Source organism: Cupriavidus sp. P-10 (assembly GCF_003402535.2).
Lineage (GTDB): Bacteria > Pseudomonadota > Gammaproteobacteria > Burkholderiales > Burkholderiaceae > Cupriavidus.
Window position 1 is genome coordinate 739799 of record NZ_AP025171.1, and the last position, 56742, is coordinate 796540.

The 56742-nt window shown below is 67.0% G+C and carries 52 protein-coding genes (1 of these 52 running past the window's edge); 28 read left to right on the plus strand and 24 right to left on the minus strand.

Translation table 11 applies throughout. The features are described from left to right. The first annotated feature begins 214 nt into the window (after positions 1–214). Positions 215–1102: a LysR substrate-binding domain-containing protein gene (locus tag CTP10_RS20455; RefSeq protein WP_233528132.1), complete on the plus strand. Its 888-nt coding sequence runs from the start codon at positions 215–217 to the stop codon at positions 1100–1102. Positions 1103–1213: 111 nt separating this feature from the next. On the opposite strand, the gene CTP10_RS20460 is transcribed toward CTP10_RS20455, so the two are convergent. From CTP10_RS20460 to CTP10_RS20500, 9 genes are all read right to left on the minus strand, one after another. Continuing rightward, entirely contained in the window at positions 1214–1585 is a 372-nt protein-coding gene (locus CTP10_RS20460; protein ID WP_199414590.1) for a hypothetical protein, read from the minus strand. Between the two features lie 219 nt (positions 1586–1804). Continuing rightward, a complete protein-coding gene (locus tag CTP10_RS20465) occupies positions 1805–3121 on the minus strand; it encodes an epoxide hydrolase family protein (protein WP_116319798.1) in 1317 nt (438 codons plus the stop codon). An 11-nt stretch (positions 3122–3132) separates the two neighbouring features. Beyond that, positions 3133–3558, minus strand: a complete 426-nt coding sequence (locus CTP10_RS20470) for a cupin domain-containing protein (RefSeq protein WP_116319797.1) — start codon at positions 3556–3558, stop codon at positions 3133–3135. A gap of 117 nt (positions 3559–3675) precedes the next feature. After that, positions 3676–4092, minus strand: coding sequence for an organic hydroperoxide resistance protein (locus tag CTP10_RS20475; RefSeq protein ID WP_271815898.1), 417 nt, complete (start codon positions 4090–4092; stop codon positions 3676–3678). A gap of 131 nt (positions 4093–4223) precedes the next feature. Beyond that, on the minus strand, positions 4224–5189 hold the full coding sequence (locus tag CTP10_RS20480; protein WP_116319795.1) for an alpha/beta fold hydrolase: 966 nt from the start codon (positions 5187–5189) through the stop codon (positions 4224–4226). Between the two features lie 30 nt (positions 5190–5219). Beyond that, entirely contained in the window at positions 5220–5441 is a 222-nt protein-coding gene (locus CTP10_RS20485; RefSeq protein WP_116319794.1) for a DUF2798 domain-containing protein, read from the minus strand. Positions 5442–5496: 55 nt separating this feature from the next. Then, the gene (locus tag CTP10_RS20490) at positions 5497–6180 is read right to left on the minus strand and encodes a TetR/AcrR family transcriptional regulator (protein ID WP_233528131.1); all 684 of its coding nucleotides are present in this window, start codon (positions 6178–6180) and stop codon (positions 5497–5499) included. A 5-nt stretch (positions 6181–6185) separates the two neighbouring features. Beyond that, a complete protein-coding gene (locus CTP10_RS20495) occupies positions 6186–6635 on the minus strand; it encodes a carboxymuconolactone decarboxylase family protein (RefSeq protein WP_116319792.1) in 450 nt (149 codons plus the stop codon). Then, the gene (locus tag CTP10_RS20500; protein ID WP_116319791.1) at positions 6632–7057 is read right to left on the minus strand and encodes a cupin domain-containing protein; all 426 of its coding nucleotides are present in this window, start codon (positions 7055–7057) and stop codon (positions 6632–6634) included. Before CTP10_RS20500 ends, CTP10_RS20495 begins: the two co-directional genes overlap by 4 nt. Before the next feature lie 275 nt (positions 7058–7332). Between CTP10_RS20500 and CTP10_RS20505 the strand changes: the two genes are divergently transcribed. Continuing rightward, a complete protein-coding gene (locus CTP10_RS20505) occupies positions 7333–8544 on the plus strand; it encodes an NAD(P)/FAD-dependent oxidoreductase (protein WP_116319790.1) in 1212 nt (403 codons plus the stop codon). Between the two features lie 328 nt (positions 8545–8872). After that, positions 8873–9382 (plus strand): SRPBCC family protein, encoded by a 510-nt coding sequence (locus CTP10_RS20510; protein ID WP_442875239.1) that lies wholly within the window; start codon positions 8873–8875, stop codon positions 9380–9382. Positions 9383–9394: 12 nt separating this feature from the next. On the opposite strand, the gene CTP10_RS20515 is transcribed toward CTP10_RS20510, so the two are convergent. The 4 genes from CTP10_RS20515 to CTP10_RS20530 form a co-directional block, all read right to left on the minus strand. Then, a complete protein-coding gene (locus CTP10_RS20515; RefSeq protein ID WP_199414589.1) occupies positions 9395–10438 on the minus strand; it encodes an Ldh family oxidoreductase in 1044 nt (347 codons plus the stop codon). Between the two features lie 44 nt (positions 10439–10482). Then, positions 10483–11457: a Bug family tripartite tricarboxylate transporter substrate binding protein gene (locus tag CTP10_RS20520; protein WP_233528130.1), complete on the minus strand. Its 975-nt coding sequence runs from the start codon at positions 11455–11457 to the stop codon at positions 10483–10485. Between the two features lie 44 nt (positions 11458–11501). Beyond that, positions 11502–12206, minus strand: a complete 705-nt coding sequence (locus CTP10_RS20525) for an RraA family protein (RefSeq protein ID WP_116319786.1) — start codon at positions 12204–12206, stop codon at positions 11502–11504. 62 nt (positions 12207–12268) lie between these two features. Next, positions 12269–13261, minus strand: coding sequence for a hydroxyacid dehydrogenase (locus CTP10_RS20530; protein ID WP_116319785.1), 993 nt, complete (start codon positions 13259–13261; stop codon positions 12269–12271). Positions 13262–13404: 143 nt separating this feature from the next. Between CTP10_RS20530 and CTP10_RS20535 the strand changes: the two genes are divergently transcribed. From CTP10_RS20535 to CTP10_RS20545, 3 genes are all read left to right on the plus strand, one after another. Then, on the plus strand, positions 13405–14310 hold the full coding sequence (locus tag CTP10_RS20535) for a LysR family transcriptional regulator (protein WP_158577669.1): 906 nt from the start codon (positions 13405–13407) through the stop codon (positions 14308–14310). A gap of 213 nt (positions 14311–14523) precedes the next feature. Continuing rightward, complete coding sequence (locus CTP10_RS20540) at positions 14524–15711, plus strand: monovalent cation:proton antiporter-2 (CPA2) family protein (RefSeq protein ID WP_116319783.1); 1188 nt, start codon at positions 14524–14526, stop codon at positions 15709–15711. A gap of 57 nt (positions 15712–15768) precedes the next feature. Next, positions 15769–16806, plus strand: coding sequence for a hypothetical protein (locus tag CTP10_RS20545; RefSeq protein ID WP_116319782.1), 1038 nt, complete (start codon positions 15769–15771; stop codon positions 16804–16806). A gap of 27 nt (positions 16807–16833) precedes the next feature. On the opposite strand, the gene CTP10_RS20550 is transcribed toward CTP10_RS20545, so the two are convergent. The 6 genes from CTP10_RS20550 to CTP10_RS20575 all read right to left on the minus strand — a co-directional run bounded on the left by CTP10_RS20550 (position 16834) and on the right by CTP10_RS20575 (position 23792). Continuing rightward, on the minus strand, positions 16834–17994 hold the full coding sequence (locus CTP10_RS20550; protein WP_116319781.1) for a YgeY family selenium metabolism-linked hydrolase: 1161 nt from the start codon (positions 17992–17994) through the stop codon (positions 16834–16836). Positions 17995–18013: 19 nt separating this feature from the next. Continuing rightward, positions 18014–19345, minus strand: coding sequence for an MFS transporter (locus CTP10_RS20555; RefSeq protein WP_442875243.1), 1332 nt, complete (start codon positions 19343–19345; stop codon positions 18014–18016). Positions 19346–19467: 122 nt separating this feature from the next. After that, positions 19468–20415: an N-carbamoyl-D-amino-acid hydrolase gene (locus CTP10_RS20560; protein ID WP_116319779.1), complete on the minus strand. Its 948-nt coding sequence runs from the start codon at positions 20413–20415 to the stop codon at positions 19468–19470. 30 nt (positions 20416–20445) lie between these two features. After that, entirely contained in the window at positions 20446–21624 is a 1179-nt protein-coding gene (locus CTP10_RS20565; RefSeq protein ID WP_376790692.1) for a M20 family metallo-hydrolase, read from the minus strand. 65 nt (positions 21625–21689) lie between these two features. Next, positions 21690–22922: a diaminopropionate ammonia-lyase gene (locus CTP10_RS20570; protein WP_116319777.1), complete on the minus strand. Its 1233-nt coding sequence runs from the start codon at positions 22920–22922 to the stop codon at positions 21690–21692. A gap of 21 nt (positions 22923–22943) precedes the next feature. Next, on the minus strand, positions 22944–23792 hold the full coding sequence (locus CTP10_RS20575) for a MurR/RpiR family transcriptional regulator (RefSeq protein ID WP_233528129.1): 849 nt from the start codon (positions 23790–23792) through the stop codon (positions 22944–22946). 186 nt (positions 23793–23978) lie between these two features. Here CTP10_RS20575 and CTP10_RS20580 point away from each other — a divergent pair, with 186 nt between their 5' ends. Continuing rightward, entirely contained in the window at positions 23979–26345 is a 2367-nt protein-coding gene (locus CTP10_RS20580; RefSeq protein ID WP_116319776.1) for a DNA polymerase II, read from the plus strand. 24 nt (positions 26346–26369) lie between these two features. Here CTP10_RS20580 and CTP10_RS20585 read toward each other — a convergent pair whose 3' ends face one another. After that, a complete protein-coding gene (locus tag CTP10_RS20585; protein WP_116319775.1) occupies positions 26370–27758 on the minus strand; it encodes a 3-deoxy-D-arabino-heptulosonate 7-phosphate synthase in 1389 nt (462 codons plus the stop codon). Between the two features lie 401 nt (positions 27759–28159). Here CTP10_RS20585 and CTP10_RS20590 point away from each other — a divergent pair, with 401 nt between their 5' ends. The 5 genes from CTP10_RS20590 (at position 28160) to CTP10_RS20610 (ending at position 34829) form a co-directional block, all read left to right on the plus strand. Further along, complete coding sequence (locus CTP10_RS20590; RefSeq protein WP_116319774.1) at positions 28160–29941, plus strand: putative bifunctional diguanylate cyclase/phosphodiesterase; 1782 nt, start codon at positions 28160–28162, stop codon at positions 29939–29941. A 9-nt stretch (positions 29942–29950) separates the two neighbouring features. Continuing rightward, the gene (locus CTP10_RS20595) at positions 29951–31417 is read left to right on the plus strand and encodes an HDOD domain-containing protein (protein WP_116319899.1); all 1467 of its coding nucleotides are present in this window, start codon (positions 29951–29953) and stop codon (positions 31415–31417) included. 109 nt (positions 31418–31526) lie between these two features. Then, positions 31527–32855 (plus strand): TrkH family potassium uptake protein, encoded by a 1329-nt coding sequence (locus CTP10_RS20600; RefSeq protein ID WP_116319773.1) that lies wholly within the window; start codon positions 31527–31529, stop codon positions 32853–32855. Then, positions 32845–33543: a potassium channel family protein gene (locus CTP10_RS20605; protein ID WP_116319772.1), complete on the plus strand. Its 699-nt coding sequence runs from the start codon at positions 32845–32847 to the stop codon at positions 33541–33543. The genes CTP10_RS20600 and CTP10_RS20605 overlap by 11 nt, the downstream gene beginning before the upstream one ends. A gap of 77 nt (positions 33544–33620) precedes the next feature. Further along, positions 33621–34829, plus strand: coding sequence for an HWE histidine kinase domain-containing protein (locus CTP10_RS20610; RefSeq protein WP_116319771.1), 1209 nt, complete (start codon positions 33621–33623; stop codon positions 34827–34829). Between the two features lie 27 nt (positions 34830–34856). Here CTP10_RS20610 and CTP10_RS20615 read toward each other — a convergent pair whose 3' ends face one another. Then, the gene (locus CTP10_RS20615) at positions 34857–36068 is read right to left on the minus strand and encodes a GGDEF domain-containing protein (protein ID WP_116319770.1); all 1212 of its coding nucleotides are present in this window, start codon (positions 36066–36068) and stop codon (positions 34857–34859) included. 293 nt (positions 36069–36361) lie between these two features. Here CTP10_RS20615 and CTP10_RS20620 point away from each other — a divergent pair, with 293 nt between their 5' ends. The 4 genes from CTP10_RS20620 to CTP10_RS20635 all read left to right on the plus strand — a co-directional run bounded on the left by CTP10_RS20620 (position 36362) and on the right by CTP10_RS20635 (position 39741). After that, positions 36362–37417, plus strand: a complete 1056-nt coding sequence (locus tag CTP10_RS20620; protein WP_116319769.1) for an acyl-CoA dehydrogenase family protein — start codon at positions 36362–36364, stop codon at positions 37415–37417. A 22-nt stretch (positions 37418–37439) separates the two neighbouring features. Beyond that, positions 37440–38177: a glycosyltransferase gene (locus CTP10_RS20625; protein ID WP_116319768.1), complete on the plus strand. Its 738-nt coding sequence runs from the start codon at positions 37440–37442 to the stop codon at positions 38175–38177. A gap of 177 nt (positions 38178–38354) precedes the next feature. Further along, on the plus strand, positions 38355–39179 hold the full coding sequence (locus CTP10_RS20630) for a DUF2092 domain-containing protein (RefSeq protein ID WP_116319767.1): 825 nt from the start codon (positions 38355–38357) through the stop codon (positions 39177–39179). 28 nt (positions 39180–39207) lie between these two features. Continuing rightward, positions 39208–39741 (plus strand): hypothetical protein, encoded by a 534-nt coding sequence (locus CTP10_RS20635; protein WP_116319766.1) that lies wholly within the window; start codon positions 39208–39210, stop codon positions 39739–39741. A gap of 48 nt (positions 39742–39789) precedes the next feature. Here the strand turns inward: CTP10_RS20635 and CTP10_RS20640 are convergent, their stop codons facing one another. Further along, positions 39790–41754, minus strand: coding sequence for an aconitase family protein (locus CTP10_RS20640; RefSeq protein ID WP_116319765.1), 1965 nt, complete (start codon positions 41752–41754; stop codon positions 39790–39792). Between the two features lie 222 nt (positions 41755–41976). On the opposite strand from CTP10_RS20640, the gene CTP10_RS20645 reads away from it, so the two are divergent. Together CTP10_RS20645 and CTP10_RS20650 are read left to right on the plus strand one after the other, a co-directional pair. Beyond that, positions 41977–42885 carry a LysR family transcriptional regulator gene (locus CTP10_RS20645; RefSeq protein WP_116319898.1) on the plus strand — a complete coding sequence of 303 codons (909 nt, stop codon included), beginning with the start codon at positions 41977–41979 and terminating at the stop codon, positions 42883–42885. A 104-nt stretch (positions 42886–42989) separates the two neighbouring features. Then, entirely contained in the window at positions 42990–43976 is a 987-nt protein-coding gene (locus CTP10_RS20650) for a Bug family tripartite tricarboxylate transporter substrate binding protein (protein WP_116319764.1), read from the plus strand. Positions 43977–44049: 73 nt separating this feature from the next. Here CTP10_RS20650 and CTP10_RS20655 read toward each other — a convergent pair whose 3' ends face one another. Then, complete coding sequence (locus tag CTP10_RS20655; RefSeq protein WP_116319763.1) at positions 44050–44859, minus strand: response regulator transcription factor; 810 nt, start codon at positions 44857–44859, stop codon at positions 44050–44052. A 79-nt stretch (positions 44860–44938) separates the two neighbouring features. Continuing rightward, positions 44939–45334 carry a TIGR01841 family phasin gene (gene phaP, locus CTP10_RS20660; RefSeq protein ID WP_116319762.1) on the minus strand — a complete coding sequence of 132 codons (396 nt, stop codon included), beginning with the start codon at positions 45332–45334 and terminating at the stop codon, positions 44939–44941. Positions 45335–45508: 174 nt separating this feature from the next. On the opposite strand from phaP, the gene CTP10_RS20665 reads away from it, so the two are divergent. The 10 genes from CTP10_RS20665 to CTP10_RS20710 form a co-directional block, all read left to right on the plus strand. Continuing rightward, positions 45509–46057, plus strand: a complete 549-nt coding sequence (locus CTP10_RS20665) for a hypothetical protein (protein ID WP_442875240.1) — start codon at positions 45509–45511, stop codon at positions 46055–46057. 70 nt (positions 46058–46127) lie between these two features. Continuing rightward, positions 46128–47429, plus strand: a complete 1302-nt coding sequence (locus CTP10_RS20670; RefSeq protein ID WP_116319761.1) for a TolC family protein — start codon at positions 46128–46130, stop codon at positions 47427–47429. Then, on the plus strand, positions 47426–48970 hold the full coding sequence (locus CTP10_RS20675) for an efflux RND transporter periplasmic adaptor subunit (RefSeq protein ID WP_116319760.1): 1545 nt from the start codon (positions 47426–47428) through the stop codon (positions 48968–48970). The genes CTP10_RS20670 and CTP10_RS20675 overlap by 4 nt, the downstream gene beginning before the upstream one ends. Beyond that, the gene (locus tag CTP10_RS20680; protein ID WP_116319759.1) at positions 48967–52137 is read left to right on the plus strand and encodes an efflux RND transporter permease subunit; all 3171 of its coding nucleotides are present in this window, start codon (positions 48967–48969) and stop codon (positions 52135–52137) included. The genes CTP10_RS20675 and CTP10_RS20680 overlap by 4 nt, the downstream gene beginning before the upstream one ends. Beyond that, positions 52134–52472, plus strand: coding sequence for a copper-binding protein (locus CTP10_RS20685; RefSeq protein WP_116319758.1), 339 nt, complete (start codon positions 52134–52136; stop codon positions 52470–52472). The genes CTP10_RS20680 and CTP10_RS20685 overlap by 4 nt, the downstream gene beginning before the upstream one ends. An 83-nt stretch (positions 52473–52555) precedes the next feature. Next, positions 52556–53446, plus strand: coding sequence for a LysR substrate-binding domain-containing protein (locus tag CTP10_RS20690; RefSeq protein WP_116319757.1), 891 nt, complete (start codon positions 52556–52558; stop codon positions 53444–53446). Between the two features lie 157 nt (positions 53447–53603). Next, positions 53604–54353, plus strand: a complete 750-nt coding sequence (locus tag CTP10_RS20695) for an SDR family NAD(P)-dependent oxidoreductase (RefSeq protein WP_116319756.1) — start codon at positions 53604–53606, stop codon at positions 54351–54353. Positions 54354–54436: 83 nt separating this feature from the next. Continuing rightward, complete coding sequence (locus tag CTP10_RS20700) at positions 54437–55765, plus strand: MFS transporter (protein ID WP_116319755.1); 1329 nt, start codon at positions 54437–54439, stop codon at positions 55763–55765. A 48-nt stretch (positions 55766–55813) separates the two neighbouring features. Next, positions 55814–56659, plus strand: a complete 846-nt coding sequence (locus tag CTP10_RS20705) for a transketolase (protein WP_116319754.1) — start codon at positions 55814–55816, stop codon at positions 56657–56659. Next, a protein-coding gene (locus tag CTP10_RS20710; RefSeq protein WP_116319753.1) for a transketolase family protein crosses the window boundary here: on the plus strand, positions 56656–56742 show its 5' end (the start). 936 nt of this gene lie beyond the right edge of the window; only the first 87 of its 1023 coding nucleotides appear in the window; its start codon is at positions 56656–56658; the stop codon falls past the right edge of the window. Before CTP10_RS20705 ends, CTP10_RS20710 begins: the two co-directional genes overlap by 4 nt.

Consider the following 56742-nt stretch of genomic DNA (forward strand, 5'->3'; position numbering starts at 1 on the left):
GAGCTGATGAGGATGTACACTCAAACTATTCCATACCGGAATAGTTTGAGAAAGCGTCGCATGGAATGCTTTTAACACGCCTGAAAGCGGAGTTAATGGCACTTTTTAGGCAAACAATACCGGTGAAGTCCGGGTTTACCACGACGGCCAACATCGATGAGCCTGTCGGCAACGAGGAGCGGCACAATTGCAATTGAAGTGGATAGAAGACCTCTTGGCCATCGAGCAGACCAGAAGCTTTTCCCGCGCGGCCGAATTGCGATTCGTCACTCAGTCGGCGCTTTCTCGCCGGGTCAAGTCGCTCGAAGACTGGGTCGGGGTCGAACTGGTCGACCGTGCAACCTACCCGGTCGAACTGACCTCCGCCGGCCGGCGGTTTTGTGAGCAGAGCAAGGAGTCGGTCGGCGCGCTGACCGAGGTCCGCTCAGCGCTGCGGCAGGAGGCCAGGATGCCTGGACGCTCCATCCAGATCACCGCCGGGCACACACTGTCACTGACCTTCCTGCCCAAATGGCTGAAGCAGTTTCACCAGCGTTCCGGGGATTTCAATGCCCGCGTCGTCGCAGCCAATGTCCACGACGCCGTCATCGCGCTTGCCGAGAGCAATTGCGACCTGATGATTGGGTATCACCATCCGCTCGTCCCGATGCAGCTGGACGAGGACAAATTTGCAAGCCTGACCTTGGGACAGGAAGCGTTTATCCCCGTTTCCGCGCCGAACGGTCGTGGCGCACCAATGTTCGCGCTGCCTGGCTCGTCAGCGTCCCCTCTGCCATATCTCGCTTATACGGCGACGACCTTCATGGGACGCGTGGTCGACGTGATTCTGAATAGCGTGGATACCGCCTACCATTTCCGCGCTTGCTACGAAACAGACATGGCGATGTTGCTGATGAAAATGGTTGTCGAGGGATACGGGGTTGCCTGGCTTCCGTTCAGCGCCGTCAGCGAGGAAATCGACGCAGGCCGGCTTGTCCGCGCCGGTGGCGACGAGTGGAGCGCGCAACTGGAGATTCGGTCCTATCGCGCAATCGCCAATACGAACCCCACTATGCAAGACCTGTGGAAATCGTTGGAAGATTCTGTCAACCGAGGCGCATAGGAATGCGCGATATCCAGGGCCGGCGCGCACAGCCACGAACAGGCGCAAATCGCCGAGGGTTGCCGTCAGCAAGATTGGTGCGGCGAACGGCAACCTGAGTCAGCAAGGTTGCTACATTTCCGGCGGACCGTAGATCACGTTGGCCAAAGCACGTGCGCCCGCGGCCACCCCCACGGTCTGCGAGGGCGGTTGCGGCTGGAGGAGTCCGCTGCTCGTCAGCACGTTGGCGGCAACGACGGTGTAGCTGCCGGGAGCCAGGGTCAGCGTGGACGGCTGGGTCAGGGTCTGGCGGAACTCGCCGGGTCCCAGTACCGTGATGGCCGCCGACGTCCCGGACGGCAGGCCGGAGATGGAGATCATCAGCTCGCCCGTGCCGCTGGCGCTGCCATCGCCCTCGTCGTCCCCACCCCCGCCGCAGGCAGCGATGCCCAGGCAGCAGGCAATGAGGAATTGGCAAAGCGAGGATCGAAGTGCTACGGACATGGCACGCTCCTGTCACGGCCCCGGGCACAGCCTGCCATGCAAGAACCGAATTACGGTTGCACAAGTCCCGCGGGCCTTTCCGGCGGCAGGCGCGCACCGGCCTTATAAAAATACTTCATGCGCGCGGCATCAGCGATGCGTATCCGTAGGCGCAAGCCCTGAAGTGGGTCGGGAATCAAGATTCCCGACCTGGCGAGGCCGTTGCAGGATCGGCTTGCCCTAGCGCAACGACCGGAACGCCGACCGCAACTCCGCGCTGAACAGCTCCGGCTCTTCCCACGCCGCGAAGTGACCGCCCCTGGCAACCTGGTTGTAATAGACCAGGTTGGGATAGGCCCGCGCCAGCCAGGCCTTCGGTGGCCGGTAGACCTCGCCCGGAAAGACCGTCACCGCCGCCGGAACGGTGACGGGGCCGCTCCTTGCCGGTGCGGCGCTGGTCTCCCAGTAGATCCGTGCGCTGGACTCGCCGGTGTTCGTCAGCCAGTAGAGCGAGATGTTGTCGAGGATCGCGTCACGGCCCAATGCCCGCTCGGGATCGCCGCGCGTGTAGACCCAGTCGGCCAGCTTGTCATAAATCCATGCCGCCAGCCCCACTGGCGAATCGGCCAGGCCAAAGCCGATGGTCTGGGGGCGCGTCTGCATGAGGGCGGCGTAGCCGAATCCCTTGCTGAGGAAGTCCCTCGCCTCGTCGAACACCTGCTTCTCCTCGGCGGTCAGGCTGGACGGGGCGGGCTCGCCGGTCTTCAGCGCCATGGCGAGCGCCGGCGGCAGCGTCGTCGCGCGCTCGATACGGTTGACGTGAATGCCTAGCAACCCTTCAGGCGCGAGGCGGCCAAGTGCGTCGGAGACGATCGCGCCCCAGTCGCCGCCTTGCGACACGTACCGCGCATAGCCGAGACGCTTCATCAGCACGTCCCACGCGCGGGCGATGCGGTCCGGGTTCCAGCCGGTGCCCCCGGGCATTTGGGAAAAGCCGAAGCCCGGCAGCGACGGGATCACCAGATGGAATGCATCGGCCGCGCTGCCGCCGTATGCGGTGGGATCCGTCAGCGGACGGATGCTGTCGAGCAACTCGAAGACCGACCCGGGCCAGCCGTGCGTCATGACCAGCGGCAGCGCGTTCTCATGGCGCGATCGGACATGGATGAAGTGGATATCCACGCCGTCTATGTTCGTCACGAACTGGGGCCAGGCATTCAGTCTTGCCTCGGCCTTGCGCCAGTCATGGCCCGTAGCCCAGTAGCGCACGAGCGGCCGCAGCTTGTCGAGTTGTACGCCCTGGGACCGGTCTGGCACGGTTTCCGGATCGGGCCATCGCGTCGCCATCAGCCGGCGGCGCAGATCGTCCAGGGCCGATTGCGGGATCCGCGCGCGGAACGGGCGGATCGCATCGGACGCGCCGGTGCGCGCCGGCGCGGACTGCCCGGCAAGAGCCAGCCGCGGTGAAAAGAGCGAGAGGGCCGCGCTCGCCACGCCGCCCAACAACAGGGAACGGCGCGGCAGGTCGGTTGTGTTATCGGACGATTGCGCGTTCATGCGAGGCTTCGTCATTGCGCGCTGGCCTTGCCGGATGGCTTGGCCGGCACCAGCAGCGGCACGTCCTTCCTGACAATGTAGGTCGCCAGTTCCGACGCCTTGCCGCTACCGACATTGCGTGCCGAATGAACGCTGCCGGCCGGGATGAACAGCGCCTCACCGGTCTTCAGCGTGACTGGCGGCTTGTCGTCGAGCTGGTATTCCAGCGTGCCTTGCAGCACATAGGCGATTTCTTCGCCAGGGTGCGAGTGCCTGGCCGCGAAGGCGCCGGGGTCGAAGTCGACGCGGACCTGGATGGCATCGCGGCCGGGAATGCTGAGTGCGTGGTGGATCAGGTCGGTGCGCTGGATGTCGGAAGGTTGCGCGTGGGCGTTCAGCAGAGGCAGGCTGCTGCTGGCAATAAGCAGGGCGGAGGCGAAAAGCCGAGGCATGTTCATGAGGCAGGTTTCCTTGTTGTGTGCAGGACGCTGCGGTGAACGCATTGGCCAGCGTTGGCCAATGCGTTCACGCGGGGTGGGCGCGTCTCTTATGTAGTGGGTGAGATCCGGCCGTCCTCAGACGATGTGGATCTCGACATCGATGTTCCCGCGCGTGGCTTTCGAGTACGGGCAGATTTCATGGGCGGTGCTGGCAAGGGACTGTGCCACCTGGCGCTCCACGCCGGGCAGGCTGACATGCAGACGCGCCGCGAGGAAGTAGCCTTGTGCCGCCTGGCCAAGATCGATTTCCGCATCGACGGCCGCGTCAGCCGGCAGCGCGACGTTGGCCGCCTGGGCTGCCTTGGCAATCGCGCCAAGGAAGCATGCTGACCAGCCGGCGCCTAGCAGCTGTTCGGGGTTGGTACCGGCACCAGCGGTGCCGGGGGAGGACAGGTCAACGGCCAGGCGACCGTCTGCGCTCCGGGCGTGCCCGTTGCGGCCGCCAGTGGTGTGGGTCTTGCCGGTGTAAATCACTTTCTCGATGGCATTGATCATTGACAGGATGTTCCAGGTTGAGAGGGGGTTGCCACGTGGGACAGGGCATCGCCGGAGGTGGCGTGTACCGGCGATGCGATGCAGGCGGAGCAAGTCGGATCGGAGACCTGGACCGCCTGCAATGCGAGTTATCGGAATGCAGCGCGAACCTCTTGCACGGCTTGCTGCGGGTCCTGCAGATGCGGGTAGTGCCCGATGCCAGGAAGCTCGGTGAACGGTGCATGCGCCTTCTGCGCAAACTCGATCCCCATTTCCTTCCGGATATAGATGTCCTTTTCACCCCAGACCACCTTGACCGGTGTCTTGAGCCGGTGCAGGTTCGCCTCCAGGTATGCCTGGTCGCGCGAAAAGTGCGAGTAGTAGTGGTAAAAGGCATCGGCAGACGTCATCGCGCCGTGGCTCCATCCGCGGGCCATGTCGTCCCGGAGTTCGGGCGAGATGTCGAACTGCGCTTCCGTGGGCAGGCCGCGCCGGTAGGCGTTTTGCAAGACATCGTCGCGGTTCCGGTTCAACTGGGCGCGGGCCAGTTCGGCCGACGGCTGCGCCTTCAGGCTCTGCAGGCTTTCGTACATGTACTGCGGCCGGTCAAGCGGGGCGAAGTCGCCCACGATGATCGTTCTCGCAATGTCCGGTTCGTCGAGCGCCAGGAGCAGGGCGGGCAGCGCGCCGATATCGGTGGCATAGATGGTCAGCCGGGACGTGTCGATGCCTGCCTTGCGGATGTATGCCTGCAGGACGCGCGCATAGTCCCTGGGCGCATAGGAAAACTTGTCGGCCGTGGGGCGCGACGAGAGACCGTAGCCGGGCCAATCGATGGCATGCACTTCGAAGTCATCGCCCAGCGACACGGCGATGTCCTTCCATGCGTACAGGGTTTCCGGGAAACCGTGCAGGAAGAGGACGGTCCCTTTCGCGCCGGGGTGGTGCACCACCATTCGCCTCAGCGAAATGTCCCTGTCTATCTCGATCCATCCGATATCGGGTTGTCGTGCCTGCTTTCGCACGGTGGCGTCGGCATGGGCGATGGCCGACGCCGTGGCAGCGCCGAGGATGAGGGCGATGGCAAGCAGCCGCCGCAGCAGATTCCTGGACATATCAGCAGTTCCCGGACGTGGCATGCGGCGTCACTGGACCCAGCGCTCGACCTGCGCCTGCAGGCGCGGCCCGACCAGCAGGATGGCGGGAATGACGATCACGTAGCCGAGGCCCCAGGAGCGCAGCCACGTCAGCGCAAAGCCTTCCGAGAACCCCATATTCAGAGCGAGCAGGGCGAAGGAGATGATCCCCGTGGTCACGACACCCATCGACAGTGCGAAGGCGATTTTCCGTTTCAGATGCAGGTCCATGGCTACTTCCTTTGTGATGAAAAAATACCAATCGGTATATTTTGGGGCAAAAAAATCAGGCGAGGTCGACCACGGTTTTTTCCACTGCCGACATGACGGCCTTGTTGTAGGCCGCGTTTCCAGTCAGCCGCGAGATCATGACGGCACCCTCGATCAGCGCGATCAGGGTGACGGCGGCCTGCTCGGGATCGACGTCCCGGCGGAATTCCCGCGAAGCAATGCCTGCCTTGATGACCGATACCAGATTCGACTGCCAGCTCCGGAAAGCCTCCAGGGCCTTTTCCCGCAGGGCGGGGTGGGTGTCGTCGGCTTCAATGGCGGTGTTGAGCAGCGGGCATCCGCCCTCCGGAAAACCTTCAGGAAGGTTTTCGTACACGCCAGTCAGGGCAAGCAGCTTTTCCATGCTGGTGGTTTTCGCGGCCATTTCGTTGCGGACCGCGGATTGCACCTGCTTCCAGTTGTGGTCGAATGCAGCCAGAGCCACCTCTTCCTTGTTGGCAAAGTTGCCGTAGACACTGCCCTTGGTCAGGCCGGTGGCCTCGGTCATGTCGGCCAGCGATGTTCCGGCATAGCCCTTTGTGTTGAAAATGGGCGCTGTCTTCTCGACGATGAGCTGGCGGGTGCGTTCGGCTTTGTTCATGCAGGCCAGAATATACCAATCGGTATTTTTGTCAAGGACAGTCCATCCATGTGATGGCTGGCCCATGTCGCACGAGGTGTCAGCCGAAGCAAACGCCATGATTCTCAGTCCTGGTGCTGCACTTCCGGCGGGCGGCGAAAGCTGATTGCCAGGCGGTTGAATGCATTCATCAGGCTGATGGCCATCGTCAGGTCGGCGAGTTCCTTTTCGCTGAAGACCGCTTCGGCCCTGTGGAACGCGTCGTCCGGGACGTGCGTTTCCGCTACGCGTGTCACCGACTCCGCCCATTCGAGTGCGGCCTGCTCGCGCTCACTGAAAAGGTCGCCTGCCTCGCGCCAGGCTTGCACGAGTGCGAGCTTCGTGACCGACACGCCTTTCTTCAACAGGTCTCGCGTGTGCATGTCCAGGCAGTAGGCGCAGCCATTGATCTGGCTGACGCGAAGATAGGTCAGCTCCACCAGGACGCTGTCCAGCCCCGACTGCAGGATGTATCCGTAGACATTGCCGAATGCCTTGACACCGCCAGGAGACACTTTTGTGTAGTCCAGCCTCATTTCGTGCTCCCTTCGTAAGTCGTCAGGTTTTTCTCGCCGCTATCCACCACGAACACAGCCAGGAGCTTCGCCGGTTTTGTCCGGCTCGCGTTGCGGCTGACCGGATGATGCGATCCGGGCTCTTCGTGGAAGCTTTCGCCGGCCTTGTAGACGCGCTCCGGACCGTTGTCCACCTTGCTCGCAATGCTGCCTGAGACGACATAGGCATAGATGAACGCTGACTTTGCGTGGTAGTGCGGCACGGAGGCGCCGCCAGGCGGATAAACGACTTCCACGGCGACGATCGATTTCCCTGGAATGTTCGTGATCGATCGCGAGAAGTTTTCCTTCACCGTTTCTTCGGGGCCGTGCGCGGCCGCGGCGCCGCTGAATGCCATGGCGGTTGCCGCCATGAAGGGCAAGAGAATGCGTTGGGGTTTCATGTCGATCTCCTTGGTAAAGCCTGGTCCTGAGTTTTAACTACGACTTATGCAGTCGTAGTAACGATAGTGGATCGTCAGCGAAAGCGCAAGTCCTGCGCGCAGGTTCACCGCGCGAGGCAGGCACTAAAAAAATCTTGCGTTTCTTAACTGCGACTCATATGATCGTAGTTAAGGGCCGGATGTGCTCGGATTTCGCCGACGCATCCATGCGCGCCACTCAACCGTCGGCGCCGGCCCTGTCACACGAAACCGAGGTTTGATTCAGGAGCTTGAAGATGTCCCAACGCATTCTTGTCATCGGCGCCGGCTTTGCCGGCATGTGGAGCGCACTGGCTTCGGCCCGTCTGCTTGACCAGGTCGGGCGCACCGACGTGGAAATCGCGCTGGTCGCGCCGGAACCCGAACTACATGTCCGCCCGCGTCTCTATGAGCAGAATCCGAACGGGATGAAGGCGCCGCTGCAAGAGATCTTCAAGGCCGTCGGCGTGCGGTTTATCCAGGGGAGGGTGGAGCACATCGACGTCGCGAACCGCAATGTGAGCATTGCGGGTGTCGGCACGGAGGGCTCGCGCCAGCGCATCGGCTATGACCGCCTGGTGCTCGCCGCGGGAAGCCGGCTGTTCCGTCCGCAGATTCCTGGCCTGGACCAGCATGCATTCAATGTCGACCAGGTCGCCGACGCAGCGCAGCTCGAAGCGCATCTCCATAACCTGGCCAGCCGGCCGGATCGTGCCGGGCGCAATACGGTGGTGGTCGCGGGTGCCGGCTTCACCGGCATCGAGACGGCCGCGGAAATGCCGGCCCGCCTGCGCGAAGTCCTGGGCGAGGACGCCGCAGTGAACGTGATCATGGTGGAGCGCAATGCCGAGATCGGACCTGACCTGGGTGCGGGGCCGCGACCGGTGATCACGCAGGCGCTGACGGAGTTGGGCGTGACCTGGAAGCTCGGCTCTGGCGTCGCTGCTGTCGATGCGACCGGCGTGACGCTTGAGAGCGGCGAGCGCATCGAGGCGGATACGGTGATCTGGACGGCAGGTGCGCGTGCCAGCGAACTTACCGCGCAGATTCCGGCGGAGCGCGATGGCCTGGGCCGGCTGCACGTCGATCGCGATCTCAGGGTCAGGGGTGTCGATGAGGTGTTCGCCACCGGCGATTGCGCCTATGCCGCGACCGATGACGAAGGCAACTTTGCGGCGATGTCCTGCCAGCACGCGATGAACCTCGGCCGTTCGGCGGGGCACAATGTGGCGGCGGACCTCGTGGGCGAGGCCATGATCCCGTATAGCCAGCCGAAGTATGTGACCTGCCTGGACCTGGGGCCGTGGGGCGCTGTCTACACGGAAGGCTGGAACCGGCAGGTCAAGCTGACCGGCGGCGTGGCCAAGGCGCTGAAGACGCGGATCAATACCGAGTGGATCTACCCGCCGAGCGCGGATCGTGCGGAAGCGCTGGCGCTGGCTGACCCGCGCCGCATCGTTGTTGCCTGACGGCACGCGCAAAAAGCAAACAGGGCGATCCAACGGATCGCCCTGTTGCATTGCATCCGCGCAGTCCTGTGCGCGGAGCGAGGGAGCCTCGTTGCGCTCAGGCGCTCTCGCGTTTTCGTGCGCGCAGTTTCCGGCCTGTCGCCCCGCCGGTTGGCTGCCCGGTCCGACAACTACCGCACCGCCTGTCCGCCATAGCTGGCGGACGCCTTGTCGGTAGTGCGCTGGGCGAGGTCGCGGGCCGGGCCGCAAGGACGCCTATAGTGAAGGCCGGCACCTCTCTCCTGCCTCCCACGCCATGCCATCCCGAAAGACAGCCGTCCGCGCCCTCGTGGCCACCGGCGTGATTGCCGCGTTGCTCTTTGCGCCGCTCCCCTGGCAGCCGATGACAAGGATCCACAGCGAAGCCACGATCCAGCGGCCGCCCGCGGAGGTATTCGAATATGTCTCGACGCCTGCGAACTGGCCGGCATGGCATCCATCGTCACTGGCGGTGCGCGGCGCCACCGATCATTCGCTGCAGGCGGGCGAGCAGGTGACGGAGGACTTCAGGGTAGCGGGGCGCGAAGGGACAGTCGTGTGGACGGTAGCGGAGCGCCGGGCACCGACATCCTGGCGCATCGACGGGGACATCGATGGCAGGAAGGCGGGGACGGTCACCTACACGCTGACGCCGGTCGGCGCCGGCACGCGGTTCGAGCGTGAGTTCACTTACCAGGCGCCGACCTTGCTGTTTTCGCTGCTCAACTGGGCAGCATTGCGCAAGCAGGTCGAGGCCGAGTCGACGGAAGCGGTGCGGCGCCTCAAGGCCAGGCTTGATGGCGGCGCACGCTTGGAGTAGTCCTGCGTCGCCCTACCGGGGTTTGAACGTCAGCGCCAGCCCGGCTTCGGCCTCCAGCATCTCCCGGTCCTGCCCGGACACCAGCAGCCCCTCGCTGCGCGAGCGCAGCGCCTGCGCCGCTTCGCGCTCGCCCGGCATCGCGATCGCATCGAAGCCGTCGGCGAGCGGCGAGGCCTTGGCGCGGCCGACCAGTTCGTCCGCGCGCGCGAAGTAGTCGCCGAGCGGCAGCCCCGCATCGGGCCTGAACGCGATAAACGCATGCCCGACGTCCTGCGGCTGCGTGAAGTCGCTGTTCTGGTTGCGTACCTCTCCGCCGAAAGCAGCACCAGACATCACGCCCGCCATCAGTTCCATCATCAGCCCGAGCCCGGAGCCCTTCGGGCCCGCCATCGGCAGCACCACGCCATCGATGGCGGCATTGGGATCGGTGGTGGCCTGGCCGTTGGCGTTCAGCGCCCAGTCCGGCGGGATCGCTTCGCCACGGCGCGCGGCGCGGCGGATCTTGCCGAAGGCCACCACGGAAGTCGCCATGTCCAGCATGATCGGCGTACCGCGCGCCGGTGCGGCAAAGGCAAAGGGGCTGGTGCCGAGAAATGGCGTGCGGCCGCCCCAGACCGGCATCAGCGGCGGCGCATTGGTCAGCACCAGCGCGCCGAGGCCCGCATCCAGCGCCTGCTGCAGGTACGTCGCCGCCATCCCGAAATGATTGCTGCGCGAGGCCAGCACCAGGCTGATGCCGTGCTGCCGGGCGCGTGCGATCGCCTCGTCCATCGCCTTGCGGGCGACGATGTAGCCCATGCCGTTGTCCCCGTCGACATGGGCGGTGGCGCCGTCGCCAGGCGTCACCGCCAGCTTCGGGGTGCGATTGACCACGCCGAGACGCAGCCGCTTGGTATAGACCGGGATGCGTCCGATGCCGTGCGAGGCAACGCCGCGCGCGTCGGCATCGACCAGGCAGCCGGCAACGTAGGCGGCATCGCCGGCGGGCAGGTAGGCCGCGAAGATGTCGGTCACGGCTTGCAGGAGGCAGGGATAGGGCGTCGGGTTCGTGTCCACGGTCATACCTGAGAAGAAGGGAGGAAGTCGGGCAAGGGTGCGCGTCAGCTCAGCTTGATCTGCGCCTCGCGGATCAGCGCGCCCCACTTGGCGTGTTCGGCGCGGATATGCGCGGCAAAGGCCGTGGGCGAGGTCGGCGTCGCGACGCTGCCTTCCTGCTTCAGCCGTTGCTGGACGTCGGCCCGCGCCAGCACTTGCAGCGTGGTAGCGGACAGCTTGGCCGTGATGTCAGCCGGCAATCCAGCCGGCGCGACCAGGCCCAGCCACGTGGTGGCCTCGAAGCCCGCGAAGCCCTGTTCGGCGACCGTCGGTACCGACGGCAGCGCCGACAGCCGCTGCGCGGAGGTCACCGCCAACGCACGGATACTGCCGGCGGCCAGCTGCGGCATCACCGAGACCGCATTGCCGAAATAGGCCGGCACCTGTCCGCCCAGCAGGTCGTTCATGGCCGGGCCCGCGCCCTTGTACGGCACCTGCATGACCCGCACGCCGGCACGCCGCGCCAGCATTTCGCCGGCCAGGTGTCCGACCGTGCCGTTGCCGGCCTGTGCGATTCCCATCTCGCCGCTGCGCGCCCTGGCTTGCTGCAGGAAGTCGGCCAGCGCACGGAACGGCGCATCCTTCCGCACTACCAGCACCACCGGTTGCGCCGCCACGCCCGCGATCGCGGTGAAATCCTTGAGCGGATCGAACGGCATCTTCGGGTAGAGGCCCGGATTGATGGCGAGGTTGGCGGCCTGGCCCATGCCGATGGTGTAGCCATCCGGCGCGGCCTTCGCGACCATGTCCAGGCCGATATTGCCGCCGGCACCCGGCTTGTTGTCGACCACCAGGGTCCAGCGCGCCAGCGTGGTCAGTTTCTCGGCGATCAGGCGCGAGGTGGCATCGGTGCCACCGCCAGGCGGGAACGGCACCACCAGCCGGATGGGCTTCTGCGGCCAGGGGCCCTGGGCGCGTACCAGGCCGGAAGCGGCCAGCGCCGCGGCGGCGCCGCACTGGAGGAATTGGCGTCGTTGCATCGTTGTCTCCGTCATCGTTATGGGTAAGCCGGCGCGGATGCCGCTCAGACTGGCAGGCCCTTGGCCCGCAGCGTGGCGTCGAAGCGTTCCGGGTCCGAGGTGCCCGCCGCATTGCCGGCGCGGATCTTCGCTTCCTTCTGCAGGTGGGCGCGGGTGCGCTCCAGCACGTCGGCCGCCTGTGCCGCCGGGACCGCGATCACGCCGTCCGCATCGCCCACGATCAGGTCGCCCGGCAATACGGCCATGCCGGCGCAGACCACTGGCACGTTGATCTCGCCGGGGCCGTCCTTGGTCGGGCCGCGATGGGTATTGCCGCGCGCAAAGATGGGCATGCCGTCTTCCGCCCATTCCAGGACGTCGCGGATCGCCCCGTCGATCACCAGCCCGCCGAGCCGCCTGGCCACGCAGGTGGTGCGCATCAGGCCGCCGACCAGCGCCTGGGTCAGGTCCGCACCGCCGTCGATGACCAGCACATCGCCGGCGCGGACCATCATCAGGGCCTTGTGGATCATCAGGTTGTCGCCGGGGCGCACGCGCACGGTCACGGCGGGCCCGCACAGCACGGTCTCCGGCCGGCGGTGGTAGGGGCGCAGGCCGATGGTGCCGACCTGTCGGCTCATCGCATCGCCGATCGCCGCCACGGGCAGCTCGCGGAATGCCGCCAGCAGCGCGGGCGCGAAGCCGTCGGCGCAGGGGTTGATGCGGTATCCCGCCGGCCAGGACAGGGCGGTGGCTTGCTCGGTGCTCATCGGGGTCTCCTTGGGAAGCATCGTGGAATGGGTAAGGGGATAAGGGGGCAAGGGGAAAGGGGTCAGGCGCTGCGCCGTACTGCCGGCGCGAGAACGCCTGGATTCACGCACCACGCCGGCGCGGGCGGCGTCCCTTGCAGGTAGCCGAGCACATTGCGCACGGCACCGCTGGCCATGGCGGCCAGCGCCGCGGGCGTGGAGCCGCCCACATGCGGGGTCAGCACGACGTTGTCGAGCGCGAGCAGCGGGCTGTCCGCGGGCAGCGGTTCGACGGCCATGGTGTCCAGCCCCGCGGCATGGAGATGGCCGCTGCGCAGCGCGGCGGCCAGCGCCGCTTCGTCGACGACTTCGCCGCGCGCGGTATTGACCAGGATCGCGCCCGGCTTCATCGCGGCCAGTTGCGCCTCGCCGATCAGGCCGCGCGTCTGCGCGGTCAGCGGAATGTGCAGGCTGACCACGTCGCTGACGGAAAGCAGGGCGTCCAGCGTGTCGCAGCAGTCGACGTCGGCGGGCCGTGCCGCAGCCCCGGCCAGTGCGGGATCGAACGCGGCGACGCGCATGCCCAGCGCCAGGCACACGCGCGCGACGCGCTGCGCCACCTGCCCAAAGCCGACCAGCCCGATGGTGCGGCCCTGCAGTTCCACGCCATCCTGCGCGCGCGACCACCGGCCAGCACGCAGTTCGCGATCCATCCACGGCACGCGGCGCGCCGCCGCGAACATCAGCGCCAGCGTCAGCTCCGCCACGGACTGGGCATTGGCGCCCGGCGTCACGTAGACCGGAATGCCGCGGGCGGTGGCGGCGGCAACATCGATATTGCTGACGCCTACGCCATGCTTGGAGATCACTTTCAGCGTCGGGCAGGCTTCGATGGCCGCGCTGGTCAGCTCGACGGTGCGCGAGATCACCGCATCCACCGGCAGGGTGGCGAGCAACGCCTGCAGCGCTTGCGGGTCACTTTCCGGCAAGTAGTGGACGCGGGCGTTGGCGGCTTCCAGCAGGCGGACGCCGGCATCGGCAAGGCGCGGCGCGGTAACGAGGACGGTGTAGGGCATGGCTCGGATCGGTTGGAGGATGGAGCGAATTCTTGTCCGCCGATTCGATGCCGTCCAGCTTATAATTTTTTGGTTTTGATAAACGAAAGTAATCAGTCGGGCCAATCATAGCGACGGCCGACTGCATGCCGCGGAGCGCTGCCATGGACCTGCGTGACCTCAAGTACTTCCTGGCCGTCGCCAACGCCGGCAACTTCCGCCGCGCCGCCGAACTGGTGCACCGCAGCCAGCCGACCCTGACCAAGGCGGTCGACCGCCTTGAAGCCTCGCTCGGCGCCGCGCTGTTCGAGCGCGACGGCAGGGGCCAGAAACTGAGCGCGGCCGGGGTCGCGCTGCGCGCCCGCGCCGCCGGCCTGCTGCAGGAGGCCGACCTCGTGCGCGACGAGGTGGGCGCCATCGCGCGCGGCGTGGCGGGCACCGTCAGGCTGGGCAGCGGCCCCCTCGGCGCGGAATACCTGCTGCCGCCCATCTGCCAGATGCTGCTGCGCGAAGCCCCCAACGTAGTGCTGCAACTGAGCATCCGCCACAACTACGAACTGCGCGACGACCTGCGCGAAGGGCGCGTGGATGTGATCCTCGGCTTCGTGCCGGACCAGGAGGATGACGAGTTCCACTGCGAGACGCTGCTGAAGGACACCGTCGTGGTCGCGGCCGTCAAAGGGCATCCGATCTTCCGCGTGCGCAAGCCCGGGCTGGAGTCGCTGGCCGGCTATCGCTGGGCGCTGCCCAACCGCGCGGTGCCGAGCCGGAACTGGCTCGACCAGACCATGGAATCGCGCAACCTGCCGCGGCCCGTGGTGCAGATCGAGACCAACTCGATCCCGCTGATCCCGCGCGTGGTGGCCGACACCGAGCTGCTGACCTTTGTCTCGCGGCGCACCTTGCTCGCCAGTGGCGGCGACCTGCTGGAAGTGCCGCTGCCGGCGGCCACGCTGGTGCGCAATTTCGGCGTGACGTTCCGCAGGGGGGCGCCGCTGTCGCCGGTGGCGGACAGGCTGATCGGGCTGCTGCACGAGTTCGGCAAGACCTTGTTTGACCGGCTGGATTGACCGGTAGCACGGATGCCAAGACCGCCGCGTGTGCCGCCGGGCGCATAACGCAGCGCGAGCCGGCGAGCGCCATCCGGCTTGTACTTCGGCGTGGATGATGTAATACGTATCCATGCCGTGACCTCGCGCAAAAGTCGGCCTTTGTTCGCCTGGCAGCGAGAGACCGCCCAACAACCCGGGCTATCGCCCCGTCATCTCCTCGGGAGGGGAATGATGGAACAACTGCTGGTTGACGCGGTAATCTTCCTCGCCGCGGCACTGCTCGCCGTGCCGCTGTCGGTGCGCTTTGGCTTCGGCTCCGTGCTGGGCTACCTGATCGCCGGCGCGGTGATCGGGCCCTGGGGGCTGCGGCTGGTCACGGATGTTGATTCGATCCTGGACGTGTCCGAGCTGGGCATTGTGCTGATGATGTTCATCATCGGCATTGAAATGGACTTCGAGAAGCTGTGGGCGATGCGCCGCTCCATCTTCGGCTACGGCGGAATCCAGGTCGCGCTGTGCGCGGCGCTGCTGGCCGCGATCTTCATTGTCTTCGGCGTGCAATGGCGGGTTGGCGTGGCGGCCGGGTTTGCGCTGTCGCTGTCGTCCACGGCGATGGTGATCGCGATCCTGGAGCAGAACCGGCTGATGGACGCGCCCGTCGGCCAATCCAGCTTCGGCATCCTGCTGTTCCAGGACATCGCCGCGATCCCGATGATCGCCCTGTTGCCGCTGCTTGCGCCGGTGGCGGCGGACGCCGGCATGTCCAGCGGCTGGGCTTCCGCGGCGAAGGCGCTGGCCATGCTCGCGGCGGTCGTCGTGATCGGGCGCTTCGTGCTCAAGTACGTGCTGCGCATGATCCAGCGCAGCGGCACGCGCGAGATCTTTACCATCTTTGCGCTGCTCTGGGTCATCGGCATCGCGCTGCTGATGCACGTGGTCCACCTGTCGATGTCGCTTGGCGCGTTCGTGGCCGGGCTGCTGCTGGCCGGGTCTGAATGCCGCCACGAGATCGAATCGGACATGGCGCCGTTCAAGGGCATCCTGCTCGGCCTGTTCTTTATCGCGGTCGGCATGTCGATCGATTTCTCCGTGCTGGCCAGCAAGCCGCTGCTGGTGGCGGTGCTGGTGGTCGCCCTGGTGGTGGGCAAGTTCCTGGCACTGATGTACCTGGCGAACCAGATCGAATTGCCGCGCCAGCATCGCATCTACTTCGCCCTCTTGCTGTCACAGGGCGGTGAGTTCGCCTTTGTCGTGATGGGCGCCGCGCAGGCGGCGAACCTGATCGACGCCGAGCAGCTCTCCGTCGTCACGGTCGTCGTTGCGCTGTCGATGGCAACGACTCCACTGCTGTTGCTTGCCCACCGCAAGCTGCCACGCACCCGCGCGGCACCGCGCCAGGCTGAGGCGGATGGCCAGTAGCGGCCCGAGTTCGCCAGCGCCGCAAGCAACCCGATCGCGCCACGGAGGTGCCTAGCGATGACTGTCCTCAACTGGCTGCGCCGTCGCGGCAAGCATCCGGACGGGGCGCGCGATGCAGAGCGCGCCGCGCTGGCGGAGCGCGTGACCAGGCTTTGCCCATACGTGCGGCTGGTGGGGGGCTACCGCAAGCAGCTTGCCCCGGCGCTGGCCATCGCCGACCGGTACGTGCGCGATGTCGTGGCGGGCTTGCCGCCGGCGTCGGTGGCAAGCGAGGCAAGCTGGGACAGCGATCCCTATATCCATGCCTTCTTTGGCACGGCGCAGGACGTCATGCCGGTGTTCAGCCGGTCGCCGGACCTGCGCGACTATTTCAGCGGCGCAGCGTCCGCCGCCGAGGCCTATTGCGTGCTCGGGATGGACAAGCTGGAACGCCGCACGCTGGGTGTGGCGCTGGAAGGCGATGTCATGCGCACGGAGGTGCCCCAGACCACGGTCAGCTTCGCCGATCACCAGGTCAGGATCTGCGCGCCGAACGAAGCGGCGCTGCGCGAGGAAATCGCTTCCCGCATACTGGACCAGCTCGCGCTGCAGGCACTGGGCGACGTCGCTGGCGGCACGTCCCGGCGCGACCGCATCGAGCGCGAGCAGACGCTGCTGACCACGCGGCTGCACCTGCTGGAAAAGCAGGGCGTCGGCATGCGCAGCGTGCTTGGACAAGGCGGCGAGGCGCAAGCCGGCGAGCCCGAGCGGCTGCGCGAGCAGGTGGCACAGAACGAGGCTGCGCTCGCCGCACTGAGCGAAGAGGGCGCGCAGGGCGGCCGGGCCGGCATGCCGGAGCGCCAGCTGCACGCGCTGGTCGACGCGCTGACGCATGCCGAGGCCAGCTTCAAGGTCGAGCGGGAAGCGGTGCGGCTGAGCGCCATGAACATCGTGCTGCCGCCCGGCAGTGCCGGGCCCGGCGCGGACCTCCAGCTGATGACCGCGCGGGTTCCCGGGGATCCGCCGCTGGTTCGCACCTTTGCGCTGGTGTGCGTGGCCCGCGCCGGCATGTTGTCGCCCATGCAGTTGCTCGATGAGGCGGCGCGCATGCTGTGAGCCCGCGTGGAGCGGGCCGCGCCGGCGTCAGGCCACTTCCAGCACCAGGTTGCGATAGATCTCGCACGCGCCGTCCAGCTGCTCCAGCGCGATCGATTCATCGATGGTGTGCGCGTCCTCCTCGCACCCCGGCCCCAGCCCGATGGTCGGGATACGGCGGCGGCCGGCCGATTCGGAGCCGTTGGTGCAGAACGCCCAGCTTCCGACCTGCGGCGAACGCCCGGCTTGTGCGATGGCGCGCACCGCGGCCTGCACGAGCGGGGTGCTTTCCGGCTGCTGCCATGCCGGCAGCCAGCGGGTCGGCCGCGCCGATTCGCCGGTGAAGGTCCGCACCTCGTCGTCGGACACCGCCAGTGTGAAGTCATGCAGGCCATTGGCGCGCAGGCAGCTGCCGATCTGGCCGAGGATGTCCTCGCGCGTCTCGCCGCCCAGGGTGCGGCGGTCAAAGCGGATGGTGGCCGAAGTCGGGATCATCGAGATCGACGGATACGGCGACGAAACGATGTCCGTCGGCACCAGCAGTGCGGCGCCAAGGACCGGGTCGACCGGCAGTTGCAGGCCTTCCAGCGCCGTCAGCGCACGCGCGGCGGCGAGCAGAGGATTGACGCCAAGGTGCGGCGTCGCCGCATGCGCGGGTTTGCCGTGGAAGGTGAGCTGGATTTCCAGCCGGCCTTTCTGTCCCGTCTTGACCTGCAGCTTCGAAGGTTCGCAGATAACCACCGCATCCGGCTCGCAACGGCCCAGCACCGATGCCAGCGCATGTCCTTCGATCACTTCCTCCAGCACGCTGGCGGAAACCGCGACGCGCTTGCGCAGCGGCCGCTCCCGCGCCGCCGCGGCAACGCCGCAGATAGCGGCGGCGATGCCGCCCTTCATGTCGGTGCTGCCGCGCCCGTACAGCCGGCCGTCGTGGATGGTGCCGCCGAACGGCTCGAAGCGCCACGTGCCGGTGACAGGCACCACGTCCATATGGCCGTCGAACAGCAGCGCCACGTCCGCGTCCTCGGGGCCGATCAGCCCGAGCACGCTACCGTTTGCGTCCATCGTTACCGACGTGAAGCCGGCTTCGGTCATGCGTCGGGACAGCAGGGCAGCGAGGTCGCCCTCCTGGCCAGACAGGCTGGGAATGCGCACCATCTCGCGGGTCAGCGATGCGACGTCACTGAGATTGCTTGCGGGATCGATCATGTCGGTAAGTCTCTTGTTGTCAGCGGTTGACCAGCGCGGCCGGCACGCGCAGCACCAGCAGCGCGCCGATCACGGTGAAGGAGGCGAGGAAGTACATGCCCCAGTCGGTCGAGCCGGTCAGGTCCTTGATCCAGCCGATCGCATACGGGCTGGCAAAGGCGGCGAGGCCGGCGAAGGAATTGATCGCCGCAATGCCGGCCGCCGCGCTGCGCCCTTCGAGGAAGGCGGTCGGCAGGCTCCAGAACAGCGGCGAGCAGACCATGCACCCGGCCGCCGCCACCGACAGCATCGCCACCGCGAACGCGGGGTTATGGCTGAACATCGTGCTGAGCGCCAGGCCGGTGCCGCCGACGAGAAAGGGGATGACCATGTGCCAGCGGCGCTCGCGCGTCTTGTCGGAATGCCGGCACACCAGGATCATCGACACCACCGCGAACGCATTCGGGATCGCCGTCAGCAGGCCGACGTCGAGCAGCGAGACCACGCCCGTCGAGCGGATCACCGACGGAATCCAGAATGCCAGGCCAGACAGGCTGGAGACCGTGCAGTAGCAGATCAGCGCCATATGGATCACGCGGCGGTCGCGGAACAGCCTGAGCAGCGATACGTGCTCGGTCTTGCTTCCCTTTTCCGCCGCGATGTTGTGGGCGAGGCGGTGCTTCTCGGCCGCGCCCAGCCAGCGTGCATCGGCGATGCTGTCGTCCAGGTACCAGAGCACGGCAATCCCGAGCACGACCGATGGAATCGCTTCGAGCAGGAACATCCATTGCCAGCCGGCAAAGCCGTAGTGCTCGTGCATGCTCTCCATGATCCAGCCCGACAGCGGTCCGCCGAGGATGCCCGCCACCGGCACCGCGGTCATGAAGACCGCGATCACCTGGCCGCGCCGGTGCGACGGGAACCAGTAGGTGAGGTACAGGATGATGCCGGGGTAGAAGCCCGCCTCGGCGGCGCCGAGCAGGAAGCGCAGGATGTAGAACTGCGTCGGCGTCTTTGTCAGCGCCATGCAGGCCGAGATGCAGGCCCACAGGATCATGATGCGCGCCAGCGTCTTCTTGGCGCCGATGCGGTGCATCAGCACGTTGCTCGGCACTTCGAACAGGAAGTAGCCGATGAAGAAGATGCCGGCGCCAAGGCCGTACACCGTGTCGCTGAACTTGAGCTGGTCCAGCATCTGCAGCTTGGCGAAGCCGACGTTGACGCGGTCCAGGAAGGCCGCCACGTAGCAGGCCATCAGGAAGGGCAGCAGTCGCCAGGCCACCTTGCGGTAGAGCGCGTTGTCGTGCGCTGCCATCGTGTCGGATGTGTTCGGGGTCGCGGCCGGGGCGCGAAGCGCCGGCGCGGATTGCAGGGAATCGCTCACTATGTTCCTCCTTTGGATTTGGTGAGACAACAACGCCCCCTGCGGGCGCCCGGAGGCGCCTGCATGTTCTTTTTATCTCGATTAGGGAAGGGGGCGGGAAAGTGCGCCGGTTAAGCGGCGGCCAGCGCCTGCGGTGGTGTGGCGCCGCGCTGGCTGGTGATGCGGCCGTAGGCCTCGGGGCGGCGGTGCCGCGCGAAGTTGAAGGTCGTGGTCTTGTACGACTGGCACAGGTCGAGGTCGCAGCGCGCGATGGCCAGCTCGTCGCCCTTGGTCGAGCAGGCCGCGACGATCTCGCCCGACGGCGCGATGATGCAGGTGCCGCCGATCATCTCGCAGCCTTCTTCCTTGCCGGCCTTGGCCACGCCGACCACCCAGGTGCCGTTCTGGTAGGCGCCGGCCTGCATCACCAGGTGGTTGTGGAACATCGACAGGTCGTCGTGCTCCGGCGCGGGCGGGTTGTGCACGGGGGTGTTGTAGCCCAGCAGGATCATTTCCGCGCCTTGCAGGCCCATCACGCGATAGGTCTCCGACCAGCGGCGGTCGTTGCAAAGCGCCATGCCCATGACGCCGCCGAACCCCTGCCAGACGCCGAAATCGTCGCCCGGCTCGAAATAGCGCTTTTCCAGGTGCTGGAAGGCGCGCCAGGGCTCATGCTGGTCGTGGCCGGGCAGGTGCACCTTGCGGTATTTGCCGATGATCTTGCCATCGCGGCCGACGAGGATGGCGGTGTTGTAGCGCCGTTCCGCGCCACCTTCGCGCGCCAGTTCCGCATAGCCGAGGTAGAAGCCGATGCCGAGCCGCGCGGCGGTGTCGAACAGGATGCGCGTCTCGGGGCCGGGCATCTCGCGCTCGTAGAAGGCGTCGAGGGCTTCGGGGTCTTCCATGTACCAGCGCGGGAAGAAAGTGGTCAGCGCCAGTTCCGGGAACACCACGAGGTGGCAGCCCATTTCGTGGGCATGGTGCAGGTGGGCCAGCAGGCGGGCGACGACGTCGCGGCGCGAGTCGCTGCGCTGGATCGGACCGAGCTGGGCTGCGGCAACGTGGACGATGCGGGACATGATTGGGAGTCTCCTGTTATGCGGGGAATGTCAGGCGGCAAGTTCGAGCATCAGGTCGAGCAGCACGTCGGCGCCGGCCTGGATGTCGCGGTCGTGGGTCAGTTCGGCGACGTTGTGCGAAAGGCCGGCCACGCTCGGCACGAAGATCATGCCGGCGGGGCACATGCGGGCGAGTATCTGGGCGTCGTGCCCGGCGCCGCTCGGCATGCGCCGCACGCTGTGTCCGTGCCGGCGCGCGATGGCTTCGACGCGGTCGACCATGCCGGCGTCGAACGCCACCGGTGCGAAGTCGGCCAGCGTGCGCTGGCTGAGGCGAACGCCCTCGGCCTTCGCCACGTCCTGCGCATAGGCCAGCGTGCGCTGCACCGCATCCGTCAGCACGGCGCCGTCGGTATTGCGCAGGTCGACCGTGAACACCGCGCGGTTCGGGATCACGTTGACGAGGTTCGGGAAGTACTGCACCTGGCCGACGGTTGCGAGCTGCGCGCCGCCCAGCTCGCGCGACAGGTCGCGCACGAAGCAGGCGACGCGCGCGGCGACCAGGCCCGCATCGTGGCGCAACCGCATCGGCGTGGTGCCGGCATGGTTGGATGTGCCCTCCACGGTGAATTCGGTCCAGTGGATGCCCTGCACGCCAGTGACCGCGCCGATGGCGATGTCCTCGTGCTCAAGCACCGGGCCCTGCTCGACATGCAGTTCGACGAAGGCATGCACGCGATTGCGGCCCACTGGCGCAGGGCCGGCATAACCGATCCGGGAAAGGTTCTCGCCAACCGTGGTGCCATCGATGCCGCGCGTGCCAAGCGCCTGCTGCAGTGGCAGGTCGCCCTGGAACACGAGGCTGCCCATCATGTCCGGGGCAAAGCGCGCGCCTTCCTCATTGGTGAAGAACGCAACCGCCAGCGGGTGGCGCGTGACGATGCCGGCGTCGTCCAGCGCGGCCATGACTTCCAGGCCGGCGAGCACGCCGAGATTGCCGTCGTAGCGCCCGCCCGTGCGCACGGTGTCGATATGCGAGCCGGTCATTACCGGCGGCAGGTCTTCGCGGCCGGCGCGCACGCCGACCACGTTGCCGATACCGTCGATGCTGACCGCCAGTCCCAGCTCGCGCATCCACGACACCACCAGATCGCGCCCCGCGCGGTCTTCGTCGGTCAGCGCGAGCCGGCAGACCCCGCCGCCGTCGATGGCGCCGACTTCGCCGAGCATGGCGATGCGGCGCAGCAGCCGAGGCAGGTCGATCCGCGCGGTTCGCGCAAGGTCGAGGGTCGCGTTCACGCTGCCTTCCTTACGTCTTCCGGCAGGCGGCCGACGATGCGCTGGTACAGCGCCACATCGGTCGCGCCTTCGCTGCCGAACACCAGCACCCGGCTGGCGGCGTCGAGGCCAAGCTGTTCGCGCGTGGTGGGATCTGCCATGGCGCCAAGGCAGCCGGCCAGCCCCGCGACCGCCGATTCGCCGGCGACGATGGGGGCATCGCCATAGCGGCCGTCGGCCAGCAGGCGCACGCTTTCCAGCGCGGAGGCATCGTCGATGGTCAGGAACGCATGCGCGCCGGGATGCAGCACTTCCCAGGCCAGCAGCGAGACTTCGCCACAGGCGAGCCCGGCCATCACCGTGTCGAGGTCGCCATGGACTGCCACCGGCTTGCCGGCGCGAGCGCTTTCATACAGGCAGGCGGCCTGGTCCGGCTCGACCACGATAAAGCGGGGGCGCTTGTCGCCGAGCACTTCCCAGAAGTGCGCGCACACGGCGGCTGCGAGCCCGCCCACGCCTCCCTGCAGGAACACGTGGGTCGGCAACTGGCCGTCCGGCAACTGGCGCAGCGCCTCGTCGGCCATCACCGCGTAGCCCTGCATCACGTCCTTGGGCACTTCCATATAGCCTTCATAGGAGGTGTCCGAGACCACGAAGCGCCCCAGCCGGGCCGCGTCCTCGGCCGCCTGGCGTACCGAATCGTCGTAGTTGCCCGCGGTGCGGACCACCTGCGCGCCGTATTGCTCGATGGCGGCCTTGCGGCCTTCGCTGACGGTGGCGTGGATATAGATCACGCACTGGCAGCCGAAGCGTTGCGCGCCCCAGGCCACGGAGCGGCCGTGGTTGCCGTCAGTGGCGCAGGTGACCGTGATATCCCGCACCGCGTCGGCATAGCGGCCCGATAGCAGGTCGTCGACCGACACGTCGCCCACACCCAGCCGGCTGCCGATCTCGCGCACCAGCAGGCGGCTGACCGCGTAGGCGCCGCCCAGCGCCTTGAAGCTGCCCAGCCCGAAGCGGTCGCCTTCGTCCTTGTAAAGGATCTGTGCGACACCGGCGGCTTGTGCAAGGCCATCGAGTGCGACCAGCGGCGTCGGCGCGTAGCCCGGCCAGCGGCGGATCTGCGTGGCGGCGCGGGTAAAGGCTTCGCCGCCGAGCACGGCTTGCTGGCGCGTGCCGTAGGGCGCGCCGGGCGTGGCCGCCGGGTTCAGCGCGCACTGCAGCTTCAGGTTGGGGAGCGGGTGGTTCAAGACAGTCTCCTGGGTTGGGTTCTAGCGATGTAAATCGCCGTAGTGGTCATGCAGCGATTCGATTTCTTCGAGCCGCTCGCGCGCCGCGTCGCCGAGGATCAGCGCGAGGCCTGTGCAAAGGTGGTTGATCAGGCTGACGGCCGCGACATAGGAGTCGAACACCGCCGCACCGTGGTTGACGCAGCGAAGCACCACGTCAGAGCGCGCCGGCAGGTCGGTCGCGCTGGGGTCGGTCAGGATCACGACCTTGGCGCCGACGCGGTTGGCGTGGGCCACCATGGGCCACAGCAGCGTCACGCGCCGGCGGAAGTCCATCACCAGCAGCACGTCGTCTGCGCCGAGGTCGGCCAGGTCTTCAGCAAGGTTCAGCCCGGCGCCCGGCGCCAGCGTCACGCCCGGCCGCAACTGGGTCAGCAGCGCCCACGCGTATTGCGCCAGCACGCGGCCGTTGCGGAAGCCGGCGATAAAGACCCGCCCGGCGCCGGCGAACAGCGCGACGGCGCGCTCGACATCGGCCGGATTCAGGCGGTCGAAGGTCTGGGCGAGGTTCTGCAGGTCATTGGACAGATGGCGTGCCAGCGGCGCCTGGTCGTCGGCAGGAGCCTGCACGCCGGCCAGCTCGTACAGCGGCGAGCCGCGGTCGGCCTCGTCGCGCAGCAGGGCGCGGACTTCATTGAAATTCTCATAGCCGAGGCGGCGGAAGAACCGCCCGGCGGTCGCCTTGGACACGCCGGCCTTCTGCGCCAGTTCGGTAGCCGAGTAGGCGGCGAGGTTGCCAATGCACTCCAGGGTCACGGCGGCCAGGCGGCGCTCGCTTTCGGTGAGCTGGTCGTTCAGTGCGAGGATCTTGTCTTGCAACGATGAGGTCATGATCGGGTCCGAATGAAACTTCGGTTTCAGAAATATAGGCCGATGAAACTTTGGTGTCAAACAAAATTATTCATGAAACTTTGGTTTCATGATGGGGATTGTCGCGCACATGCGAGCGTCGGGTCGAGGGCGGCCCTCGCTTCGCTAAAATCACCCGATAGCGGTTTCATTCCAAAAGGCTCAAGCGTGGCACTCCAGCAGGGTTTCATCCTGACCCGGCATTGGCGCGATACGCCGGCCGGCACCGAGGTCGAGGTCTGGCTGGCCACCGACGACGGGCCGCGCCGGCTGCGCCTGCCGTATCAGCCGTCGATTGCATTTGTCCCCGAGGCACAACGCGAGCGTGCCGAGGCGCTGCTGCGCCGCGAGCGCGAGGTCGAGTTGCGCCCGCTGAAGTTGCAAGACTTCCGGGGCAGGCCGGTCATGGGCCTGTACTGCCAGCAGCATCGGCAGCTGATCCAGCTCGGCCGTTCGCTGCGCGAGGCCGGCATCGACCTCTACGAAGCCGATATCCGCCCGCCCGAGCGCTACCTGATGGAGCGCTTCATCACGGCGCCGGTCTGGTTCGAGGGCGAGCCGGACGGCGACGGCGTGCTGTGCAACGCCCAGCTGAAACCCGCGGCGGACTACCGGCCCACGCTACGGCTGGTGTCGCTCGATATCGAAACCAACGCCTTCGGCGAGCTTTACTCGATTGCGCTCGAAGGCTGCGACCAGCGCCAGGTCTACATGCTGGGCGACGCGCCAGCGGCACCGGTCGATGTCGATTTCTCGCTCGAATATTGCGCGGCACGACCCGAGTTGCTGGAGAAGCTGAACCAGTGGCTGGCCCATCACGACCCCGACGCGATCATCGGCTGGAACCTGGTCCAGTTCGACCTGCGCGTGCTGGTCGAGCATGCCCGCCGCTTGCAGGTGCCGTTGCGCCTCGGCCGCGGCGGTGCGGAACTGGAATGGCGCGAGCACAACGCACAGCAGCACTATTTCGCCAGCGCGCCGGGACGGCTGATCATCGATGGCATCGAGGCGCTGCGTTCGGCCACGTGGAGCTTCCCGTCGTTCAGCCTGGAATCGGTGGCGCAGACGCTGCTCGGTGAAGGCAAGGCGATCGACAATCCGTACGACCGCATGGATGCCATCGACCGCATGTTCGAGCAGGACAAGCCGGCACTGGCGCGCTACAACCTGCGCGATTGCGAACTGGTGACGCGGATCTTCGAGAAGACGGAACTGCTGTCATTCCTGCTGGAGCGCGCCACGGTCACGGGACTGCCGGCCGACCGCAGCGGCGGTTCGGTTGCCGCCTTCACGCATCTCTACATGCCGCTGATGCACCGGCAGGGCTATGTCGCACCCAACCTCGGCGAGCTGGCGCCGGAGGCCAGCCCGGGCGGCTTCGTCATGGATTCACGGCCGGGGCTCTACGAATCGGTGCTGGTGCTGGACTACAAGAGTCTCTATCCGTCGATCATCCGCACCTTCCTGATCGACCCCATCGGCCTGGTCGAGGGCCTGGCGCATCCTGGCGATGCCGACTCGGTGCCCGGTTTCCGCGGCGCGCGCTTCTCCCGGACGAAGCACTGCCTGCCGGCGATCGTCGCCCGGGTCTGGCAGGGCCGCGAGGCCGCCAAGCGCGACCGTAACAAGCCGCTCGCGCAGGCGCTCAAGATCATCATGAATGCGTTCTATGGCGTGCTGGGGTCGAGCGGGTGCCGGTTCTTCGATCCACGGCTGGCGTCATCGATCACCATGCGCGGCCACGAGATCATGCGGCAGACCCGCGCGCTGGTCGAGGCGCGCGGCTACGAGGTGATCTATGGCGACACCGATTCCACCTTCGTCTGGCTGCGCCGCGCGCGCACGGAAGCCGATGCGCAGCAGATCGGCCGCAGCCTGGTCGCCTGCGTCAACGACTGGTGGCGCGACCACCTGTGGCAGACCTATGGCCTGGAAAGCGCGCTTGAACTCCAGTTCGAGACCCACTTCCGCCGCTTCCTGATGCCGACCATCCGCGGCACCGACCTTGGCAGCAAGAAGCGCTACGCCGGCCAGGTGGAGCGGGCCGACGGCACGGTCGAGATGGTGTTCAAGGGGCTGGAGACGGTGCGCACGGACTGGTCGCCGCTTGCGCAGCAGTTCCAGCAGACGCTTTACGAGAAGGTCTTCAACCGCGCGCCATACCAGGACTATGTGCGCGACATCGTGCGCCGTACGCTTGCCGGCGAGCTCGACGAGCAGCTGGTTTATCGCAAGCGCCTGCGGCGCAAGCTGGAGGACTATCAGCGCAACGTGCCGCCGCACGTGCGGGCTGCCCGCATCGCCGACGACTACAACGAGCGCCACGGCCGCCCACGCCAGTACCAGCATGGCGGCTGGATCAGCTATGTGATGACCACGGCAGGGCCGGAGCCGCTCGAATGCCGATCCGCGCCGATCGACTATGGCCACTACGTCGGCAAGCAGCTGCAGCCGATTGCCGATGCGATCCTGCCGTTCCTGGACGACGACTTCGAGCGGCTGTTGTCGGGGCAGATGACGCTGTTTCCGCAATAGGCCAGCGTGACAGCACCCCTGGCGTCAGGCGCCTGCCTGATGGATGGCCGCCAGCAGGTCGTCAGGATGGACCATCAGCTCGCGGACTTGCCACAGCGCCGGATATTGGTTGAGTACGCTGCGCCACCGGGGCGATTCCAATAGCCCGTGCCAGACAGGGGCAAGAATCGCCGCTTCCGCGGGTTGGCCTTCCCACAGGTCGCTGGCGAATTCGAGGCTGGCCTGCGCCGACAGCAGCTGCATCCGGCTGGCCGCACTGAGCAGGCGCGGCCTGGCTTCGGCGGGCGCATCGCAGCAATACAGCACCAGGCCTGCCAGGCCGGCCTGACTGGCCTCATCGGTGCGCAGCGCGCTGAGCGAGGCACCGTGCAGGCGCACGGTCCCTTGCTGCGTTTCGAACGCATAGACGACGTCCTTGTCGGCATGTGCCAGCAAGTGCAAGCCGCGCAGCAGCTTCGGCAGGTCAGTCGTGGCGGCATCGACGGAGGCCTTGGCCTCTGCGAGCAGGCAGATTTCCCAGGCTGGTGCTGCATCGGATGCCGGCAGTTGCCTGAGCAGGACGGCGTCCCATTCGGTCTTGGCACGTTCATGCGTGGCGGGGATCGAGGCCGGTACGCGCATCGAGGTCACGACGCGGTATGACGCCTGCGCTCGCTCGGCCTCGTTGAGTCGCTGCGCCAGTGCCTCCAGTGCCTGTGCGGCCTGCGCTTCGGTGGCGGCGCCACGCTGGCGGGCGGCGGCGCCTTGCGCACTGGCCGTGGCGCTTCCCGAGCGCGGGCCATGCCGGTCCCATAGCTCCCGGTATTGGCGCACCAGGTCATCCGCCTCCAGTGCTTCGAGACGCTGCAAGCGCTTCAGCGCGGGACTGTCGAGCAGCCGCGCCAGGCCCGGCGCTTCGCTCGCTATCTCCGGCATATCGAGCAGGCCACGTACGGTATCGTGCAGCGCGGACCACGATGACGCCGAGGTGGACGCATGAAGCCGGGCCAAGGCCTCACGCTGCGGACCCGGCGCGAGACGCTGCTGCCGGCCCGGATGGGCGATCGCGTTGACGGCCATGTAGACCTGGCGGCGATCGGGGTCGGCGCCCGCGGACAACGACGCGTACTCGCGCACGTGCGTCGCCCGGTGCCGCATGACCATGGCCTGGAAGACCGGGTCGCCGGCGTCCGTGCGCAACGCTTCGCGGATCAGGTGCGCGAGCGCATCGATAAAGCGGTCTTTCAGGGCCGCGGCTGGCGTTTCACCGCTTGCCATCGCTGCGCGGGAGTGTTCGATTGCGAGCGCGAGCGTCGTTGCCGGGCTGGCTGCCTGCTGCCCGGATAGCTCGGCGGCGCTGGCCGGCAGGCGATAGCGGCGCGCGACGGCGCGCAGTGTTGCATTGAGCAAAGGAGGCGAGGGCAACGGTGGCATGGCAAGGGGCGGCACAGGGGGGGCACAGGGGGGGCACAGGGGGGGCACAGGGGGGGCACAGGGGGGGCACAGGGTCGATGCACGCGGATCTGGTCAAGTCTCGACAATCCGTACGGGTTTGTCCACCGTGCGGGGGCTCGCTGTACGTTATTGACGGGTTTCATGACATGCGGCGCGTTGCCGGAAATCCGGCCGCGACCGCCCCCGGCCGCATGGCGTCGCGGCGTTTCCACAGCCCGGTCCGTGCGCTTCCTTATTCGCCTTGCGCCGTAATAGAATCGGGACTTTACAAATAGCGTGCCGGGTACCGACAGGGTTGACGCGTCCTGTCGTCAAGGTCCTGGCATGACAACAATCTCCGGCGACCGCGTGGCCGGGCAGGGCGGGTCGATTCACACCGTATGCACGCATTCACGTATGACGCCGTCCTGGCGAACGACGGAGCGGAATGGGCCCGCGACGACGAGGCGGATGGCGCGATGCCAGCCCCCGCCGGGCGGCACGGCTGGGCCTTGCTGGAAACGTCGGAAGGGCTGGCCCTGCATGTCAGTGTCACCGGCCAGATCCTGAACGCGACCCGGGCGTCGGGCGCGCTGCTGGGCCTTCCGTACGCGTATCTGTGCCGCGCGGCCATGCGCGACATTCTTCCCATTGGCGAATACGAACGCGCCGCGGCGCTGTGGCAGGCCTGCCTGCTGGATGGCCAGGCCCGGCGGGCCACCGTCCGGTTCAACGATGCCTCGGCCGGAACCCGCTACCTGGAGCTGCATGTCTGCCGCGACATCGACGAAGCCGGGCTGGCGTCGCTGCTGCTGTTCGGGACCGATGTCACGGCGTGGATGCAGAAGCTGCAGCAACTGACCGAGCAGTCGCTGATCGATCCGTTGACCGGGATCGGCAACCGCGACCTCATTCGCCGCCGCATTGAACTATACCTGGCCGGGGAGCATTCGGCGGGACGCCGGCTCGCTGTCGCGCTGATGGACCTGGACGGATTCAAGAAAATCAACGATTCCCTCGGGCATGGCGCCGGCGATGCCTTGCTGAAGGAAATGGCGGCCCGTTTGCGCGGCGTGCTGCGCGGGACGGACACCGTGGCGCGGCTGGGTGGCGATGAATTTGTCTTGCTGCTCGAAAACATCGTAGCCGACGAAGCCGCAGCCGACATCCTGGAACAGGTCATGCGGATTTGCCGGCAGCCATTCCAGCTGTCGGCGCGCCAGATCCGCGTCACCACCAGTATCGGGCTGGCCTTCGCCACCGGTGTCGAGGATTCCGACGCCGAGCTGCTGCGGCGCGCCGACCGGGCCATGTACGAAGCGAAGGCGCTGGGCGGCAATCGGTATTTCCGCTATTCGCCGGAGTTCGACGAGAAGCTGAACGAGCAGTTCCGGATCGAGCAAGACCTGTTCGAGGCCGTGCATAACGGCGAATTGTCCCTGCAGTACCAGCCCATCGTCAGCCTCGACGGCAGCAACCTGTGCGCGGTCGAGGCGCTGATGCGGTGGGAGCGGGCCGGCCGCCCCGTGTCTCCCGAGATCTTCGTGCCGGTCGCTGAAAACAACGGCCTGATCCATCATCTCGGCGCCTGGGTGCTGCGCTGCGCTTGCGCCCAGCTTGCCATGTGGGATGCAAAGGGTGCGCAGGTCGGCTACGTGTCGGTCAATGTGTCGCCGGTGCAGTTCAGCCATCCCGGCTTCGCCGACCAGGTGCGCAGCGCGATCCGCGATACCGGTGTCAGCGCCGGCCGGCTGGTGCTGGAAATCACCGAAGGGGCGCTGATGATCGATCCCGAAGCGGCGGGCAATGTCCTGACCGAGTTGCGGGCGCTGGGCATCCGCTTTGCCGTGGACGATTTCGGCACCGGCTACTCCAGCCTGTCGTACCTGCGCCGGTTTCCGCTGTCGGCGCTGAAGATCGACCGCAGTTTTGTTGCCGACATGGTCGATTCGCCGCACGCGCAGACCATCGTCTTTGCGGTCCTCTCGCTGGCGCGCGAGCTTGGGCTGGTGGCGATCGCCGAAGGCGTCGAGACGGCATGCCAGCGCGAGCTGCTGGCCGCGCAGCGCTGCGAGATGGCACAGGGCTGGCACTATGGGCGCGCCATGAGTCCCGCCGACCTCGAAGCGGCTTTTGCCGCGGGCAGGTGGCGCCTGGACGCCCCGACCCTGTTGCCGCAATGAGGCATGGCCATGGATAAACAGGCATTCCTCGACCAACTCTGGGCCCGGCTGGCCGAGCAGGGCGATTTTCCGACGCTGCAGTATTGCATCGATCATGTGTTCAGTTCGCTGGATGCGGAGCGCAACGTCGGCGAAATGGCCAGCAGCATCTTGTCGGACTTCAGCCTGTCGCAGAAGATCATCCGGCTGTCCAACTCCGCCATGTACCGCTCGTTCGGGGGCGAGGTCACCACCGTTTCGCGCGCGATCATGGTGCTGGGGGTGGATACGGTCATCCATCTGACGCTGGGCGTGCGCGTGCTCGACTTCTTCCAGACCATGCCGGAGAACCGGCCACGGGCCGCGCAAGCGCTCAAGCAGGCCATGGTCGCGGCGGAATTCACCCGGACTCTGGCGGAAGCAAGGGGCATCGCCGACGGGGAAGAGGCCGTGGTCTGCACGCTGATGCACCATGTGAGCCGGCTGCTGCTGATCCTGTATGTGCCGGAGGCGTGGGACCGCATTACCGCAATGTGCGAGGCCGGCGCGCAGGCCGGCGCGCAGATCAGCGAGGACGAGGCCTGCCGCGAAGTCCTGGGCGTGTCGCTCGGCGAGATCGCCCGGGCGGCTGCGGTCAAATGGCGTTTGCCGCCGCTGATCGCCGGCGCCATGAGCGCGCCCCCGTTGCCGGAAGGCGCCATGCCGGAGACGCACGCCGACTGGCTGGGCGCCGTCGCCCGGTTGTCGTCGCAGGCGGCCGCGTCGATCCTCTCGGGCCAGGGCGACCCAGCGGCCGACAGTCCGTTGGCGGCCGATACGGCGCTGCGGGCGCAGGCGGAACGGCTGGGCCTGGAGCCGGGGCACCTCGGGCGGGCGCTGGAGCAGGCCAGGGTGCTCACGACCTCGATGGCGGCCACGGACGCCGCCAGCCAGGCCGGGGACGACGCCGGCGAGCAAGGCGGCAACCCCGCCGACGCGCTCGCCAGGCTGCAGCGGGCGGTCGCCGAAGTCCGGCAGGAGGGCAGGGCGATGTCCATTGCCGAGCTTGCGCCCTTTGCGCTGGAGTCCGCCATGCGCGCGCTGAATTTCTCGCGCTGCTTCCTGATGCTGCTGAATCCATCGGCGCGGCGCTTCGGTGCGCGGCTCGGCTTTGGCGAAGGCATGCGCGACAAGCTCGACCAGTTGTCCTTCGAGGAAGGCTTCGTTCCGGACGTGTTCCACTTCGCCACGCTCGCTGACCGGCCATTGCTGATCGAGGACACCTTTGACAACGAGGCCGCGCATCGCGTGCCGCGCTGGTATCGCGAGGCCATGCCCGATGCCCGCGCGCTGCTTCTGATCCCGGTGCGGGTGCGCAATCGCTGCGTTGCCCTGATTTGCGGCGACTGGGGCAACGCGCGCTTCACCGGGGCACTGTCCGGGGAGGAGGCCGACGCGATCGCCCAGCTGGCGGGAGAGATTGCGGCCGGCTTCCTGCGGTCGGCGCCGGCGCGCTAGGCCGGCGGGGCTGGCGCTGCTGCCTCCGGGACCTTCTTCAGGCAGCCCCGGGGAACGGTGCTGCGCTGCACACATGGATTTGTAGCGCGCCAAGGCACACAATGCCTGCATGAAAGCCGCCCTGCATCCTGCCCGCGCCGTCGCCATGGGGTTCCTGCTGGCCATCGTGGCGGGCAGCGTGCTGCTGATGCTGCCCTGGGCGCGCGAAGGCGGCGGCAGCGTGCCGTGGCTGACCGCTTTTTTTACGGCGGTGTCCGCGGTGTGCGTGGCCGGGCTGATCGTGGTCGATACCGGCACGTACTGGTCCGGCTTTGGCCAGGCAGTCATCATGGTCCTGTTCCAGCTTGGCGGATTCGGCATGATGACGGCGTCGACGCTGCTGGGGCTGATGGTCAACCGCTCGCTGAGGCTGCGCACCAAGCTGCTGACCCAGGCCGAGACCCACGCGATCGGGCTGGGCGATGTCGTCGGCGTGGCCAGGCTGGTGCTGGTGGTGACCATCGGGGTCGAACTGGTGCTGGCGGCCTGGCTGGCGTTGCGGCTGCATTTCCTCTATGGCGCGCCGTGGGACGACGCCGCCTGGAACGGGCTGTTCCATGCCATTTCCGCCTATAACAATGCCGGCTTCTCGACACATGCCGACAGCCTGATCCGCTATGCGGCCGACCAGTGGGTGCTGATGCCGGTGATGGTGGCGGCCCTGGTCGGCGGCATCGGTTTCCCGGTGCTGCACGACCTGCGCAACAAGACTTTCCGCCCGCACCGCTGGTCGCTGCACAGCAAGCTCACGCTGGCCACCACCGGGGTGCTGTTCCTGGTAGGCCTGGTCGGGGTGCTGATGTTCGAGTGGACCAACGCACGCACGCTCGGCCCGATGGCGCCGGGAGACAAGCTGTTGTCGGCGGCGTTTGCCTCGGTCTCCGCGCGCACCGTCGGCTTCAACACCATCGACATCGGCGGCCTGACCCATGAAAGCATGGCGCTGCACTACTTCCTGATGTTCGTCGGCGGCGGCAGCGCCAGTACCGCGGGCGGCGTCAAGGTCGGCACCATCGCGATCCTGGCGCTGCTGGTGATCGCCGAGATCCGCGGCCGCGGCGACAGCGAAGCCTTCGGGCGCCGCGTCAGCAGCTCCGCCCAGCGGCAAGCGATCACGGTGCTGGTGCTGGGCAGCGCGCTGACGACGATCGGAACGCTGGCCATCCTGTTCGTCACGGAATTCCCGACCGACCAGGTCATCTTCGAGGTCATCGCGGCCTTTGGCTCCGCGGGCCTGTCCACCGGCATCACCGCCGACCTCCCGCCGTCGGCGCACCTGATCCTGGCCGCGCTGATGTATGCCGGCCGGGTCGGCACCATCACGCTCGCGGTATCCCTTGCCATGGGCGAGCGTCGTACGCCGTACCGTTACCCCGAGGAGCATCCAATTGTTGGCTAGATTGTTTTCCGAACAGTTCGCCTTCTCGGCAGGCGACAGCGTGGCCGTGATCGGGCTCGGGCGCTTTGGCGGTTCCGTGGCGCAGTCGCTGATGCGCCTGGGGCATGACGTGATGGGCATCGACCGGGATCCCGACCTGGTGCAGCGCTGGTCCAACGTGCTGACCTGCGCGATCCAGGCCGACTCGACCGACGTCAATGTCATGCGCCAGCTCGGCGTGGCCGATTTTTCACACGCCATCGTGGGCATCGGCACGGATATGTCGTCCAGCCTGATGACCCTGATGGCGCTGACCGAGCTGCAGATCCAGGACATCTGGGTCAAGGCGTTTACGGCCGAACACGGGCAGATCGCGGAGCGCATCGGTGCGCACCATGTGGTCTATCCGGAAGCGGACATGGGCGCGCGGGTCGCCCACCTGATTACCGGCAAGATGATCGATTTCATCGAGTTCGATGACGGCTTCGCCATTGCGCGGATCCATGCGCCGGCCTGCACCCATAACAAGACCTTGCTGATGTCCCATGTCCGGGAGCAATTCGGGGTGACGGTGGTGGGTATCAAGCGGGGCAACGCGGAGTTCGAGCACGCCACGGCGACCACCATGGTCCTGCCCGGCGACCTGCTGGTGGTGTCGGGCCTGACCAGCAAGATCGAACGCTTCGCCGGCAGTTCGGAAAAGGTTTAGGGGCGCGGGGAAGAGCCGCAGGCCGCCGTGTAATATCCCGTAGTTATTGCAGCGCAGCGAGCACCCAGGAGAAGGGCATGACCCTTGCCGATACCGTCCCGCCCCCCGACCTTTACATCACCGCCGAACTGGAGCGCCGGCCTCCGAAAGCCATTGACTACCAGGGCGAGAAGCTTGCGCTGAAGGACATCGCCGCGCAGATGCTCAACCATCCCGGGCAGGTGCTTCCCCGGCTGGTCGAACGCGCGATGCAGCTGACCGGCGCGGCGTCGGCCGGGATCAGCGCGTTCGAGCCCGAGCATGGCACGCCGGGCCTCTTCCGCTGGCGCGACCTGCGTGGCAAGCTTGCGTCCTTCGAAGGCGCCACCACGCCGCGCGACTACAGCCCTTGTGGCGTATGCCTGGACCGCTTCGAGCCGACCCTGACGCGGCATCCGGAACGTTACTATGGCTGGATCGCCGAGGCGGGCGTGGTCTGTCCCGAGGTGCTGCTGGTTCCGCTATACATGGCGCACGGGCAGCCGCTGGGCACCCTGTGGATCGTCGCCGAGGAAGCCGGGCACTTCGATGCCGGGCATGCCGGCGTGATGCAGGAGCTGGCCTCCTTCGTCGGCATTGCGCTTGCCATGCTGCAGAATCAACGCCGCCTGCAGGAGGCGCTGGAGCGGCAGGAAATGCTGACGCGCGAGATGGACCACCGCGTGAACAATGTATTCGCCGTCGTGGATGGGATGATCCATGCCAGCAGGCTGTCGGCCGGTTCGGTGGACGGCTATGCCAGGAGCCTGTCCGGCCGGTTGCACGCGCTCGCCGCCGCGCATGCTCTGGTGCGCGAGGCGTCCGGCACGGAGGCGGATGGCCCGCCAGCCTCCGCCGGCACCTTGCATGAACTGACCCGGGCCATCTTCAAGCCCTATGAAGCGTCGGGCCAAGCCTCGGACCGGCCCCGCCTTGTCGTCAACGGTGCCGATGTGCCCCTTGGCAACCGGGCGATCACCAGCCTGGCGCTCGTCTTCCACGAGCTTGCCACCAATGCGGCAAAGTACGGCGCGCTGTCCGAGGAAGCCGGGTGTGTCTCGGTGAGCTGGGAGCGCTGCGGGGAGCATCTCGCCGTCCGCTGGCACGAAGAAGGCGGCCCGCCAATCCAGGGGCCCAGCCAGCGGCAAGGGTTCGGCAGCATCCTGTTGCGCAATACGCTTACCCGTCAGCTCGGCGGTACGTTCGAACTGGATTGGCGCGAGCCCGGGCTGGCCGTCATGTTTTCCCTGCCGCTGTCCAGGCTGTAGCGCGCTGCCGGTGACGCGACCTCGGCGTCAGGCAGCCGCGGCCCCTGCGACAGACAGCGCCGATTCGAGTCGATTGCCGCCCAGCGATTTCGCGCGGTAAAGCGCCCGGTCCGCGGCGGCAAGCCCGTCGGCCAACGCCGGCACTTCAGTGTCGAACTGCGCCAGCCCGATGCTGACCGTTGCCGCTATCCGGATGCCGTCGATGCGCTCGGGAATGGCCCCGGCGAAGCGCCTGGCAACAGACTCCCCCAGCGCGCGGGCGCGGCGGGCGTCGTCCCCGCTTAGCAGCGCCGCGAATTCTTCGCCACCGATGCGCGCCAGCAGCGCGTGGGGGCCAAGGACCTCACGCGCGGTTTCCGCAAAGAACTTCAGTACCTTGTCGCCCGCCTGGTGCCCGTACCGGTCGTTGATCGCCTTGAACTGGTCGAGGTCGAACGCGAGCACGGCGACCGGGCCGGCACCGGACGCACCGCCCGTGCCTCCCGTGCCTCCCGTGCCCCCCGTGCCCCCCGTCAGCCGCGCGCCTTCTTCAAAGAACCACCTGCGGTTGCCAAGCCGGGTCAGGTAATCGGTCTGGGAGTCGCGCAGCAACTGGCCGTGCGCCTCCTCGCGCACGAGCTTGAGCAGGGCCATCGGCAACAGGACCGAGTACAGCACGCCTTCGTAGATCGTGATCTTGCTGGCAAACGACTGGACAGACGGTCCGTACGCCATCACCAGCCATGGCAGCACGCATGCCCGGGTGGCATAGAAGAGGGCATGGATGCCTGTCACCGCGACGACGACGCGGCGCGCATGCAGCGCTTTCATCGGCTCGCAGCGCAGCATCTCCAGCGTTGTCAGCACGCTAACCAGCGCGATCGGGAACGAGCTGACGTAGTTCCACATGGCATCCTGCCAGCGCATGCCCGCCGCCGCCCACATTAGCGCCATGCCAATCAGCACGGCGGCCGCCAGGGCGCGGTACTGGCGTCCCCGTAACGAGGCGACCGCGGAAAGGATCAGCAGGTAGCCGCTGAGAATGACGAGGTTGCTCAGGGCCGGGCCGATCGCACCAGGCAAGTCACGGCGGAACAGCACCGCCGCGCAGCCGGCGGCGAGCGTCGCGAAGCCCGCTGCCAGGGTCCGCAACGCCTCGCCGCGGCTGGGATGGGTCCGATGCTCCCAGAACGTCATCCCGGCACTGGCGAGAAGGGTTCCGATGGCAAGGAGGTAAAGAGTAAGAAGATCGACGTACATCCCAAATGTAAAGACATGGCGCCTGCAGATTGCGCCGTGAGGCGAATTCTACGTGGGAAATACGACAGCAGCCTTGCCACGGCAGCGGGTAGAAAGTGCCTTGGCAGGGATCCACTGGCAGGCAAAACCTTCACGACCGCGTTGCCGGACCGGACTGCGGGCGCTGGCATGGACGATGCAGTGTTTCACGATCGTTCCTGACGCCGAAGGAGTCGGCAAATGGCCAAACGGTTCGTGAATCGCCGGCGCGCTGCGGGCATTCGCGGACACAGGCGCGCTGACGGCAACATCGCATGGACTGCACACCCCCGGAAAACCGCATTGCCTCCCTGTTCGCGGCACTGAGCCCGCGTGAAGGCATCCCGCTGCCCGGGCGGGGGCAGACGCTGGCGCGCTGGCAATTGTTGTCTGCCGTGGCGGCAACGCATGGCGCCGTGGTCATCAAGCTGTTCGAAGCCCATGCCGACGCGCTCGCGATCCTGGCGGAGGTAGCACATGCCACGGCGGCCGCGGACACCACCTGGGCGATATGGGCCGCCGAGCCGCCGGACGCGCGCGTCGGCATGACGGCCATGCCGGGCGAGCCCGACGAAGCCCAGTGCAGGCTGGCCCTGCAGGCGGGTAAGGCGGATATGGCGGGTATGGCGGGACCGTTGACGCCGGTGCGGCTGCATGGCCGCAAGGCGTGGTGTTCCGGCGCGGCGGCGGTGTCACATGCGCTCCTGACCTGCCGGGACGAAGCCGGCTCGGCCCGGCTGGCGCTGATCGATGCGCGCGCCCCGGGCGTGACCGTGACCGGCGATGGCTGGCATGCGGTCGGCATGCGCGATACCGGCAGCGGCGACGTGCTGCTGGACGACTGCGCGGCGCTCTGCATTGGCGGTCCCGGCGCCTATATCGACCGCCCCGGATTCTGGCACGGCGGAGCAGGCATCGCGGCGTGCTGGTATGGGGCCGTGACGCCGCTGGCGCGGGCCGTGCGCGACACCGTGCAGCGCCACCAGAATCCCCACGCGGCGGCGCACCTGGGTGCCATCGACGGCGAACTGCGCGCCGCGGCGGCGCTGCTGCGCGAGACCGCGGCCTGGATCGATGCCCATCCCGCCGCGGATGCCTTCGTGCCGGCCATGCGCGTGCGCGCCGTGGTGGAAGCCGCGGCCCGGCGCGTGATGCATCGTGCCGGCAATGTGCTCGGCGCAGGACCGCTCTGCCGCGACCAGCGGCTGGCCCAGCTGTATGCCGACCTGCCGGTGTTCCTGCGTCAGAGCCATGCGGAACGCGACCAGGCGGCGCTGGGCGCGCGGCTTGCGGATGACGCGGGTGGGCCTGCCTTCGAACACGCGCTGTGACAACGCAAGCGGAGGGCACACGATGATCGGCGTGGTGGTGCCGGTGCATAACGAAGAACAGTATCTCGAGGCTTGCCTGATCGCGCTGACGGTCGCCTGTACCCATCCGCTGCTGGACGGCGAGCCCGTCGTGATCGTGCTGGTGCTGGACGACTGCAGCGATCGCTCTGCCGCCATTGCCAGGCGGCACGCCCGCCGCCATCTGCCGGCCGGCCATCTCACCTGCCTGACGATCGCCGCGCGCAACGTCGGCAAGGCCCGCCATGCGGGCGCCGTGCACCTGCTGGCGCGGCAGGCGCGCTGGCTGGCGTTTACCGACGCGGACACGCGCGTGGCGCCTGACTGGCTGGTGGCCCAGCTGGCGTTGCGCGCCGATGCCGTATGCGGGCTGGTCATGGTCGACGACTGGAGCCTGCACCCCCCGCATGTGCCGGCCCTTTTCTACGCGCATTACCGCTGGCAGGACGAACATCGGCACATCCACGGCGCCAACCTGGGCGTCTGTTCGCACGCCTACCGGCGTACCGGCGGGTTTCCGCCGCAGGCCACGCACGAAGACGTCGCGCTGGTGCTGCGGCTGATGGCCATCGACGCCAGGATCGCGTGGAGCTGCCAGCCCCGGGTCGTCACCAGCGGCCGTCCGCGCGGCCGGCTGCCCGGGGGATTCGCCGATCATCTCGCGGCGTTGGCGGCTGCGCCGGACTTGCCGTCGCCGCCGCATGACGGCGCCGGCGAGGCAACGGCGCCCGAGGGCGTCTAGCGCCGCGGGCGCCATGCGTCGTCGACGGCACGCGCGCGTATTGCCATGCGGCTTATCGCGCCCACAAAAAGATTCACTTCACTTCGCGGCTCTCGTCATAGAAGATTTCCGAGCGTCTCCATCGCTGGCCTGAAAGCGCAATTGGCCGGGCGATTGTCCAGTCAACCGGAGTTCACTATGGCACGCATACCGGCCCTGACCCTGCTCGTCATCGCGCTGGCGGCCTGCAGCAGCACGCCGCCAGCGCCGCCGCCCGCCGCACCCGCGACATCGGCCGCGCCCGCAGCGGCGCCGGCCAGCAAGGCACAGCCGCAGCCGCAGGCGCAGCAGAATGCGGTCGATCCCGCGGCCATCCAGGCGCTGAACGACATGGGCAAGTACCTGCAGTCGCTGCGCCAGTTCGAGGTCTTCATCGACTTGTCGGGCGAACGGGTGCTGCAGGACGGCCAGAAGCTGCAGCACACCGCCACGGCTGACCTGGATGTGCAACGGCCGGACCGGCTGCGCGCGCTGATGCGCAGCGCGCGCTCGCAGCGCGACCTGATCTATGACGGCAAGCAGGTCACGCTCTACTCGCCTGCGCAGAAGTCCTATTCGCAGGTGGACTTCAGCGACAACCTGGGCGTGCTGGCGCAACGGCTGCGCGAACGCTTCGGTGTCGAGATTCCGTCGGCCGACCTGTTCCTGTGGGGCACGCCCGCGGCGCCGCTGGACAACATGGAATCGGCCATGAATGCCGGCCAGGACATCGTCGGCGGTGAACTGTGCGACCACTATGCTTTCCGCCAGGGACAGCTCGACTGGCAGATCTGGATCGCCACGGGCAGCCGTCCGCTGCCGCGCAAGCTCCTCATCACCAATCGGGCCGACGAGGCCAGGCCGCAGTCGGTCACGCTCTACAAGTGGAACCTGACCCCGAGGTTCGGCACTTCAGCGTTCGCCTTCACGCCGCCCAAGGACGCCAGGAAGGCGGAATTCGTTCCCCTGAAGGCCACCCGGTAACGGGGCAATGGACAAAAGGAGCATTGCCATGACCTACACATTCGCAAAGCCGCTCGCAGTGTGCACGGCCGCGCTCGTGCTGGTGGCGTCCGGCTGGACCCCGGTGGCCGAGGCCGCCCGCGGTGGCGGTGGTGGCGGACATGCCGCAGCCGGTGGACACGCTGGCGGCGGGCAGCGCGCCGCTGCCGGCGGCGGTAACCGCGAAGCGCGGCAGGTGAACAACCAGCGAGCCGACGCGCGCACCAACAACGTTCGCAACACCAGCGTCAACAACGTCAACGCCAACCGCAACGTCAACGTCAATTCGAACCGCAACGTCAACGTGAACGTCGACAGTCACGGCGGCTGCTGCGGCTGGGACAACGATTACCACCCGGTGGCGACTGCCGCCGCGGTGACCGCCACGGTGGCAGTGACGTCGGCGGTGGTGGGTTCCATGGTGCGCTCGGTCCCGCCGAGCTGCGTGCCGGTCAACTACGGCGGCATGGTCTACCAGCAGTGCGGCAGTACCTGGTACATGCCGCAGGGGCCGCAGTACGTCGTGGTCAACCCGCCGTACTGAAGACAGGCCTGAGCGCGCCGGGCTGGCTGCCTCGCCGGCCCGGCGGGCTTACCCATGGCGCAGCTGCAAGTCATGGAATGACACCAGTTCACCGGCCATCGCACTGGCCGCCACGGTGGGCGGGCTCGCCAGCCACACCTGCCCGGGCCCCGAGCGCCCGGGGAAATTCCGGTTGATCGAGCTGACCGTTACCTGCCCGGCCCGTTCCGACGAGCCCGGCCCGCAGTTGGCGCACGCCCCGCACGACGGCTGCAGGATGCGCGCGCCGGCCGCGTTGAATGTCTCCATGTAGCCCTGGCGGATGCAATAGTCCCTGACGTCGGTGGTGCCGAACTGCAGGTAGAGCGTGACATGCGGCGGCAGCCGCAGGCCGCGCTGCACCGCCCAGTGCAGCACCTCGTGGTACAGGTCGAAGTCCTCGCGCTTGCCGGCGGTGCAGGAGCCGCCGTAGGCGATATCCACGCGCACGCGCCGGTCCAGCGCTGCCAGCGGCAGGCCGTTGCCCGGATCGCCGGGGCGTGCCACCATCGGGCCGAGCGTGCTGCAGTCGAGTTCGATGGTGGCCGCGAAGGCGGCATCGTCGTCGCTGCGCATCCACGGCTCGATCACGAAATCGATGCCGCGACGCTCCTTGAGAAAGCGCACCGTCTGCGCATCCGGCGCGACGATGCCGGTGAAGCCGCCCAGCTCGGCGCACATATTGGTCAGCGTCGCGCGTTCGTCGATGGACATCGCGCGCACGACGGGGCCGGTGAACTCGAACACCTTGCCGACCCCGGCGCCGGCCTTGATGGCGGCCTGCGCCAGCAGGTGCAGCACCACATCCTTGGCCGTGACGCCCGGCGCAAGCGCCCCGTGAAGTGCGACGCGGATGCTCTCGGGCATGGTCATGCGGACCGCGCCCGTCACGAACGCGTTGGCCATGTCGGTGGTGCCGACGCCGAAGGCCACGCAGCCCAGCGCGCCACTATGCGGCGTGTGCGAGTCGGTGCCCACCACGACCTGTCCCGGCAGCGCATAGCGCTCGGCCATCATCGCGTGCGAGATGCCCGCGGCATGGCCGCCGTCGTCGGCACGGGAAGCCTCCTCGGTCAGCGTGCGGTGGCAGCGCAGCTGGTATGCGTCGACGAACTCGCGCTGTGCCGCGCACATCCTCGCAACGTTGTCGACCAGCCCGCCACGCACGTGCGCCGGGCTTTCATTGACGTAGGAGGTATGGTCCTCGAACACCACGATGCGCTCGGCATCCCTGAGCCGCAGCGGCTTGCCGAAGGTGGCGTGCAGCATGTGGGCGCACATGCCGGTGTAGTACTCGTGGATGAAGCGCCAGTCGGCGCGCACGAAAACGCCGTCGCCCGGTTGCGGGCTTGCCGGGGTGACCGGCGTCGCCAGCAGGTGGCGGTGGACGATTTTCTCGAACAGGGTCTGCGGTGCCGCGGGCGGCGTCGCGGCCGCCGGTTCGACGTTGCCCAGGTATTGCTGGCCGAACTTCAGCAGCCCCCCGCTCAGCAGGATCGACGCGGCCAGCGTGTCGCGTCCGGCCACCAGCGTTTCGGCGGGGATCGGCTCGCCTGCCTGCAGGCGCGCAAGCAGGCCGAAGTCGGTCGAGGTGAACAGGCCGATGTTGTCCGCGTTCTGGCGATAGATGCGTTCGAAGCTGCGCGCGATCACCAGCCTGATGCCGGCCAGCTTTTCCGCCGCGGGACTATGCTCGCGCGACGATCCCTTGCCGTAGCGGTTGCCGGCGACCGTCACCGAGAAGCCGCCCTCGCGGATCGCCCCGGGCGCGACCGGGCAGGTGCCTTCGACCTTGTAGCCCATATAGGGATAGCGGCCAAGCTTGTCGTCGTAGTGCGTCAGGATCGGCACCGGCGTGATCTCGTCGGTGGACACGTCGTCGCGCAGAGCCCCGGCTTGCTCGGGCGTGATGGCCTCGCCGCGCAACTGGCGCGCCACGGCATCCGCCGAGTCGGCAAGGAACAGGATGCGGCCTGGGAAATCGGGGGCGCTCATGGAGGTCTCCGGTGGCACGGTGGCACGGTTGGCAGATGGGCGGCACTTTACTGGCTGCGGGGCGTGGACACGAAGCGCTGATCCGGCATCTCTGCTATCTGCCGGTGGCATATCAGGGTTAACCCGTTGTGCTGTGTGTGGCGCGGACGGCAGGCACAGGCAGGCGGTAGTATCGGGACGAAACGAGGCTCGCGGGCTCGCGGCCCGGCATCCTGAATGACCATGCATCGCATCGACCCCGTCAATATCCAGCTGTTCCTCGCCGCGGCACGCGAAGGATCGATCAAGCGCGCGGCGGAAACCGAACACATAGCGCAGTCGGCGCTGAGCCGGCGCATCGCCGAGCTGGAGCGCAGCCTGGGCGTGGTGCTGTTCGTGCGTTCGCCCGCGGGCGTGGTGCTGACCGATGCCGGCGCCCGCGCGCTCGAACTGGGCCGCAAGCTGAATGAGGACATCGCCAGCTTCGCGCGCGAAGTGCAGGATCTGGGCGACCAGGTTGCCGGCGTGGTGCGCGTGTCGGCCAGTCCGTCGGCCATCATCGGCTTCCTGCCCGAGCGCCTGCATGCGTTCAAGGCGGCGCATCCGCTGGTCGAGATCGCGCTGTATGAACGCTCCACCGCCGAATCGATCCGCGCCTGCCTTGACGATCGCGTCGACATCGGCATTGGCGTCGCGGCCAAGACGCCTGGCGGCCTGGAGTCGTGGCCGTTCGCCAGCGATCCGCTCAATGTCGTGATTCCGTCTTCGCACCGGCTGGCGCGGCGCAAGCGCATTCGCTATGCCGAAGTGCTGGAGCATCCGCTGGTGGTGGTGCAGTCCGGCGGCGCGCTCGACCAGGAACTGCGCGAGCAGGCGGCGAACCTGCGCCTGCCGTTCAACCAGAGCGTGACGGTGTCCAGCTTCGAAGCCGCATGCCGCATGGTGGAAGCGGGCCTGGGCATCGCCGTGCTGCCGGCCAGCGCCGGCGCTGCCTACGCCGGCACGCGCGGCTTTGTGCGCGTGCCGCTCGACGAGCCCTGGCGCGAGCGCCAGCTGCTGATCTACGCGCCCTACAAGCAACCGCGGCTGCGGGCGATCGCGGCCATGATCCGCGCGCTGCAGCCGGGCACCGCCGAGGCTATGCCAGCCTGAGATACCCCGTCCAGCGGATTAGCACTCTGCCGCGCGGCGGCGCAGCCCTACACTCCGACCCAAAGCCACCGCTCACGGTGCGATTCAATAAACGGAGACAAGGAATGCGGACAACGCTGTTTCGGCGGGCGTGCCATGCGCTCGCCAGCTTCACGACCCTCGCCGCGCTGGGCAGCCTGCCAGTCGCAGTCAATGCGCAGGAAACCAAGCCGGTCAGGCTGATCGTGCCGACCCAGCCGGGATCGCAGGCCGATGCGGTGGCGCGTGCGCTGAGCCAGCCGCTGGGCAAGCACCTGGGCCAGTCGGTAGTGGTCGAGAATATCGCCGGTGCCGGCGGCGTGCCGGGCACGCAGCAGATCGTCAGGGCGCCGAAGGACGGCTCGACCCTGGGCCTGATCTCGTCGAACCACGTGATCAACCCGTTCATCTACAAGAACCTGCCCTATGACTCGCTCAAGGACATCACGCCGATCACGGTGATCGGCACGCTGCCGCTGGTGCTGGTCGTCAATCCATCCGTCGGCGCGCAAACCACCCGTGACCTGATCGCGCTGCTCAAGTCAAAGCCGGGTGAGTTGAACTATGGTTCGTCGGGCAACGGCACGGTGCTGCACCTGGCTGGCCAGTTGTTTGCCAGCGAAGCGAAGGTGGATATCCGGCATGTGCCTTACAAGGGGGCTGGCAACTACACCACAGACCTGATCGGCGGCCAGGTGCAGGTCGGCTTCCTGACGGTGCAGGCGGTGCTGCCACTGATCAAGGCCGGCAAGCTCAAGGCCATCGCCGTGTCGACCACGCAGCGCGTGCCGGCCTTGCCGGATGTGCCGACGCTGGCGGAGTCGGGCCTGCCACGCTACAGCTTCGATGCCTGGCTGGCGATCGTCGGTCCTGCGGGTTTGCCGAAGGCGAACGTCGCGGCGCTCCAGTCCAGGATCCAGGCCACGCTGCAGGAGCGCGACGTGCTGGAGCATCTGGCGGCGCAAGGCGTGGTCGTGGCCGCCACGGGGGCCGACGCGGCCGTGCCGTTCTTGCGCAACGAGCTGGACAAGCACGCGAGGATCGTCAAGCAGGCGGGGCCGACGCTGAATTGAGGCAACGTGCTTGAGGCAACGTGCCTGAACCCGGGCCCGCCGCTTGCGGCGGGCCTTGTTTTTTTCAGCCTGCCTACAGCGCCGGGCAATCCTCGGAATCCGCGACTGCCGCATGTTGCGCCGGTTGCGGTGGGCTTGCCACGGGCTGCGCTGCCGGATGTCCCGGACCGGGGCCTGCCTGTCCCAGGCGCGCACCGCGTTGCAGTGCCACGTGGACGGCTTCGCCCTTGCTGCGTACCCCGAGCGTCTTGTAGACGGCGTGGCAATGGCATTTGACCGTCGCCACGGAAACGTTCAGCTGCCGGCTGATGGTCTTGGCGGGATAGCCGCGCGCGAGCAGTACCAGGATTTCATATTGGCGCGGCGTGAGGCCGAGCAGGTGGGCTTCGCCGGGAGCGTTCACGTCGCCGGGCGAACGCAACGCCACGGTCTGCGGCTTCCCCGCGCTGCCCTTGCGCGTGCCATCGTGCGATGCCACCGCGACACCCGGCCGCTGGCGGAACGGCCCGAGGCTGACCTGGTAGCCGCTGGCGACCAGCCGGATCGATGCCTTCAAGACATCGGGCCCCACCGATTTCGGCAGGCAGCCCACCACGCCCGCCGTGACCTTGTCATCGACCCAGTTCGCGGGCGCGTAGTCGGACAGTACCAGTATCCGCGCTGCAGGCCAGGTCCTGCCGACCTGGCACAGCAACTGCCACGCTGCCTCCGGATCCTCCGGCAGGCCGAGCACGACGAATGCGATGGCTTCACCGGCGGCGCGAGGCGCGGCGATGCTCGCCGGATCGACCGTGACGACCTCACCGACGTCCTCGGCGTCTTCCAGCGTCCTGCACAACGCAACCCGCAGCAAAGCGTGGGATTCAATCAACAGCACCTTCATTGCACGCTTCTCTCTTGCGCGCGGACGCGGCGCCGTGGCCGCGGCAGGGGCGGCAGGCGGCGCGTCCGGCGACCGTGGGTTATGCGGCGGCCCGCCCGGCGACAGCCGCCGCCGTGGCGTGGCTCAGCCTGGATTGCGCGAGTTCAGCCGCTTGCTGGAAGCGGGCCTGGGCCAGCTGGGCGAGCCCGGCCTGCGTTTCCGCGGCGATCTCGCACACCTGCCGCGTGTAGGCGCAGGCCTTGTCGGCGGCAAGCGGCGTCAGGGCACTTTGCAGTTCAAGAACCTTGCGCAGGTCCTTGCTGGCGAACAGCGCCTGCATGCGTTGCTGGTTTTCCTCGAAGGCCAACTGGGCGGTCTGCAGGTTCAGCTCGGCGATCCGCTGGAAGCCGGCAAACAGGATGCTGGAGAAGGCGAAGCAGTCAGCAAAGCCGCTGCCGTTGGGGACAGCGAACTGATCGGGCGCGAAAACGGGCATGCAATGGTTTCCTTTGGTCCGCCTGGGCTCAATGCCGGACGACAGGTTGCTGGTAAACACACAACCGGATTGCGTCGAAAGAGGCACCCGGCGTGCTGCGTTGCATCATTTCGCGACCCATTTTAGAGTAAGCACTCTAGACAATGTGGTGTGCCGTCCTAGGGGGATTCCCCGATGGTTTCAGCGTTTTTGCACGATTTTGTATTTTCGCTTTCGTTTTCGATGAGCCTCGCGCTGAGGCGCCCTGGAATCCACCAGGAGGTAGGGTGGATCACCCAAAAACGGTATCCTTCCGTCACGCACGCCACCATAAAGCCACTCTTGCGCCACCCTTATCGCCGGCATCCCATCTTCGCCGGCCTCCTGCTTGTTGTATTCCTGACAGTTCAGCTGGCAGCAGTCGCGTACGCCTGTACCGGTAGCCGCTACCAGATGGAAAACAGCGGCACCGCGGCGGCGATGACCGAATCGTGCGCGGACATGGCGGCCGGCAGTGATGACCAGGGCATTGACCAGAGCGGGCTATGCCTGGCGCACTGCCAGGCCGATTCCAAGAGCTCGGACCATGTATCCCCGCAGATTCCGGCATTCCTGCCGGTGCTGAGGAGCATCGTGGAACCCACGCGCGTGGTCCTTGCCGAGGTTCGCGTCGCGCTGCGCGCAGACGTGGCGGCACGCGGGCCGCCGCCGCTTAACATCCTTCACTGCAGTTTTCAAACGTAGCCTCCAGATCGACGTCCATTCGGTGCTGCCCCGCCAGATCCGGGCAGCTGTCGTCGCTCATGGAGGCTTTATGCTTTCTCTTCGTCGCCTGACCCTGGCGCTGCTCTGCGCGCCTGCCCTGGGCCTGGCGTGGTCGCATGCCGCGGCTGCGCAAGCCGCCCCAAACCTTTCCCTCGCGGAATCCGTCGCGCTCGCGACGACGCACGCGGGTAATGCCGAATCCTCCGTCGGGGCCGTCGAGTCGGCCATGCAAATGGCGGTTGCCGCAGGCCAGTTGCCGGACCCTGTGCTCAAGCTCGGGCTCAACAATGTCCCCCTGAACGGGCCGGACCAGTTCTCGCTTACCCGGGACTTCATGACCATGCGGTCCGTCAGCGTGATGCAGGAATTCACGCGTCCGGACAAGCGGCGCGCACGGGTGGCGCGACTGGAAGCGGAGGCGACCGCCGCCGAGGCGCAGCGTGCTGTCGGACTGGCCAGCGTGCAGCGCAATGCGGCCGGTGCCTGGCTCGATCGATGGTATGCCGAACAGACCGGCGTCCTTCTCGGGCACCACGGCCATCCTCTGGACCTGGCGCTTCAGGCGGCGGCGGCCGCCTATCGCAGCGGGCGTGGCTCGCGCGCGGATGTCCTGGCGATGGAGCTGGAAATCCAGAAGCTGCATGACCGCCTGGATGAAAACCAGGCCGCCGTTGCCACGGCCAGGCTCAATTTTGAGCGCTGGGTCGGGCCTGCGGCAAGTCGCCCATTGTCGGAGCGTCCGCCGCTGGAAGTTCCGCAAGGCGTCCAGCAGCTGGCGCAAGGCGCATTCGACTCGGTGCCAGAGATCACGGCGGCGCAGCGCGAAGTGGCGCTGGCGGAGTCGGAGATCCAGGTGGCGACTGAAGCCCGGAAGCCGGATGTGACGGTCGAACTGATGTACAGCCAGCGCGGCCCGGCTTACTCGAACATGGGGTCGCTCAACGTCAGCTTCCCGGTGCCCTGGGACCGGGGCAATCGCCAGGACCGCGACATCGCAGCCAGGCTGGCACAGGCCAATGAGGCGCGTGCCAGGTTCGAAATCATCCGCCGCAATACGCAGGCCATGGTGGGCGCCAAGGTCGCCGAGTTGCAGCGCAACCTCGGGCGGCTCAAGCGCTACGACGAGAAGACCTTGCCGCTCGCCAGCGCGCAGGCGGATGCCGCGCTCACGGCCTACCGGGCCAATACCGGGTCGTTGCTCGCTGTCGCCGAGGCCAACCATCGGGCCATCGACCTGGCGGTGGAGCGGCTGGCACTGGAGGCGAAGACGGCAAGGCTCTGGGCGGACCTGGCCTTCCTGGTCCCGCTTCCCACCGCGCAATCCGGGCCGGCCACCAAGGAGCTGAAATGAAGACCCCGGTTATTGCAGTGGCGGCCGCTTTCGTTCTCGTCAGCGCCGCCATCTATGGCGCCTATCAACTGGGCGTCGCGCGCGGGACGCAATCGGCGGGATCAGCGCGATCGGCGCAATCGTCCGGAGCAACCGGCGGGGAGTCCGCTCTCAAGGCTGGTGACACGGATCCGAAGACCGGCAAGAAGATCCTGTACTGGCATGACCCGATGGTGCCCGGTCAGCGCTTCGACAAGCCGGGCAAGTCACCGTTCATGGACATGCAGCTGGTGCCGGTCTACGCGGACCGGGATGGCGCGGGCAGCGGCGTCACGGTCGACAGCCGTGTCGCACAGAACCTGGGCATTCGCACGGCCGAGGTCAAGGCCGGCCGGATCGGCGCCGTGCTCGAGGCGCCCGGCAATGTTGCCATCGACGAGCGCAGCGTCCAGGTGATTCAGGCGCGAACGAACGGCTTCGTCCAGCATGTCGCGGTCAAGGCGACGCTTGACCCGGTTCGGCGCGGGCAAGCGCTGGTGACGGTGTACTCGCCCGACTGGATTGCCGCGCAGGAAGAATACCTCGCCGTGTCCCGCATGGCCGCCGATGGCCGGTCTGACCTGCGCGGTGCGGCCAGGGCCCGCATGCTGCAGGCAGGCATGACGCCAGGCCAGGTCAGCGTGGTCGAGTCAACCGGCAAGCTCCAGCCGCATCTTGGCATCGCGAGTCCGGTCGATGGCATCGTGACCGAGGTCGCCGTCCGCGAGGGCATGACGGTCTCTCCGGGCATGACGCTGTTCCGCCTGGCCGATCTGAGCCGGATCTGGGTGATTGCCGAGGTCCCGGAGGGGCAGGCCCGCGCCATCGCTTCCGGCCAGGCGGTCAAGGTGTTGCCCACCGGCGCAACCGAGCCACTGGCCGGAAATATCGAAACCATCCTGCCGGACGTCAATCCAGCCACGCGTACCATCAAGGTGCGTATTGTCCTGGCGAACAAGGGCAGGCAGCTGTTGCCCGGCATGTTCGTGACGGCCCGGTTCGACAGCGGTGACCAGAAAGAGGTGCTGATGATTCCGCTGGAGTCCGTCATCCGCACCGGCCGGCGCACCATCGTCATGGTGGATGCCGGCAACGCAGGCTTCGTGGCAACCGAAATCAAGACAGGGCGCGAGGCCGCGGGCATGGTGGAGGTGGTGGACGGCCTTCAGGCCGGCCAGAAGGTGGTCACTTCCGGGCAATTCCTCATCGATTCGGAGGCCAGCCTGCGCGGCACCGCGGAACGCATGGGTGCCACGCCGGCGGCGGCAGCGGCGCCCGAGCACGAGGGCCTCGGACGCATCGAGGCAGTCAACGGCACCGACAGCCTGACGATTTCGCACGGACCGATACCCTCGGCGCAGTGGGGCGCGATGACCATGGATTTCGCCGCGCCGCCTGCGGGCTTGCCCAAAACGCTCAAGCCCGGTGACCGCATCCGCTTCCGCTTCCATCTGGACAAGGACGGCGTGGCGATCCTGTCATCGATCGAGCCGGCCGGCGTCACCCCGGGGAGCAAGCCATGATCGCCCGGCTCATTCTCGCCTCCATCCGCAACCGCTTCCTGGTCCTGCTGGCCACGGTCATGCTGACCGCATGGGGCCTGTGGGCGGTGCGCAGTATTCCGCTCGACGCGTTGCCGGACCTGTCCGATGTGCAGGTCATCATCCGCACGCCATTTCCCGGCCAGGCACCGCAGATTGTCGAGAACCAGGTCACGTATCCGCTGACCACCACCATGCTGTCGGTGCCAGGCGCCAAGACCGTGCGCGGCTATTCATTCTTCGGCGACTCCTTTGTCTACGTGTTGTTCGATGATGAAACCGACCTCTACTGGGCTCGTTCGCGGGTGCTGGAATACCTGAACCAGGTGCAATCCCGCTTGCCCGCCGCGGCCCGGCCGGCATTGGGGCCGGACGCCACCGGCGTTGGCTGGATCTACGAGTACGCGCTGGTGGACAAGGCAGGACAGCATGACCTGAGCCAACTGCGTGCGCTGCAGGACTGGTTCCTGCGCTTCGAGCTGAAATCACTGCCCAACGTCGCCGAGGTCGCCTCGCTGGGTGGCATGGTGAAGCAGTACCAGATCGTGCTGATGCCGGATCGGCTGCGCGCCTACAACCTGTCACAGGCCAGGGTGCTGGCGGCGCTCAAGGGCGCCAACCAGGAGACCGGCGGCTCGGTGCTGGAGCTGGGTGAAGCGGAGTACATGGTCCGCGCCAGTGGGTATCTGACAACACTCGACGATTTTCGGCAGATACCGCTGATGACCAGCGAGGCTGGCATACCCGTGCGGCTGGGAGATGTCGCCGTCATCCAGCTCGGCCCCGAGATGCGGCGCGGCATTGCGGAGCTCGACGGCCAGGGAGAGGTGGCCGGCGGCGTCATCGTGATGCGCTCGGGCAAGAACGCGCTGGAAACCATCGAGGCGGTCAAGGCCAGGCTCGCCACGTTGCAGAAGAGCCTGCCGGCTGGCGTGCAGGTTGTCACCACCTACGACCGGTCCGCCCTGATCAACCGGGCGGTGGAAAACCTGACGCACAAGCTGGTCGAAGAGTTCATCGTCGTCGCGCTGGTCTGCCTGGTCTTCCTGTTTCACCTGCGCTCCGCGCTGGTGGCCATCGTTTCCTTGCCGCTGGGGGTGCTGGCAGCGTTCCTGGTCATGCGATACCAGGGGGTCAATGCCGACATCATGTCGCTGGGCGGGATCGCCATTGCGATCGGCGCCATGGTTGACGCCGCGGTTGTCATGATCGAGAACGCTCACAAACATCTGGAGCACTGGCATGCCGACAATCCCGGAGCCGAGCTGAGCGCGCACGAGCGCTGGGACGTGATCGGCAAGGCGGCGGCAGAGGTCGGGCCCGCGCTGTTCTTCTCGTTGCTGATCATCACGCTATCGTTCATCCCGGTGTTCACGCTCGAGGCGCAGGAGGGGCGGCTGTTCTCGCCGCTGGCCTTTACCAAGACCTATGCCATGGCCGCGGCGGCGGGCCTGTCCGTGACGCTGGTGCCAGTCCTGATGGGCTACATGATCCGCGGCAGGATCCCTGCAGAGCAGTCGAATCCGCTCAGCCGATGGCTGATCCGCGCCTATCAACCCGTACTGGCCAGGGTGCTCGCCTGTCCCAGGGCCACCGTGGCAGTTGCCGCGCTCCTGCTGCTTGCGACCGCCTGGCCGGTCATGCGGACCGGCGGCGAGTTCATGCCGCCCCTCGACGAGGGAGACCTGCTGTACATGCCGTCGGCGCTGCCGGGGCTGTCCGTCGGCAAGGCAGCGCAGTTGCTGCAGCAGACCGACCGCCTGATCAAGACCGTGCCAGAGGTGGCCACCGTGTTCGGCAAGGCGGGCCGCGCGGATACCGCGACCGATCCGGCGCCGATCGAGATGTTCGAGACCACCATCCGCTTCAAGCCGCGTGAACAGTGGCGTGCCGGCATGACGACCGACAAGCTGGTGGAGGAGCTTGACCGGGTGGTGAAGGTCCCCGGCCTGTCCAATATCTGGGTGCCGCCGATCCGCAACCGGATCGACATGCTTGCCACCGGCATCAAGAGCCCGGTTGGCATCAAGGTGGCTGGCACGGACCTGAAGGAGATCGACCGCATGGTGACGCACATCGAAGCAGCCGTCAGGACGGTACCCGGCGTCAGCTCGGCGCTGGCCGAGCGGCTGACCGGCGGGCGCTATATCGACGTCGACATCGACCGCATGGCGGCCGGGCGGTATGGACTCAACATCGAGGATGTCCAGCGCATCGTGTCGTCGGCAATCGGCGGCGACAACGTTGGGGAAGTCGTCGACGGGCTGGCGCGTTTTCCCATCAACGTGCGTTATCCACGCGACTACCGCGAATCGGTCGAGCAACTGCGCAGCCTCCCCATCGTGACCGACAGGGGCCAGCAGATCGTCCTGTCCGACGTTGCGCGGATCCGGGTGGTGCAGGGACCACCGATGCTGCGCAGCGAAAACGCCCGCCTGTCCGGCTGGGTGTACGTGGACATCCGCGGACGCGACCTGCGCTCGGCCGTTCACGACATGCAGGCCGCCGTGGCCAAGGCGGTGCCGATGCCGGCGGGCTACTCGCTGAGCTGGTCGGGGCAGTTCGAGTACCTGGAGCGGGCGAGTGCGAAGCTGAAGATGGTCGTGCCGTTCACGCTGCTGATCATCTTCGTGCTGCTTTACCTGGTGTTCGGTCGACTCGACGAAGCGCTGCTGATCATGGGCACGTTGCCGCTGGCGCTGATCGGCGGGTTCTGGCTGCTTTACCTGCTGGGCTACAACCTGTCAGTGGCCGGCGTGGTCGGCTTCATTGCGCTGGCCGGCGTGGCGGCGGAGTTCGGCGTCATCATGCTGCTTTACCTGAAGCAAGCCTGGAGCGAGCGCGAGGACCGTGGCGAGACCAGCCAGGCCGCCCTGATGGAAGCCATCCAGGAAGGCGCGGTACTGCGTGTGCGCCCGAAGGCCATGACGGTCGCCGTCATTCTTGCTGGCCTGCTTCCGATCATGTGGTCGCATGGTACCGGCTCGGAAGTCATGCAGCGCATTGCCGCCCCGATGGTCGGCGGCATGGTGACCGCGCCGTTGCTTTCCCTGTTTGTCGTGCCGGCGGTGTACCTGCTGATCCGCAGACGCAAGGCAAGACCCACTCCACCTTCTACCCAACCTTCGTTTCAAGAGGAATCAAGATGAAACGCGTCAACACTCTCGCAATCGTGCTGGCCCTGGCGGGCATGCCGGCGGCATTTGCCGCAGGATCGATGGACGGCGTGGACATGAAGCCGTCAACCGGATCGAAGCAGGCTGCCCGCCCCGTTGCGGCGGAAATCAAGAAGATCGATGTGACGGCCGGAAAAGTCACCCTCAAGCATGACCCGATCGAAAACCTTGGCATGTCAGCCATGACCATGGCGTTCCCGGTCAAGGATCGCGCTTCGTTGAAGCATTTCAAGGAAGGCGAGTCGGTGTCGGTCATATTCGACAACATCAACGGCAAGCCGACCGTCGTGGAGATGCAGCGCAAGTAAGCGCGGCAGGCACGTGTCGCCGCAGCGGCGCGTGCTTGCCATACACAGTAGAATCGCTGCGACTCCATGCCGAACCACATGCCATGCGGATTCCCCCGGTAAAGGCCATCATCGCCTTCGAAAGCGTCGCCAGGACCAAGAGCGTCAGCCGCGCCGCGGAGGAACTGGGTTTGACGGCGTCCGCCGTCAGCCACCAGATCAGCAATCTCGAGGAGATCCTGGGCCAGGCGCTGTTCTTCCGGCAGGGCCGCGGCCTGGCGCTGTCGCCGGTGGGCGAGCAGTACCTGCGCGATGTCACGGGCGTGCTTGCCGACCTCAACCGCGCCACCGAGCGCGCTTCGAGCCCGGCCAATGTCGAGATCCTGCGCGTCCATTCAAGCCCGAGCTTCGGCCTGATGTGGCTGCTGCCACGGCTGGAATCGTTCCAGGCCGACAACGGCGATATCCAGCTCAACCTGTCGTGCTCGTATGAAGACGTGCCGTTCACCAGCGGCTACTACGATGTCGATATCCGCCACGGCTACGCCCACTGGCGCGACCTGCAGGTGAAGACGCTGCGGCGCGAGACGATTGCGCCGCTGGCCTCACCCGCCTATCTCGAAAAGCATCCGATCCGTACACCGGACGACCTGCTGGCGCAGCGGCTGATCTATTCCGAGACGCCACTGGTGCAGTGGCAGCAGTGGTTCGCGCGGTTCGGGGTGCCGGCTTCGCACAAGAAGACCTTCGATTTCACTTTCGACCGCTCCTACATGTCGCTGGAGACTGCCGCACTGGGGCTGGGGGTGGCGCTGGAAAGCACGCTGCTGGCATCGGTGCAGATCCGCAAGGGCGCGCTGGTGCCGGTGTTCGACGACAGCCATGCGGTGGAGGTGGGCAGCCACCACGTGGTCTATCCGGCGCAGAACGCCGAACTGCCGCGCGTGGCGCGCTTCCTCGCCTGGCTCGACCGCCAACTGCCGGCGCCGCGCTGAGCCGGCGCCCGGCAAGTGCCTGCCGCGGCGCGGGAATCGGTGCCCCGCCGCCGTCGTTTGAAAATTTCTCAGCAATAGCTGAGGCAGACAGCGTTGATCGGCAAGCCGCCAGCGACAAAACTCGACACATCCCAAGTCCAATTTCAAGGAGACAAAGATGCTGGTCGAGAACAACGTAGTCATCATCACCGGCGCGGCCTCGCCGCGCGGCATCGGCAAGGCCACCGCCATGGCCTTCGCCGCGCAGGGGGCCACCGTGGTCATCCTGGACCTGCGCCTGGAAGACGCCCAGGCTGCCGCCGGCGAACTGGGCGACCAGCACCTGGGCCTGGCCTGCGATGTGACGGACAAGGCCGCCTGCGAGCGCGCGGTGCAGGCCGTGCTGCAGCGTTACGGGCGCGTCGATGCGCTCGTCAACAACGCCGGCATTACCCAGCCGGTGCGCACGCTCGATATCCAGGCCGCCAACTATGACGCCGTGCTCGACGTGAACCTGCGCGGCACGCTGTACATGTCGCAGGCGGTGCTGCCGCAGATGCGCGTGCAGCAGCGCGGCAGCATCGTGTGCATGTCGTCGGTTTCGGCGCAGCGCGGCGGCGGCATCTTCGGCGGCCCGCACTACAGCGCGGCCAAGGCCGGCGTGCTGGGGCTGGCGCGCGCCATGGCGCGCGAGTTCGGCGCGGACGGCATCCGCGTCAATTCGATCACGCCGGGCCTGATCCAGACCGACATCACCGGCGACAAGCTCACGCCCGAGATGCGCGCCGACATCATCAAGGGCATCCCGCTGGGCCGCCTGGGCAATGCCGCCGACGTGGCCAACGCCTGCGTGTTCCTGGCGAGCGACATGTCCGCCTACCTGACGGGCATCACGCTCGACGTCAATGGCGGCATGCTGATCCACTAAATTCAAGTGAAGCCGCCCGACAGAGGCGGAACCTTCAACAGCCGGGGCACCGCAGGGCGGCGCCGCCAGGCAGGAGACAACCGATGAAGACCAAATACGCGGCTTCGCCCATTGGCGGCGAAGCGACGCTGCACGCCGATTCCGCCACCTTCGAGACCCGCACCTACGCCAAGGTGGTGAAGCGGCTGATTCCGTTCCTGATGCTGTGCTACCTCGGTGCCTACCTGGACCGGGTCAATGTCGGCTTCGCCAAGCTGCAGATGCTGAGCGACCTGCAGTTCAGCGAAACCATCTACGGCCTGGGCGCCGGCATCTTCTTCCTCGGCTACTTCCTGTTTGAAGTGCCGAGCAACGTGATCCTGCACAAGGTCGGCGCCAAGCGCTGGCTGGCGCGCATCATGCTGACCTGGGCGGTGATCTCGGCGTGCTTCGCCTTTGTCACCACGCCGACCCAGTTCTACGTGCTGCGCTTCCTGCTGGGCGTGGCCGAGGCCGGCTTCGCGCCGGGCGTGATCCTGTACATGACCTACTGGTTCCCGTCGGAGCGGCGTGCCAAGGCCCTGTCGATGTTCTTCATGGCGATCCCGCTGGCGGGGATGGTGGGCGGGCCGCTGTCGGGCTGGATCATGCATGCCTTCCACGGCGTGGGCGACCTGGCCGGCTGGAAGTGGCTGTTCCTGATCGAGGCGCTGCCTTCACTGTGCCTGGGCGTGGCCATCCTGTACTACCTCGACAATGGCATCGACCAGGCGCACTGGCTGACCGACGTGGAGAAGGCGCTGCTCAAGCGCAATATCGAAGGCGACAACGCGCAGAAGATGGAGCACATGTCGATCCGCTCGTTCATGGCGGACCGTCGCCTGTGGCTGATGGCAGCGATCTACTTCTGCGTGGTGCTGGGCCAGTACGGGCTGACCTTCTGGCTGCCCACCATCATCCGCAAGGCCGGCGTCGCCGATCCGCTGTGGGTGGGGATCTACACCGCGCTGCCGTACCTGTGCGCCATCGTGGCGCTGCCGCTGGTGGGCATGAGCGCAGACCGCCGCCGCGAACGCCGCTTCCACCTGATCGTGCCGATGGTGGTCGCCGCCGCCGGGTTTGCCACCTTGCCGCTGCTGGGCAGTGTCAGCGCATCGCTGATTTGCCTGTGCATCGCCGCCGCCGGCATCCTGGCTTCGTCGTCGCAATTCTGGGCGCTGCCCACCGCGCTGCTGGGCGGCATGTCGGCCGCCGCCGGGATCGCCGCGGTCAACTGCGTCGCCAACCTCGCGGGCTTCTTCTCGCCCGCCATCGTCGGCTGGCTCAACGACCTGACCGGCAAGTCCACCGCCGGGCTGGTGTTTATCTCGGCCACCGTGGTCTTTGGCGCGATGCTGGTGTTCCTGGTCCCCGCCAGGACCGTGAACCGCTGACGCCCCCCTTTTCCCCAAATGTTGATCGAACCGATTGCTGGAGACACCATGCAACAAGCATCCACCGACCAGGCCGTGTCCTTGCGGGAACACGCCTACCGCATCCGCCGCAACGCCTTGCTGATGGGCGAAGTCCAGGGCCAGGGCTATATCGGCCAGGCGCTCGATATTGCCGACGTGCTCGCCGTGGCCTACTTCGGCGCCATGCGCTACCGCCCCGAAGACCCCGAATGGGAAGGACGCGACCGCTTCCTGCTGTCCAACGGCCACTACGCCATCGCGCTGTACGCGGCGCTGCTGGAAGCCGGCATCCTGCCCGCGGAAGAACTGGAGACCTATGGCAGCGACGACAGCCGCCTGCCGATGTCGGGCATGGCCAGCTACACGCCCGGCATGGAGATGTCAGGCGGCTCGCTGGGGCAGGGCCTGACCATCGCGGTGGGTCGTTGCCTGGGCCTCAAGCGCAAGGGCTCCGGCAACTTCGTCTACACGCTGTTCTCCGACGGCGAGCTGGACGAGGGCGCGATCTGGGAGGGCATCCTGTCCGCCGCGCACTGGAAGCTGGACAACCTGATCGCGATTGTCGACGTCAACAACCAGCAGGCAGACGGGCCCTCCACGCAGATCATGGCGTTCGAGCCGCTGGTGCCCAAGCTGGAAGCGTTCGGCTGGTTCACGCAGCGCGTCGATGGCAACGACATCGACGCCGTGGCTGCCGCCTTCCGTGCGGCGCGCGAGCACAGCGGCGCGCAGCCGCGCATGATCATCTGCGATACGCGCATGGGGTGCGGCGTGCCGTTCCTCGAACAACGCGAGAAGAACCACTTTATCCGCGTGGATGCCCATGAATGGCAACTCGCACTGCAGGCCCTGGAAGCCGGGAGACAAGCATGAGCAATACCATCGCTACCACCAACGCCACCACCAACGCCAAGCCGAAGCTGAAGACCTCGGCGATGATCGCCTCCATTGCCGGC

What these genes read in the sequence shown, in the direction of transcription:
- CTP10_RS20460 (WP_199414590.1), bottom strand. Translation starts at nt 1,585, where the DNA reads ATGTCCGTAGCACTTCGATCCTCGCTTTGCCAATTCCTCATTGCCTGC.
- CTP10_RS20465 (WP_116319798.1), bottom strand. Translation starts at nt 3,121, where the DNA reads ATGAACGCGCAATCGTCCGATAACACAACCGACCTGCCGCGCCGTTCC.
- CTP10_RS20470 (WP_116319797.1), bottom strand. Translation starts at nt 3,558, where the DNA reads ATGAACATGCCTCGGCTTTTCGCCTCCGCCCTGCTTATTGCCAGCAGC.
- CTP10_RS20480 (WP_116319795.1), bottom strand. Translation starts at nt 5,189, where the DNA reads ATGTCCAGGAATCTGCTGCGGCGGCTGCTTGCCATCGCCCTCATCCTC.
- CTP10_RS20485 (WP_116319794.1), bottom strand. Translation starts at nt 5,441, where the DNA reads ATGGACCTGCATCTGAAACGGAAAATCGCCTTCGCACTGTCGATGGGT.
- CTP10_RS20490 (WP_233528131.1), bottom strand. Translation starts at nt 6,180, where the DNA reads ATGGCGTTTGCTTCGGCTGACACCTCGTGCGACATGGGCCAGCCATCA.
- CTP10_RS20495 (WP_116319792.1), bottom strand. Translation starts at nt 6,635, where the DNA reads ATGAGGCTGGACTACACAAAAGTGTCTCCTGGCGGTGTCAAGGCATTC.
- CTP10_RS20500 (WP_116319791.1), bottom strand. Translation starts at nt 7,057, where the DNA reads ATGAAACCCCAACGCATTCTCTTGCCCTTCATGGCGGCAACCGCCATG.
- CTP10_RS20505 (WP_116319790.1), top strand. Translation starts at nt 7,333, where the DNA reads ATGTCCCAACGCATTCTTGTCATCGGCGCCGGCTTTGCCGGCATGTGG.
- CTP10_RS20520 (WP_233528130.1), bottom strand. Translation starts at nt 11,457, where the DNA reads ATGCAACGACGCCAATTCCTCCAGTGCGGCGCCGCCGCGGCGCTGGCC.
- CTP10_RS20525 (WP_116319786.1), bottom strand. Translation starts at nt 12,206, where the DNA reads ATGAGCACCGAGCAAGCCACCGCCCTGTCCTGGCCGGCGGGATACCGC.
- CTP10_RS20530 (WP_116319785.1), bottom strand. Translation starts at nt 13,261, where the DNA reads ATGCCCTACACCGTCCTCGTTACCGCGCCGCGCCTTGCCGATGCCGGC.
- CTP10_RS20535 (WP_158577669.1), top strand. Translation starts at nt 13,405, where the DNA reads ATGGACCTGCGTGACCTCAAGTACTTCCTGGCCGTCGCCAACGCCGGC.
- CTP10_RS20540 (WP_116319783.1), top strand. Translation starts at nt 14,524, where the DNA reads ATGGAACAACTGCTGGTTGACGCGGTAATCTTCCTCGCCGCGGCACTG.
- CTP10_RS20545 (WP_116319782.1), top strand. Translation starts at nt 15,769, where the DNA reads ATGACTGTCCTCAACTGGCTGCGCCGTCGCGGCAAGCATCCGGACGGG.
- CTP10_RS20550 (WP_116319781.1), bottom strand. Translation starts at nt 17,994, where the DNA reads ATGATCGATCCCGCAAGCAATCTCAGTGACGTCGCATCGCTGACCCGC.
- CTP10_RS20560 (WP_116319779.1), bottom strand. Translation starts at nt 20,415, where the DNA reads ATGTCCCGCATCGTCCACGTTGCCGCAGCCCAGCTCGGTCCGATCCAG.
- CTP10_RS20565 (WP_376790692.1), bottom strand. Translation starts at nt 21,624, where the DNA reads ATGCTCGGCGAAGTCGGCGCCATCGACGGCGGCGGGGTCTGCCGGCTC.
- CTP10_RS20575 (WP_233528129.1), bottom strand. Translation starts at nt 23,792, where the DNA reads ATGACCTCATCGTTGCAAGACAAGATCCTCGCACTGAACGACCAGCTC.
- CTP10_RS20585 (WP_116319775.1), bottom strand. Translation starts at nt 27,758, where the DNA reads ATGCCACCGTTGCCCTCGCCTCCTTTGCTCAATGCAACACTGCGCGCC.
- CTP10_RS20590 (WP_116319774.1), top strand. Translation starts at nt 28,160, where the DNA reads ATGCACGCATTCACGTATGACGCCGTCCTGGCGAACGACGGAGCGGAA.
- CTP10_RS20595 (WP_116319899.1), top strand. Translation starts at nt 29,951, where the DNA reads ATGGATAAACAGGCATTCCTCGACCAACTCTGGGCCCGGCTGGCCGAG.
- CTP10_RS20600 (WP_116319773.1), top strand. Translation starts at nt 31,527, where the DNA reads ATGAAAGCCGCCCTGCATCCTGCCCGCGCCGTCGCCATGGGGTTCCTG.
- CTP10_RS20610 (WP_116319771.1), top strand. Translation starts at nt 33,621, where the DNA reads ATGACCCTTGCCGATACCGTCCCGCCCCCCGACCTTTACATCACCGCC.
- CTP10_RS20615 (WP_116319770.1), bottom strand. Translation starts at nt 36,068, where the DNA reads ATGTACGTCGATCTTCTTACTCTTTACCTCCTTGCCATCGGAACCCTT.
- CTP10_RS20620 (WP_116319769.1), top strand. Translation starts at nt 36,362, where the DNA reads ATGGACTGCACACCCCCGGAAAACCGCATTGCCTCCCTGTTCGCGGCA.
- CTP10_RS20625 (WP_116319768.1), top strand. Translation starts at nt 37,440, where the DNA reads ATGATCGGCGTGGTGGTGCCGGTGCATAACGAAGAACAGTATCTCGAG.
- CTP10_RS20630 (WP_116319767.1), top strand. Translation starts at nt 38,355, where the DNA reads ATGGCACGCATACCGGCCCTGACCCTGCTCGTCATCGCGCTGGCGGCC.
- CTP10_RS20635 (WP_116319766.1), top strand. Translation starts at nt 39,208, where the DNA reads ATGACCTACACATTCGCAAAGCCGCTCGCAGTGTGCACGGCCGCGCTC.
- CTP10_RS20640 (WP_116319765.1), bottom strand. Translation starts at nt 41,754, where the DNA reads ATGAGCGCCCCCGATTTCCCAGGCCGCATCCTGTTCCTTGCCGACTCG.
- CTP10_RS20645 (WP_116319898.1), top strand. Translation starts at nt 41,977, where the DNA reads ATGCATCGCATCGACCCCGTCAATATCCAGCTGTTCCTCGCCGCGGCA.
- CTP10_RS20650 (WP_116319764.1), top strand. Translation starts at nt 42,990, where the DNA reads ATGCGGACAACGCTGTTTCGGCGGGCGTGCCATGCGCTCGCCAGCTTC.
- CTP10_RS20655 (WP_116319763.1), bottom strand. Translation starts at nt 44,859, where the DNA reads ATGAAGGTGCTGTTGATTGAATCCCACGCTTTGCTGCGGGTTGCGTTG.
- phaP (WP_116319762.1), bottom strand. Translation starts at nt 45,334, where the DNA reads ATGCCCGTTTTCGCGCCCGATCAGTTCGCTGTCCCCAACGGCAGCGGC.
- CTP10_RS20665 (WP_442875240.1), top strand. Translation starts at nt 45,509, where the DNA reads ATGGTTTCAGCGTTTTTGCACGATTTTGTATTTTCGCTTTCGTTTTCG.
- CTP10_RS20670 (WP_116319761.1), top strand. Translation starts at nt 46,128, where the DNA reads ATGCTTTCTCTTCGTCGCCTGACCCTGGCGCTGCTCTGCGCGCCTGCC.
- CTP10_RS20675 (WP_116319760.1), top strand. Translation starts at nt 47,426, where the DNA reads ATGAAGACCCCGGTTATTGCAGTGGCGGCCGCTTTCGTTCTCGTCAGC.
- CTP10_RS20680 (WP_116319759.1), top strand. Translation starts at nt 48,967, where the DNA reads ATGATCGCCCGGCTCATTCTCGCCTCCATCCGCAACCGCTTCCTGGTC.
- CTP10_RS20685 (WP_116319758.1), top strand. Translation starts at nt 52,134, where the DNA reads ATGAAACGCGTCAACACTCTCGCAATCGTGCTGGCCCTGGCGGGCATG.
- CTP10_RS20690 (WP_116319757.1), top strand. Translation starts at nt 52,556, where the DNA reads ATGCGGATTCCCCCGGTAAAGGCCATCATCGCCTTCGAAAGCGTCGCC.
- CTP10_RS20695 (WP_116319756.1), top strand. Translation starts at nt 53,604, where the DNA reads ATGCTGGTCGAGAACAACGTAGTCATCATCACCGGCGCGGCCTCGCCG.
- CTP10_RS20700 (WP_116319755.1), top strand. Translation starts at nt 54,437, where the DNA reads ATGAAGACCAAATACGCGGCTTCGCCCATTGGCGGCGAAGCGACGCTG.
- CTP10_RS20705 (WP_116319754.1), top strand. Translation starts at nt 55,814, where the DNA reads ATGCAACAAGCATCCACCGACCAGGCCGTGTCCTTGCGGGAACACGCC.